Source organism: Trichocoleus desertorum ATA4-8-CV12 (assembly GCA_019358975.1).
In the GTDB taxonomy this organism is placed as follows: Bacteria; Cyanobacteriota; Cyanobacteriia; order FACHB-46; family FACHB-46; genus Trichocoleus; species Trichocoleus desertorum_A.
In genome coordinates this window covers 173,015-216,156 of the sequence record JAHHIL010000005.1, presented here as the reverse complement: position 1 = coordinate 216,156, position 43,142 = coordinate 173,015, and the positions used below count along the sequence as shown (strand labels likewise).

Sequence of the window (43,142 nt, the reverse complement as noted above, 5' to 3'; positions counted from 1 at the left end):
TATCTGGAGGTTATTCATCGGGCTGATGGTTACAGCTATGGATTCTAGGCGGCTAAAGCCGCTTGAGTCGGCTTTCCTCCTTGCTCTAAAGAGACAAGGCTCCCAGCCATCCCAAAAAACTTGGTGGTCATTATCCTATAAATGTTTCTGCCGATAGTAGAGTTTTTAGTGGAGAAACTTAATCAATTGCGTCAGGGTAGGATAAATAGCTGTACTGAGTGGCGACGGCAGTGAGAGAACGCCTGATTATTTTTACGCGCTATCCTGAACCTGGCAAAACAAAAACTCGACTCATTCCAGCTTTAGGGCCAGAAAGAGCTGCGATCTTGCAGCAGCGGATGACAGAACATACATTAGCTCAAGCTCAACTGCTCCAGGCAAATTCAGCGATCGCTCTAGAGGTTCGTTTCACGGGCGGCGATCGCTACCTGATGCGCTCTTGGCTGGGATCAGAATTGGCTTACCGATCGCAAGGTGAAGGAGACTTAGGGCAACGGATGACCCAGGCTTTCCAATTCGCTTTTCGAGCGGGGATGGAGCGAGTCGTAGTTGTAGGAATTGATTGCCCAGATCTAGATGCGATCATTCTCAGCAAAGCATTTCAGGAATTACAGCGGCATGATCTAGTGTTAGGGCCTGCTACCGATGGCGGCTATTACCTGATTGGGCTGCGGCGATTTGTCCCAGAGTTATTTCAAGATATTGCCTGGAGTACCGAGCGGGTCTGGCAACAAACGATCGCGATCGCCCAACAGCACCATTTATCCATTGGTTCTTTGCCCCCCTTAGACGATGTCGATCGCCCAGAAGATTTAGTGATTTGGGAGCGAGTCAGCCAGTCGAGTCTTAAACAGATTGGCAATGAGAAAATTTCGATTATTATTCCAGTGCTCAACGAAGCCGCCGCGATCGCCCAAACTCTAGAGGTAGCCCAGCAAGCCTCGCAGGCAGAAATTATTGTGGTGGATGGCGGTAGCCAAGACGATACAGTGGCGATCGCGCAATCCTTAGGAGTCAAGGTGATCAGTGCTGCCGCCTGCCGCGCTCAACAAATGAATGCTGGGGCCAAAATTGCAACGGGAGAAGTGTTGCTATTTCTACATGGAGACACGCTTTTACCTGCTGACTTTGCCACCCAAATTCGACAAGCTTTAATTTCGCCAGGAGTGATTTCTGGAGCCTTTGCCCTCAAGATTGATAGTGCTGTGCCAGGGATACGGCTGATTGAGTGGGTGGTGAATTGGCGATCGCGCTTTTTACAGATGCCCTATGGTGATCAAGCTATTTTCTTGCGGGCCAAAACTTTTCATTCAATGGGTGGCTTCGCCGAGCTACCAATTATGGAAGATTTTAAGTTGATGCGGCAGTTGAAGAAAAAAGGCGCGATCGCCATTGTTTCTGACCCAGTCATCACCTCTAGTCGGCGATGGGAAAGGCTGGGCTTGCTCCGGACTACATTAATCAATCAAGCGGTGATTCTGGCTTATTTTTTGGGAGTCTCGCGCGATCGCCTAGCTCGGTGGTATCGCTCCCATTGAGCCAAAATTAAAGCCAATTTAGCTGATGCAAATGTACGCGAAAAGCGCTTCTGACGTTAAACTGACCAGAAGTAATCGTGAGCCGCCAAAGCCAGACCAAGAGAAAGAGAGAGGATTCCTGTGAGTTATCTTGAATCAGTTGCACAATTTTATAGCGAAGTAGCGGAAACCCCAGAAGTTGGGCTCTGTTGCGTACAAAGTAGCCCCCTGCAACTGCCAGGTCTAAACATTCCTGCCAAAATGCAAGAGATGAACTACGGTTGTGGTACCACTGTGCATCCAACCGAGCTAGCAGGTAATCCGACGGTTCTATATGTCGGTGTGGGAGGAGGGTTAGAGGCGCTGCAATTTGCCTACTTCTCTCGTCAACCCGGAGCAGTCATTGCAGTCGATCCCGTTGAGACGATGCGGGAAGCTGCTCGCCAAAACTTACAGATGGCCGCTCAAGAGAACACCTGGTTTGACTCCAGCTTCGTCGAAATTCGGGAAGGGGATGCCTTTCATCTACCTGTCCCAGATGCTTCTGTAGATGTAGTGGCGCAAAACTGTTTGTTCAATATCTTTGAACCCGCAGATCTAGCTAAAGCTCTCCAAGAAGTCTATCGAGTCCTCAAACCCAGTGGTCGTCTCATAATGAGTGACCCAATCGCAACTCGTCCAATTCCAGAACATTTACAGCAAGATGAACGCCTCCGGGCCATGTGCTTATCTGGAGCCTTGACCTATGAGGGCTACGTTCAGCACCTCATCCAGGCTGGCTTTGGTCAGGTAGAAATCCGAGCCCGTCGTCCCTACCGTTTGCTCGATCGTCAAAGCTATGGCTTGGAGGAACACCTTTTATTAGAAAGCCTCGATTCAGTGTCCTTTAAGGTGCCAATTCCTAGCGACGGTGCCTGCATTTTTACAGGCAAAACTGCCATCTACACAGGAGTCGCACCATTCTTTGATGACCAAGCAGGGCATGTATTACAACGCGGTCTCCCCGCAGCAGTCTGTGACAAAACCGCAGCCAATTTGGCATCCACCATTCCCGATGTGATTGTGACTCCATCAACCTGGTACTACGACGGCGGTGGTTGCTGTTAGAAACATCATTAAGGAGCTGCCAGATCTGCCACCTGATTTGGCAACCAAACAATCAACTACAAAGTCAGCTACAAAGTCGCGATCGCTGCATAAGTTACCGACTGCTAGGGTTGTTAATGTGGCGATCGCTTAGAAGGAACGCTAAAGGAAGAGAGGATGATTCAATCTCAATCAAGTTCTACCACTGTTACCCCTTTCCCGCAGAAACTAGGTGCTCCCCTCACCAAGCAACCCATCAGCGTCCTACAAATTAATTTAGGCAGACGTTGCAATCTCGCTTGCAGTCATTGCCATGTTGAAGCAGGGCCAAAACGTACGGAAGAACTGACAACAGAAGTTTGTCAGCAATTAATTGAAGTGATCCATCGCTTCCCCCAGATCAAAACCGTTGACCTCACGGGTGGGGCTCCAGAGATGAATTATGGCTTTCGGCCTTTAGTCGAAGCGGCAAGAGCGATGGGCAAAGAGGTGATTGTGCGCTCTAACCTAACCATCTACTTTGAACCAGGCTTTGAAGATTTACCCGAATATTTTGCTCGCAATCAAGTCAGAGTTGTAGCCTCTTTACCCTGTTACCAGGCAGATAACGTAGACAAAATGCGGGGTGATGGCGTCTTTAATGATTCGATTCGAGCCATCCAGCGGCTCAATCAATTAGGGTATGGTGACAATCCCAACTTAATTTTGGATTTAGTTTATAACCCTCAAATTCCTACAACTAAGAATTTCTCACTTACACCTGATCAACAGAAGTTAGAGCAAGATTATAAAACATACCTCAAAGAGCAGTTTGGGATTCAATTCAATCAGCTATTCACCATTACCAACTTACCCATTGGCAGAACCAAGTTTCATCTAGAACATCGGCATCTCCATCAGCCTTATTTGCAGTTTCTAGAAGAGCACTTTAATCCAGCTACATTAGCTAATTTAATGTGCCGCAATGAACTCTCAGTCGATTATTTGGGGAATATCTACGATTGCGACTTCAACCAAATGGAAAACTTGCCCGCTAGAACTGGAACTGGAGCCACCCTAACAGTCGCCCAGCTACTGCAAGCTGGCACTCTGGATTTGATTGAATCCGTGCGGACAGCTAACTTCTGTTACGGTTGCACAGCGGGCAGCGGATCGAGCTGTGGGGGAGCCTTGGTGTAAGTGACTCGTGAGTCGAGTTATAGTTGAAAGCCGTAGAGAACGAACAGCTATAGGCCCAAACGCTAAACAGGAGTCAAGACCTTGAGCCGTTCCATGTTAAAGCCTATCTTTAGCTTGCTTCAGCGCCGACCCTGGCCCCTAATTCCTGTGCTAGGGGTTGTCCCGGTCGTGAGCATTTTGTTGATTGGTCAAACTCGCCCCACCGCTCCAGTTGCTCAAGAAACTCCACCAAAAACCCCAACTTTAGTCTCGCCCTCACCAACTCCCAATCTGGCAATTCAGTCTGCCACAACCACAACTGCTGCCAAAAGTGCAGCAAAAAACTCAACTACCTCCGCCCAAAAATCTACCCAGAACTCTGCAAATCCTGCCAAATCAGCTACAAAATCTACTACTGCCTCTACCGATACAAAACCAAAACCTCAGGCTACGACTAAGTCTACGGCTCCTGCCAAGCAGCAGAACCCCCCTGCTCAGTCTAGTGCCGCGCCCATCAGTGCTAGTGCCGCAGAGCGATTGGCAGCCGCTAATACCTCCACTGCGATCGATAGCGTGTTAGAAATCCAGGTGGCGATCGCAGTAGAAGCCAATTCTTTAGCCATTGGTACCTCAACACCCGGAGTCATTCTAGACACCAATGGGCAAGTGCTGCGGGAGCTACCTGCTGAGTCCGCTTATACCGCTCAGCTTGATGGGGTAGGAATCACCTTAAATTCATGGCAGCTTCCAAGTGCAGTCTATATTGAACCCACAGAAGGAGGGTTGGTCTATGTCAGCGATCGCTGGTATCGAGGGCGCTTGCTGCTAATGGTTCGACCCAGTGGTTTACTGGCGGTCAATAATGTCCTGTTACGAGACTATCTTTATAGCGTGGTCGGGGCAGAGGTTTCGCCAAGCTGGCCAATGGCAGCACTAAAAGCTCAGGCGATCGCGGCTCGCTCCTACGCTTTGACTTACTATTTCAAACCTGCGACCGACTTTTATCATCTAGGACATGATGAGCAATATCAAGTCTATGCAGGTGCAGAGAAGGAAGCAGACAGGACTTATCAAGCTGTAAACGAAACTGCTGGGGAATTTATTAGTTATCGCGGTGGTATTGTCGAGTCTCTCTACGCCGCTTCTGATGACATTGTGATTGACGCGCATGGAGGGCGGGGGATGAGCCAATTAGGAGCCTTAAAGTTGGCGGAGGAAGGATATGATTATCGCCAAATTTTAGGCACCTACTACCCAGGCACAGGACTTGCTCGGATTGAAGTAGACCAAGAATAGAGAGATATAGCTCCCCTTCCCCAAACAGGAAGAAAAGGGAAGGGGCTGGGGGTTAGGTCTAGCGATTGGCACCCGCTAACGGATGCGCTCCCTCTGTGGTCATGCGATAGTCGCCACCAATCTGACGCTGATGCTCCTCAATTACCTGCTCACTCGGTACGCCACCCGCGTTAACCGTCTTTTGGTACTGGAAGTAACGTGCATCTTCAGGAAGTTGCTCAACGGGTACAAATTCCGTGTCTTGCGTAGTCAAATTCACCTGATCGGCTAAGACCTGCCGAATATAGTCTTTGTTTTCCTCAAAGCGCATCGTTTCCGGTAAGCTTTGGGGCAAGAACTCTTCTGGATCTCGCTTTTCATACTGACGCAGCAGATCACAGGCAATCCGCAGGTGCTCAATCTCCATGTTCAAATGGAGTTCCCATATCTGCTTAATGCGTCGGTCTGACTCTTGCTGCATGAAGGAATAGTACAGATAACACTCGTTGTATTGGTGCAGCACTTCCTGTTCTAGCCAAGAAGCATTGGGGTCAAGCAGAGATTCATAGTGAGTGACGTGCTGCTCCTCAATTTGAGCGATTTCTAGGTAAAGCCCTCTTGCCAGTGGGTTCATGGGGCGATTCCCCACGTTCATATAGAAGTTCATGGTCTGTTGCTCGGAGGAAACCAAGGTCAGCACATGCAGGAGGGAGATCGGATCGGCTTTAGTGCGATCGCTGGGTCTACGCACATCATCATAGGGATGGCGATGCTCTGCCACGGTTGGTCGTCCTGGCATAATTTCGGTCAAGCGACCTGTTACTTCTTCTGCTTTCTTGCCCTCAGTCATTTCTAGCAAGTTGGCATAGCGATAAAGATGGTCAAAGTCTTCTAAAAGACCAAATTCAAAAGCTTGTTTGAGGTAAGGATCAGGTTCATGACGAGCTAAAAAGGCGGTCAGGTCAACAGCAACCTGCTCATAGCCAATTGTAACTTCTAAGGTAGATTCATTACCAGGCGTGAGCCAGTTAACCACTTTCTGCTGTTGCTGCTCAACTCGACGCAGCATTGCGAGTTGTCTTCGTAGGTCTTGATCGGCGGTATGACGAGCAAATTGATGAGAGAAAAATACCCCTTCTGTCTCAATTCCGTTCATGGTAATGACACGGGTACGAGTATAGGGATCAACTTGATCTTTGATGTAGGGCTGAACATTTAACTCTGACCAATTTCGTAGCTGTTGATCAAGAGGAATACCTTTTTCAGCCAACGGATTAAAGCTCATTATTTCACCTACTCAAATTATCTAGAAATGCTTCGGATTACCGCTTTGACTAATCAGCTTTCGAGGGGTTCAAGCCATTACTGTTTTCAAAGCTTTTGCTATTAAGCAGCTTAATGGCGATCGCTCACATCTTCTTCCACTGAGGGCAGAGAGGCCACTCTATCCAAAGTTATAAAAATTTTATTTCGCTACGAAGTATATTCACACCCATAAACAGCACCTGTGCTGAATAGCGGCTTAGAGTTGCAACTACCTACAACGAATTAATCAGCAGGTTATTTTAAGTGTTAGTTATCACAGTCGAATTTCATAGGAACTCTCCTATGGATAGACCAGAATTTATTTCCAATGAAGCAACAACGAATTAAAAGTGCGTTCTAAAGTGAACATGCCCGCTGAAGCTAAAAGGCGGGAGATTAGGAAACAACCTGAAGAGTTTAAATAGTTGAGAAAATAGCAAGATTCGGCGATAGAGAGCGGATTCTCAACTTGCTTCTGGTTGGCTTCTAAAAATTTTAATAGATAGAAATACGTCAAAAACTGGGAGAAGCCGCGATGAGTCAATCCAAAGAACTACAACCCCCCCAACATCAGAATCAACAGCCTGGTATCGAGTCTGAAATGACTCCTAGCCCTCAGTTCGATGATTCTAAGTATCGAGGCAGTGGCAAGCTACAAGGGAAAGTTGCTCTGATTACTGGCGGAGATAGCGGCATTGGTCGCGCCGTAGCAGTTTTCTACGCAAAAGAAGGAGCGGATGTTGCCCTCCTTTATTTAAATGAGCATCAAGATGCCGAAGATACCAAGCGCCGAGTCGAAGCAGAGGGCAGACGCTGCATCACCATTGCGGGAGACATTGGTGACGAGCAATTCTGCAAGGAAGCTGTCCAACAGGCGGTGCAGCAATTAGGCTACCTCGACATTCTGGTAAACAACGCCGCTGAGCAACATCCTCAGCAAAGCATTGAGGACATCACGGCGGAGCAACTGGAGCGCACCTTCCGCACTAACATCTTCAGCATGTTCTTTTTGACCAAAGCGGCCTTGCCCCATCTCAAAGAAGGTAGTGCCATCATCAATACCACTTCGGTCACAGCTTACAAAGGTAATCAACAACTGCTAGATTACTCTTCCACCAAAGGCGCGATCGTTGCCTTTACCCGCTCTCTGTCCCAGTCTCTAGTAGAGAAGGGCATCCGGGTGAATGGTGTCGCTCCTGGCCCCATCTGGACCCCTCTAATTCCTGCTACTTTTCCAGAAGACAAAGTTAAGAGCTTTGGGACTCAGGTGCCCATGCAGCGGGCTGGACAGCCGGAAGAAGTTGCACCCAGTTATGTCTTCCTCGCCTCCGACGACTCCTCCTACATGTCTGGGCAAATTCTGCACCCCAATGGCGGCGAAGTGGTAGGTGGCTAAAAGACTCTAAAGCAGAGCTAGGTGTATCCTGTTTTACGATTAAACGTTACAGGGATTTCTGGCTTGGGTCAGAAGTGTGTCTGAACTAGCCACACTATTCTATTCAAAGCGATTCAGTGTCATTAGAGTCAGACCTGGGAGTTTAGGCCAGATGCGCCATCCGCTTCGGAAGACTCCCAGGTTTCTTTTTTTAAATTTGAAAAGGGTTAATTTAGCTCTGCCATTTTGCGGGCTGTGATTGAAGCTACTACTTAGAAAAGAGGGCACCTCTATCTTCGGGAGTTTGCAGAATTGGCGGAAGTAACTCTTTGGAAGAATGAAACTCAACAGATTATTACATAGATTAGAAATGTAATCTATTGCTAGCACTTAGTAGCAGTAGATAGTTCTGGAATTATTACTGTTTGCAATTTTTTGCGCTCAAAGCTGTCTCTATTACACACTAAGTAGAGCTAGATAACACTTGTTGTTTTGATCATTGCACAAATTCACCCATTGAGGAATATTTATGTCTCACTTTAGTACGCTCCGCAGCAAGCTCACGGATGCTGAACTACTCAAAGCCTCTCTCGCAGACTTAGGCCTGGTTGCCAAGGTAGATGCAGATGTCCGGGGCACTTGTGGTCAAAAAGTTCGGGCTGACATTGTAGTAGCTCTTGAGGGCGATTACGACATAGGTTGGGCACGTAATCAACAGGGATCTTTTGACTTAATTGCTGATCTTTGGGGTGTCGCCAAAAATCACAACTTGGCCAATTTAATGAGCAGTATTAATCAGAAATATGCCATCAACAAAACATTGGCAGAAGTAAAGCAGCCCGGATTGCAAAATGCCAATGTGAATTTAATGGTACAGCAATCGGTTGCCTAAAGCGTTCTCCTGTTTATAGCTTTTACTGCAATTTAATGCCACTTTACTCCCTTCAAGCTTTTGGTTGAGGGGAGCATTTTTATGGCTTCTCTGCTTTGCGGGTGAGGGCATATCTGCGGGGATAAAACAAGTCACCAAAGTAATACACCTAAATTCCGATAGGATAACCGGGTTTAAGTCTTGCCATTTTTACCTGCTCTATGTCAAACTGCTACTGAAGAACAAAGTACGGTATGCCGACCAAGTTACTGTATTTTAACAAATTCTTGGTAGCTGGCCTCGCTTGGGAGCCTAGCTTGCATAAAAAAACAGCAGTCTAAACGAGCGTTTTGGGCTCAGAACACTCACTAGCGCTGACGAAAGTAGCTTTTTGATTGGGAAGGATAAACAATGCTAAAGGATGCTCAAGGACTGGATGTCACTACTGCTTCGGCAGAGGCGATCGCGGCCATTGATCAATTCATTGACCAATCCCTCAGCTACGGTAGACAAGCAGAAGCTGCTATTCTCCAAGCCGTGAGTGCCAATCCAACCTGTGCGATCGCCCATGCCTTCGCGGCAGCTTACTATCTTTCCCAAGAGAGTGCTGTTGCGTGGGAGCAAGCCACTCCTTACCTCAGAGCTGCCATTCAACATCAGGCAAAAGCTACACAGCGAGAGCAACAGTGGGTAAGTGCAGTCGTTGCTTGGGCTAGAGGCGATATTGACCAGGCGATCGCGGCTCACGAAGCAATTACCGATCAATATCCTCAAGATCTTCTTTCGGTGCAGCAAGGCCAGTACCATTACTTTTATCAAGGAGATCAGGCAGGGCTGCTCCAGATTGCGGAAAAGGTATTACCTACCGATGCTGAGCATCTCCATCTGCATTATCTCTATGGCATGATTGCCTTTGGTTTGGAGCAGTGCCACCGCCTCTTAGAAGCAGAAGCAATGGGACGAAAAGCTACCGAAATAAATCGCCATGACCCTTGGGCACATCATGCTGTCGCTCATGTGCTGGAAACTCAAGGCCGCGTCGAGGAAGGGATTGCTTGGATGGAGAGCTTGGCGGATACCTGGGAAAATTGCAATTCTATGCTGTATACCCATAACTGGTGGCATATTGCTCTCTATTACCTAGAACGCCAAGATTTCTCTACTGTCCTGCATTTGTATGACACTAAAGTTTGGGGGCGAGCCCGCCTAGACTCTCCTAAAGACCAGGTAGGAGCGATCGCCCTGCTACTACGCCTAGAGCTACGTGGGGTTGAAGTCGGTGCAACTCGTTGGCGGGAGTTAGCAGCTTATCTCTCTCCTCGGATTCATGAACATGCGCTCCCCTTTCAAGACTTGCACTATGTCTATGCCTTAGCTCGCACTCATCAGCAGGATCAGGTACAGGAGATGCTGCAAAGTATGGAGGCTCATGCTCACAGGATTAAGCCCGCCTTACAGCAGCCTTGGATAGAGATAGCGCTACCTGCGGCCAAAGGGATGGTGGCCCATGCCCAGCAAGATTGGCAACAAGCGATCGCTCTGCTTCGGCCAGTATTATCCCAACTAGGAGCGATCGGAGGAAGTCATGCTCAGCGGGAATTGTTTGAGCAGGTTTATGCAGATGCCTTGAAGCAGACTGAACAGGCTCAAGATATTCATGCCTTCTCCCAGAAGCAGCGTTCCTTTCAGCAGAACGGCACTTCTAGGCCAAGAATCACCTCTATCCACGGTCATCAGAGCTTAACTGTAAAAGCGAGCTAGCCTCCGTAGTAGTAAATGTTCCTGAGCGCTCCCTTCCGCTTTCTTAGCATCTCGTAAGGGAGCTTTTTAATTATTATTTTAGTAAGTTGGCTGAGCTGACTGATGCGCTGTTAATGACTTCATAACCAGCTTGCAATGCGGCTTCATACTGAAGGGCGATCGCTTCATAATCAGCAGATTTCACAGCTACATAAGCCTGAATTTGGGCTTGTTGCATAGCTAATTGCAATTCTGGATCGGGTTGGAGCAAGGCAGCCTGTAGCTGTCCGAGTAGATCTGTGCCGAGGTGCTGAGATCCAACGATCGGTGGGATAGGGCAGGGACCGAGAGATTCTATCACTCGCAGACCTTCGCTTAACTCTGGAAAGCTTTGCAACTCCTGCTCCAACACAGTACTGTCGATCGCGGCACAATCTGCTAACCCCTCTACAACCCAACGCATAGAGCGTTGATGAGAACCAGAGGCTAGCACTTGACCAAAGAAATCTGTAGAATATCCGTCTTGCTTTAATTTCTGCCGCACTAAGTTATAGCCACTATTGGAACCTAAATCGTTGTAACACAGGGTTTTACCTGCCAATTCTACAAAGCTAGTGATATCACTGGCAGCAGGCACAACCACATCCGAGAAATAAATGGGGCGATTGTGGTAGCGGGCAGCTTGCATGACAGGAGCCGCGATCGCCTGGAGTTGTTGAGGATAGCAACAGTGGTAACGAATAAACGGTAAACCACAGATAAAAGCAAGATCGAGTTGGTCGTGCAGCAATAGTGGATCTTCTAGTGGGTCAAACTCGGCTTGGCTAATCTCTGTCTCTACTGCCAACCTGCGCCCTAAATAAGCAGCGATCGCTTGGTAAAACCAAAACATATTTGGAGCTAGGTAAGAAACCAACCGCAATTGCCAAGGGAGAGACATCACAACTTCACTAAAGAGCGTGAGAGCAAAACATCTGCGATCGCCCTACTTCCAAGCTTGTGGACAGTAGAGCGATCGCAGCTTAACTTCAGCTAATCAGATTGGAGCTAATCGGACAAGCGCACTAAACAATTTGACGTAAAAAGTCAATTTGTTGACTAAACTCTAGAGGTTGGAGAGAAGAAACAATTTCTTGAGTCCCAGAAGACAGTTGGGTAGTAGCCGCTGCCGAAATAGCGTCTCTATCCAATTCTTGAGCTAGGCGATACCAAAATGCCAAGCGGGCATTTGAGTCTAAAGATTGATATTGGCTCAGAGGGTCTTTGATGCCACCAGGAACTAGTTCCAGTAAAGCCTTGCTAGGATGGGGGTCAAGCGCAGCTTCCTCGTGACTAGCCTGTTGGCTAGAAAACACGTCGCGGACAAATTGCAATTGATCTTCTGAGCGCAGATCTTTAACATGCTTCACAAGTTGGCTGATTTCGTTAGAGGAAGTCACACCGGAACTGGGAAAAGAGATGGAACTTCCTAGCTCAGTGTAAAGGTAAGCCAAGGCAGCAATTTTTTGATCAACGTCTAAGCGCTGAAAAGATTTCAGGGTTTGCGTGGTATTGGTATTTGCGGATGTCATAAGCGATGTCCAAAACAGTAATCTCACACCCGCATCCTAAACACCCTAAGCCCATGTAACGCCTATATAAAGACGGAAGCTAAGTTTTGTTAATCACACTAATAAATCCTTCGTCAGGCTGAGGCGCGATCGCCCATACAACGGGACTATGAATCCTAGTGATATTCTGGCCACAGAATTAGCCAACTTCCTACCTCAACTACATTAGGTAGATGGCTAAAGTGTCCAGTTGATGTTGATCATATTCATATAGCGTCTCAACAAGTAGGAGAAAGCATCTTGATTCATTCTATGTTGCTGTCAGCAGTCCCCGCTGCTACGTCCCAAGACCCCACTGCTTTGTGGAACTGGCAAGGCACCCCTATCATGATTGGTTGCTGCCTACTGGCTCTGTTCATTGCCAGTCGCACCGTCCGCTTTCCCCGAGTTGGGCCTAAGATGCCTCTCGGACCATTCTCTGGTCTCCTAAACAATATGAGTGTGGCTACTTTCTTAGGAGCAATGAGCTTCGGTCACGTTTTGGGAGTTTTAGCAATCTTACTCAGTTCCAGCTGGCTCAAATAAAAATAGCAACTCTACAAATTTGTCACAAATTATCTATTAAACCAAAAGAGGGATATTGTGTCGTCATATCCCTCTTTCTAATGGAGGCTTCTTTCAGCCGCTGTTACCTTAACTTTGCAGTTTTTGCAGTAAATAAGTAACCTTAGCACCGAGTTTCTCAACGCTGTCCTGTTGTTGGCTATCTTTTAAGCTGCCATCTGGGTTAAATGCTTCATGAGCCCTCGCGATCGCAATTTGATCGGGAATGACTAAAACTCGGATATTAGACAGGATACTGCGAACATGAACCAAGCCTCTTAGCCCCCCTAAACCGCCCGGAGACGCACTCATAACTGCGGCTACCTTATCTGTAAAGGCAGCTAGCGGAGGCTCACCAGGGGCAGAACGAGAAGCCCAGTCGATTGCATTTTTGAGCACCCCAGAGATAGAACTGTTATATTCCGGAGAAGCAATCAAGAGTCCCTGATGGGCCACCAGGATCTCCTTAAACTTCAAAGCATTCGCAGGAATTCCTTCAGCCGCCTCTAGATCCTCATCATAAAGCGGCATCGGCAAATCTCGGAGATCTAAGAAAGTAACTTCAGTGCCCGCAGCACTAGCACCTGCAGCCGCAATTTTAACGAGAGTTTTGTTGTAGGAATTAGTGCGGGTACTGCCCGCAAAGGCCAAAATCTTGGGTGAATTAGGCATAAAAATTTATTTCCAAATACATCTTTGCGAAGAAACAAAGCGGCGATCGCAGTTGAGTGAGCTTTAACCAATGTTCTTAAGCACAAACGCGATCGCCTGCTCTTATCTGCAAGAGATCGAAAGCTGCGATCGCGTTGCCCTTAAATTACCCTAGCCAAGCTATTGAGAGCGACTAGGCAGCACCCAAATAATTTGCTAGAGCCTCAGACCCACCAATCAATTTGCCGTCAATAAATACTTGAGGGACGGTAGTTCCCCCAGCCATCGCTCGCAATGAGCGTGTAGTGGCATCCTTGCCGACCACAATCTCTTCATAAGTAAGTCCGCGCTCCTGCAACATATCTTTGGCACGAGCACAGAAAGGACATCCTTCTTTTGTGAATAAGGAAACACACTCAGGCTTTTTAGCTTGGGGGTTGATGTAGTTAAGCATCGTATCCGCATCGGATACTTTGAAAGGATCTCCGGGCTCCTCTGGCTCAATAAACATCTTTTCAATGACACTATCCTTGACCAGCATGGAATAGCGCCAAGACCGCTTACCAAAACCCAAGTCAGCTTTGTCAACCAACATACCCATGCCTTCGGTAAAATCGCCGTTACCGTCTGGAATGAGTGTAATATTACTGGCCTCTTGGTGCTTAGCCCATTCATTCATCACGAACGTATCATTCACAGAGAGGCAGAGAATGCTGTCTACACCATTTTTCTTAAAAGTTGAGGCTAGCTCGTTGTAGCCAGGTAGATGAGTGGAGGAACAAGTCGGGGTGAATGCACCGGGTAAAGAAAAAACAATCACAGTCTTACCTGCAAACAAATCAGCAGTAGTAATATCGACCCACTGATTGTCCCGCCGCACTCGGAAGGTAACGTCAGGAACTCTTTGTCCTTCTCGATTAGGCAACATAAATTTAACTCCTCGGCTTGTTTCGGATGCGAAGTTTTGCATCCCGTGGCTGCTTAAAGCGTACTCATTATGACTATGGCTGTCAATACACTCTGAGAATTCTTGCTTGAGCCGAGCTGAAAATACCAAAGGCCTTTCGGCTAGCATCACTCAGTCAGGTGAATCAACAGGGGGAAGCGCAAAGTTGAAGCCGATGCCTACACTAGGGCTGTATTGCCACAAGATCTATTTATGAATGCCACTACCGCATCGTCAACTTTACGGGTTTTGATTATTGAAGATGACCCCATGATGCAGTTGGGCTTGGAGCAGTCCTTGCAAGCTGACTCGACATGCATAGTTGTAGGACAGGCAGAAGATGGTTATTTGGGGGTAGAGGCAGCCCTGAGACTCAAGCCAGACCTGATTATCATGGACATTGGTCTGCCCCGACTTGATGGCATTGCTGCCACCCAAAAAATCAAGGCGGTACTGCCTGAGGTCAGGGTCGTTATGCTCACCTCTCACACGGCAGAAACAGAAATTATTGCAGCGCTCTCTAGTGGAGCAGATGCCTACTGTATTAAGGGTGCAAGTGTAGACCGATTACAAGCAGCGATCGCAGCAGCTCAAGAAGGAGCCACCTACCTCGATCCTCAAATTGCCCGTCGCGTGATAGATCATCTCAAGCCTCCCACGCCCAACAGCGGCATTAGTCAACTGTCTGAACGCGAACTGGAGGTCTTGAAGCTAATGGTAGAAGGATTGAGCAACCCTGAAATCGCTGCCAAGCTTTACCTAAGTCCCAATACCATCAAAACTCATGTTCGAGGCATCATGAACAAGCTATCCGTAGACGATCGCGTACAAGCCGCAGTGGTAGCTTTGCGCTCCGGATTAGTTTGAGCAAGGAGTGGGAAGTTAGGAGAGAGGAGTCAGGAGTCAGGAGTCAGAAGATAGAAGTTGTAGAGTGCTTCTGATTCCTGACCTGACCGTAAATTTAGGCAAAGATGGAGTTGGGCTGAGGCTAACTCGCTAGTCGAGTTGGGGCGTTACAAGAAGCAACCGTTGTGGTGAGAGGTAGCGTAAACCAAACAATGGAACCTGGTTGGCTATTGATAACTCCAATTTCACCCCCATGAGCTTGGATGATCTGTTGGCACAGGTGCAGTTGCACTCCCAAACTCGTAGAACAGCAGGCATGAGGCGATCGCACTTGCAATTCAAAAAAGCGATCGCATTCCCCAACTTCCCAACCTAAGCCATCATCTTGAAGCGTACAGCGTAGCATTCCAGGCTCAACCTCAGCCGTTAGAGTCAAATGCAACCCAGGCGGATTGCGCTGCAAGGTAGCCGTTATCAAATGTGAGATCACCCGTTGAATTTGGTTAGCATCTGCCAGAACGGGCGGCAAACTTACCGAAATCTGAGATGTAATACTCGCTTGGTTGGCGCTCAAGAGGGGTGCTACATCCTGCAAGATAGTTTGACCGAGAGCTGAGAACTCTACAGGTTCCGTTTGCAGCGTCACCGTTTGCTCTGCCGTAGCGTCAGTTTCGAGCAAGGCACTAATGGCACCCAATTGGCGATCGCTGGCTTGAACCATCCGTTCTACTCTAGAGCGAGCCATCGTCACCGTCTCGCCGCTTTGATTGAGTAAGTTTTTCAGCACCATCAGAGCACCCATGAGAAAAGGACGCAGATCATGCTCCATCACATGAAACAGTACAGCCTGAAGCTGCCGCACTTCCTGGAGTTCAGCATAGGCAGCTTGTAGCAACGCTTCTACTTCATCTAGTTGATTTGGCTCGGTGTCGGTTGGCAGCAGAGGAGTGGGAGAGCTAGTTCCTGGCTGATGTTGGCTACCGACTGCTCTTGGTAACTTCACGAAATGCTGGGTGAAACTGGAGTCTGCGAGGAGGTGTTGCAGTTGGGCAAACGCTACCTCGTCACGACAGCAACTCCGTAAAGCTTGTAGGTAGTCCATATCAGAAGTCATAGTTGGATTCTTATAGAGTTTGATTTTGGAGATACAAAGGCAATGAGCGAATAGATAGGAATAGATAGGAATAGATAGGCAGTGGCTAGTCAGCTTGGGGATGCCTCAACCCGGATGAGAGTTGATTCAACAGGCCATTGCTTTAAGCTAGCGAGATACTGAACCAGTAGGTATTAGACTTCCTGCATGAATCGAAATTCGCCCCCTAACCCCAATTCTGGGCAGGGTGGTTTCATATAGCGAAAGGAAAAGCGTGAACACAGTTCAGCTCCTTGCACTGCCCCCTAAATCCCCCAATTCTGGGGGACTTTGAGCAGGCTCCCCCCAAACTTGGGGGGCTAGGGGGGCCAGGTTCGGAATTCTTTTTTTGTATGAAACCAGCCTGCCCAATTCTGGGGGAACCGAGTGTTAGCTTCCCCCAGAATTGGGGGACGGGAGGGGGCTTTTATTATTCGTGCAGGAGGTCTAGTAGTTAAGAAGTCTGATTCTTTGCGGAATGGGCTTGTGAGTAGGTGTAGCTGATCCCAAATTTGTTAGGTTCAAAGCACCATAGTTTTATCCTATGTGGAGGTAAGGCGATCGCACCTCGCTCACATGACTCACCCATCAAGGTGATTTTGTACTCACCGCTACAGGTGCCAGGGGTAAAGTAAACCAGAAAGTTGAGCCAGATCCAGGCTCACTGGTTACGCCCATCTCTCCCCCATGAGCCACAACAATTTGACGGCAAAGGTATAACCCTAAGCCCAAACCCATAGAGCGGCGAGTTTGAGGCCCACGGGAATACAGCTCAAACAAATGTTCGCGCACCTCTGGCTTAATACCAGATCCGTTGTCTTGAACACGACACAACAATAAGTCGTCTTGCCATTCCACACTCAAACTCAAGCTCAGTCCGGGCGGATTGTGCTTCAGGGCATTGGCTAGCAAGTTTTCCACCACCCGCCGTACTTGCAATGGATCGGCTGAAATGGCAGGTAAATCGTTAGGAATGCGAGTCGTGAAACTAGCTTGATTTTTGGCCAGCAAAGGCTCAAAGTCTGCCAGCACATCTACCACCAGTTTGCCTAAGTCAACAGTCTCGGTTTGCAGAACGATGCCGCCCACCTCACTGGCATGGACTTCTAAGAGCGAGTTAATCAAATACAGTTGGCGATCGCTACTTTGAGCCATACGCTCCAGAATGGCACGAGCCACCGGAATGACAGCGGGGCCAGAACCATTAGTGTGATCGGTGTGATCAGTGCGATCAGTGGGTAGCGATCCACTCTTGAGCAAATTCCCCAACACCATCAACATCCCTGTCACCGGGTTGCGGAGGTCATGAGAAACCGCATGCAAAAACACCCGCAGAGCATCTTCCACTCGCTTACGTTCAGCAATTTCGACTAGCAGTTGCTCATTCGCCGCCCGAATATCCGCTGTTCGCTCTTGTACCCGCACTTCCAACTCTTCGTTGCGTTGTTCTAGAACCGCAAAAGAAGCACGTAACTGCTCCGCCATGTTTTGAAACGCGCGAGCCAAAACTCCCAATTCATCTTCTCGTTCTACGGGTACTGTTTGCTCCCACTCCCCTTGGGACAAAGCTTTAGCCGCTCGGCTCAAATGCAAAATCGGTTGCACAATCCAGCGCGAGGTGAGAATACCCAATGCGATCGCAGCAATCAAGGCTGCCAAGCACAGCAAAATCGTCGATCGCGTATTGGCTTCGATTTGCTCCATAAAATCTGCTTCTGGCACCACCACCACGATCAGCCAATCTAAGCCCCGACCATCCTGTAGAGGTAGCACTTGCAGAAATTGGCGGTTGCCCTCCAACCTAAAGTCGAGCTGTTGGTTGCTGCGAATCTGCCGCAAATCACCAAAGCGTTGTTGCAAATGCTGTGCCGTAGCTCGAATCAATTTATTGCGGCTAGCCGTCGCAGCCAATCGTTCCTGCGTTTTACCATCGGCGCTGAGACTAAAGGGTTTGTCGGTCAGTGAAGTGGCGACCAACAGGCCCGATCGCTCCATGATAAAGGTTTGCCCCGTTTTGCCAATCTTGAGGCTACGCAGATAGTCGCCAATTTGAGACAGCACCAAATCAGCCGCCGTTACCCCAATCAATTTGCCTTGAGCATCGTACAGAGGCAGGTCAGCGGTAATCGTGAGCTTTTGCGTGGAGAAGTAAGTGTAAATCTCAGTCCAAACAGGTTTGCCAGCTTTGACACTGGTTTTGTACCAGTCCCGACGGCGCGGATCGTAATTGGGTTTGCTTTGCAACAATCGCGTGCGGTTACCTTGGCTGTCCGTGGCGTAGGTTTGAAAGTTGCGACCTGTGACGCGATCGGAGACTTCTATCTGTAAGGCAGCGTTATCTAAGCGCTCCACCCCGATGTATTCTGCCTGTTCTGTCCCCAACGAGATGTAGCTCACCGTTTTAAATTGCTGCATCTGCTGCCAAAAGTAGCGTTCTAAACCAGGAATATCCTCAACGTTGAGTAAGCCCAGCCGAATCACATCGGCATTAATCTGGTTGACCAGATGAGGCGTTTCTAGATAGGTCGTAACATGCTGCTGAATCCGAGCCGTGACCTCAGTCCGCAGCTGACTAGCTACATCGTTGACGGCATTTTGACCATTGCGTAACGACAACCAACCTGTAAGACCAACAGCGATCGCAATTTGCAAGACAAAAGGAGCGACCAGAAGCGTTTGCAGTGGCACTTTCCGCAATCGCCTAGTGATGAGGGTGGCAGGATTTTTCATGTAAGAGCCCTAGCCGATCCGTATAATCTCGCAACGCTTTGAATCAATATATACCTTTATTGTTAATTCTTGTCGAGTCTTTTAACCCAGCTAACCCACACAGAACTTAAGACTCAGTTTTCAGGGTAAGCACTTGAGGGGGAGTGGAATCAGGCGGATAGATTAAGTCTAGCTGCACAGAACGGCTACTGTTAGGCGGCAAAGTAATAATCTCTAACGGCTCTAAAACTTGTCCCGCCCGGTGCCATAAATGGACATAGCGAGTTTTGAGCTGTCCTTGGTTGTCCGGGTAGCGCAAACGCACAGTGCCCCGAAAGAAGGGGAAATCGAGGGAGGGTTGGCGGAAGCGCAATCCACCTTGGTTAAGGCGATCTTCCTTTAAGGGAGTTGCTAAAGTTAAAGCCACTTTCTGAGGCTGCGGAGTGGGGTTGAAAAGTGGCAAGGTTAGGTTGTATTCCACACCGTAGTTAGCATGGGATTCGTAAGCGGTGTCTGGGTAGCGCACTAGCATTTTGGCTGCTTGACTTTGCTCAGTCCCCAAGCGGCCTCCTCGTAGCGTGCTGATGGCATAAGATACCGCTTGTCCTGGAGCTGGAATAGTGAAGTTTTTTGCCCCAGGGCGATCGCTGAGTTGAGCTTGCCAGCGCGATCCTTGAGCCACTCCCGCAACTCGGCCATAAATTAGCTGCCCGCCAATCTGTCCGGGTGGAGTCGGGGCTTTGTCACGCGGACCCGATAGACTACCCTTGTCTAATAACGCTTGCCACTCGGTCAAGTTAGGGGCGCGGTCAGTACCATCGGTGTTTTTCTTGGCAAACATGATCAGGCTGGCTGCATGAACTTTGCCACTACTACGGAGCCGTAGATAAGCCGATCGTCCGTTGATTGGTTTTTCTAACCCTCGAACTGGCATTGGGTGATTCAGTACCATGCGGCTTTGACCGGGCGGAATTACCAATTGAGCGGGAAAATCCGCTTGGCGCTTACCTTGGAGAATATCAGTCACGGCGCGATCGCCTGGACCTGCATAAACTGTATTGTTGGGGTTGTCTACATAGGTTGGCAGCTTGATGTAAGGAGCTTCTTGAGTTAGATAAGTCGCAGCTTGCAAGACATCCACTTTAATAGGCTGCGAAGTAGGATTGTGCAGCATCACCCCCAAATAGAACGTTTGGAGATCTTTAGGCTCATGGGTCTGGTGGTGAATAAATAAATCAAAGCGACCCTGAAAGGGAAAGTTAAGATGGGCTGCGGGTGTTGTCTTGCCGCCAGGGGGCAGGGTAGAGAGCAGAACCCCCTCGGTCTTGACCCACTCTGGGCTATTGCTGTTAAACATGGGCACCGTATCCAGTTGACCTGGCAAGGCTCGGACGCTTTGAGGCTCCACAATAATTTGGGGCGTTGGTGGTGGGCTCGGTGCCACGCCCTGAGCTAGGCTCGACGCGGATGAAGCCATCTTGCCAGCCAGGGATAACCCATATCCACCCAAGCCAAATAACGCTAGACCAGACAAAGCGATCGCGATGTTATTCTGCTTCTGCCCCATAAACAGTCACCTCATTGAGTCTCAGATAAGGGGATACATCTTATAGAGACCCAAATCCTGGAGCCAAAGTGCCGCTTATGGCTACTTCCGATGGTTTACCTAAGCGATCGCGCCGGGTTAGCTATTTTGAGCTGAATCAGGAACTGGGCTGACTGAAGTTGAGTTTCTGGATGGCCAGAATTGAGGCAACAACAAGCCAGAACGCGCTTGGTACTCAGCAAACTCTGGGTAACGCGATAGGGATTGATCCTTCTTCCGCATATTAGGGAGAAACAGACCTGCTCCAAACAGAGCCAAAATCAAAAAAGGGAGCCAGTGCTGAGCTAAAAGGGCAAACGAGATGTAGATGAGCACTTCTCCTAAGTAATTGGTATTGCGGCAACGAGCAAAAAAGCCTTCTGTAATTAGACCAGAGTGATATTTCAACGTGAAGTATTTCTGGGCATCGCTCCCATAGTGGAGAAATACACCAAGGATATTTAAGGCAACGGCTGCGGCAATCAGAGGAGCCGAGGGAACAACACCCCGACTAATGAGCAAGAAGGGGGCGACCCAATACAAACCCAGAAAAATTCCCAGAAAAATTCCTTGACCTGCGGGGATTTCCTGTTCCCATTGCTTGTCAGGAAAGAGCTGATCTTTGAGTAACCACAGAAGACCATAGGTGCCGTGGAGTGCCAAATAGATCCACGGGCCAATCGTGAAGTTTTGATAGGCCCACATCAGACCTAGAACTACAAATCCAGTCAGTCCTTTATGCACGTTGATTGCATGTTTTGCTTTCATAAAAGTATCCCTAGTTATTCTTGATTTCCAAGTGAGTTGACAAGGCTGAAAACTATTAAAACTTAAGGCTCGACGCTGCTAGGCTGATGACGCTGCTTCGCTAGCTCGACTTGTCTTTGACGGGCTACTTGGCGGGCTCTTTTTTCTTCCGTCAGGCTCTCAAAACAATGAGGACAAGAAATGCCTTTCTCGTATTTTTCTGAAGCTTTGTCTGCATCTGAGATCGGTCGGCCACAGGCAACGCAAACATCATAAGAACCCGGTTCTAGTCCATGACGCACTGCTACCCGTTGGTCAAACACAAAGCACTCCCCTTCCCAAAGGCTCCTTTCTGCTGGCACTGCTTCTAAATATTTCAAGATGCCGCCTTTCAGGTGGTAGACTTCCTCAAAACCTTGCTCCAGCATAAAGGAGGAAGCTTTTTCGCACCGAATTCCGCCCGTGCAAAACATCGCCACTTTTTTATGCCGATGGGGGTCTAAATGCTGGCGAACATAGTCAGGAAATTCTTGAAAGGAAGCGGTTTGGGGATTACAAGCGCCTTGAAAGGTGCCGATCTGCACTTCATAATCATTGCGCGTGTCAATCACCACTACATCTGGATCAGCAATGAGATCGTTCCACTCTTCCGGGCTGACATAGATACCCACCTTCTCGTTAGGGTCAACCTCAGGCACACCCAAAGGTACAATCTCTTTTTTTAATCGCACTTTCAGCCGATCGAACGGGGGAGTATCCGTGTAAGACTCTTTGTACTCTAGATTCGCTAGGCGCGGATCAGCCCGCAAAAAGGAGAGCAGGCCAGCGATCGCAGAGCGAGATCCAGCAATCGTACCATTGATGCCTTCTTGGGCGAGGAGAATGGTGCCTTTAATGTCTTGGTCTAAACCATAGGCCAAGAGCGCGTCTTTTTTCTCAGCAAAATCTGGCAAGCTGACAAATTTGTAGAGTGCGGCAACAACAATTTCGGTCATGCTTCCCGTGCAAATCAAGCGTCTAAAAACATTTTAGGGCACACCACCGCAATGCACCCTAAGAGTTAGTGGATGGTGGATGGTCTGAAACTATACGACGGCTGGCTTGTGGCGGATGCGATCGTAAATTTCGATGTAATCCTTACCCGGATGGTTCCAAGAGTAGTCGTACTCCATGCCCTGCTTCACTAGTCGTTGGAACTCTTTGGGGTAATCCCGCCACAGTCCCAAAGCCCGATTCATAGTTGATTCTAGCGCTTGATAGTCAGAGTCATAGAAGACATAACCGTTGCGCATTTCGGGCAGATGATTGGAGTCGTAGTCGCGGTCAAACACAGTATTCACCAGTCCCCCCACACTCCGGACAATTGGGACTGTGCCATACTTCAAGCCAATCATTTGAGTCAAGCCGCAGGGTTCGTAGTTGCTCGGCACCAAAATCATATCCGCCCCAGCGTAAATCAGGTGCGATAGTTCTTCGTTAAAGCCCAGTTCCAGATGCACATCCGGATGGTCATTCAAGAAGCTCTTTTCGTGCTGGAAGTTGGCATTGATTCCCGCTTCGGTAGCAGAGCCTAACAGGACAAATTGAGCGTCATTGTGGATAGCGTGGTAAATGGCATGATGCACTAGATGAACGCCTTTTTGCCCATCTAATCGGCCAATATAAGCAATGATCGGTTTGTCTACATCTTGCAGCAGTAGGCGATCGCGCAACGCTTTCTTATTCTGGGCTTTGCCTTCTAGGTTGTCCTTGGTGTAGTGGTGCGGAATATAGCGATCGCCCTCAGGACTCCAGAAGTCTAGATCAATACCGTTGAGAATTCCGGTAAATTTATCCTGATGCACATGCAACGTATGGCCTAGACCAGACCCGACATCGGTATGACACGCTTCCCAAGCATGGTGAGGTGAAACTGTGGTGACGGCATTGGCATAAACAATCCCCCCTTTCATTAAGTTCAAGGCGAAGGGGCTGAAGTTGTCTTGCAGGCGATCGGGTTGGAAATAGTAAGGTTCGTTGTTGAGTCCAGTGGCCCAAAGAATCTCGTTGCCAGCAAAGCCCTGGTGCTTGAAGTTATGGATGGTGTAACAAACCCGCTGGAGTCCCATTTCATACTTGTAGTTTTCAAATAGCATGACGGGAACTAAGCCAGTCTGCCAGTCATGGCAGTGGATGACATCAGGACGCTTGTTACTCTGTTGCAAAAATTCTAGAGCAGCCTTGCTAAAAAAGGCAAAGCGCATGGTGTCGTCGTGGCAACCATAGTAGCAACCACGGTTAAAGAAATCATCGCGAGAATGAGGCTCGATAAAGAAGCACAATCGCCCATGCACCCAGCCACAGTAAACCGAGCAGTGAATTGTGCCACCAAACCAGGGCACCCACAGATCGCGGTAGGCATCATGCAAGCCCCAAATGTGGTCATAGCGCATGCAATCATAGTTCGGCAGAATCAGCTCAACGCAATGTCCTCGCGTTTCTAATTCGCGGCTGAGTCCGTAAACCACATCGCCCAAGCCTCCGGCTTTGATGACTGGAGCGCACTCAGAGGCAATTTGTACGATGTACATCTTTACTCCTCGCTGATCAAACGGGTTTTGCTATATTCACAAAAGTATATTTATTTCTTGCGAAGGGGCAACCCCATCATTCGGCATAAACCTTAGATCAGCACATCAGGTGATGTTGATGAAGAAAGTCGCAGAGCGTCACCTAGCGATCGCTTAATTTATCAGCCCTGAACGTAACCCTAAAACCGCTGCATGAGTGCGATCGCTCGCTCCCATTTTGTTGAGGATATTACGGACATGAGTTTTTACCGTGTCTAGGGTGATATAGAGCTTTTGACTAATCTCTTCGTTTTTGTTTCCCCCCACAATTAACTCCAGGATTTCTAACTCCCGCTTCGTTAAAGGATCGGCTCCCAAAATGGGTACCACTTCTGGATCAATCGATTCAATGCTCACGGATGCCGTGTTGGAGTTGATAGCCTCTTGCTCAATCGTTTGTTGATAATGGGACAGCACAATTCGGGCGATCGCAGGGTCAAGCCAAGAATTGCCTCGGTAAGTCGCCTCAATCGCCTCTAACAAATCCTGGTGATTGGTTCTGTCTTTTAAGCAGTAGGAATCTGCACCTGCAGCAAAGGCTTGCATGACCAGTTTTTTATCGGCTTGAGTGCTAAAAATCAAAACTTTAAGATCGACGGATTCAGCTTCAGAATCTGGATTTTTAATCTGCTGAATTACCTCAATTCCACTGATATCAGGCAAATCCAGATCAATAATTACTAAATCGGGCTGAGTTTGCTGCAATAGTTCTAGACCTTCTTGGCCCTTGGTTGCCTCACCTACAACGGTAATCAGATCACTTTGTCCTAAAGCCGCTTGCATCCCATACCGACTGAGGTCTTGAGATTCAATTAGGGCTACACGAATTTCACTCATTTGTAACCTTTGGCATTGCCTGACAAGGATAGAGTTGATTCAACAAAGCTTTTATGAAGACGTTTTGAACAGTCCAAAAGTGCCCGTCTAGAAAAATACAACTTAGATCAGTACCACCGAAGGTACTAGAGGGCAAAAATTGCGATCGCAATTCTGAAATTACCACCCAGTCTCAATTCTAGGACTTTCCACTATAGTCGAAATCTTGACAAAGCTCACTAACTCTAAACCCGTTTTGTAGTGTTTGTCTTCTTGCGCAGCTCTAAGCGCAATCCTAGTTCTAGAACTTCTAAGGATTTTTACTAGGCTAAATTCATTAAATTGCTACTTCACTCATGAAAGCTGTAAGGATTTTTACGGTTTTTAGAACAGCTCGTGGATAACCAAGGCGAAATTAACTGAATACAACCCTTAGTTAGCCGTAATACTACTGAAGCTCTACTTCATCTAATCTTCAAGACTACGATTCATTGATGAGCTCGCTGGTGACTTATGACTTTGAGTAGTTGCTGTACTCAAGTCAGGGCAATCTTCTGAATTTATATAAATCTATGTTCCCGACTCGCATGCTTAAGGATAAGAGCATGGATGGCGATCGCACCGTCACATTGTTGTACGACCGCATGGAGTCCTAAAGCCTTGGATGAAACTGAAAAGCCAACCAGACTTTTTAATGCTGAACTTAATGCTGAAAGATAGGGGCACAAAAACGGATGTATTTGAAGAGTTACACCCAGCGCTAAAGATCCAGATTAAATAACGTCCCCCCTCTTCTAAAAAGCTCCAGCCTGCCGCTTGCAGCGTTCGATCGCGACCAGTTGGAGCCGATTTGAAGAGGAATTTGATGCCTACCTGCGCGGCGAAGAGTTCCTTTACCCACTCTCCTCAAAGAAGAAACTTGCCTAGAGTAAAGATTTGGCGCAAATAGGATACAAGTAAGCTAGCTAATATCTAGCTACATCACATCTTGAGACAGAGCCACAGCACCACTACCAGAGCCTACCTTCACCCCAGCTGCATCAGGCATGATGGCATCAGACAGGTAAGCATGATTCAGATTTGTGTCCGTGAGATCGACATGAGTCAGATTCGCGTTCTTTAAGTTGGCTCTGGTTAGATTGGTTTTGGTTAAGTTGGCTCCCGTGAAATTGACATCAGTCAGATTGGCTTGACTCAAATTGGTGCTAGTTAGGTTAGCGCCTCGGAAATTGGACCCAGTAAAATTAGCCCCACTGAAGTTGAGATTTCTCAGATTCGCAGCCATCAGATTTAGGTTTCTGAAGTCCCTTTGACCAGCTGAGTAGCGGCTTTGGAGTTCTTTGGTATTCATAAGAGTCTTTAGGAGGTAGTAGGAGATTACAAAGAGAAGGAGTATCGGATTCCAGCTTTGATTGCAGCTCTGAAGCCCAGCTTTAGAACGGTGAAGGCTGAAGTTTTAGAGCGACTCGGTGCTGAATCGATCAAGTGAGTCTTAAGTTTAATGACGAGAATATTTTTTCGGCTGTCTAGGCTTGGCAATGGCTTTGCCTATGTGTTTTTCGCTCGGCGTTTCTACGCTAGGCGTTTCTAGATGACGATGCTGCTTTGTATCGGGGAAAATTTTTGCCTGCGAAACTTCCCGCTTGAATCGATGGATTGCTGCCTCAATTCCTTCATGTTCATTCAGAATTATCTGGGCCATTCGGTTGAAGCATCTCCAGAATCAAAAGGTGCAGAGAGTTAGATTCGGAGAAACGCTTGTAACAAAACGAATTACACAGCCGAAAATAATCCTTGTTCTCAGGCTAGCACAGGATTGAGTTAAGCAATAATTAGCTAATTGTCTTTCGTCAAGACTATTGTCACAAATTACGTAGTTGAGTTACGAGTGATGTAGAGGAAAATGCGTTATTTAGCAATTGCTTCAGATTACGATGGCACCCTAGCAACAAATGGTCAAGTCAGTGAAACCACTCTGGCTGCGTTGCAACGACTCCAGAAGTCTGGCCGCAAACTAATTTTGGTTACAGGGAGACATTTAGATGACCTCTTTCAGGTGCTGCCGCAGATAGACTGGTTCGATTGTATTGTGGCAGAAAACGGAGCTTTGCTGTATTGGCCTAGCACTCGCGAGGAGCAATTGTTGGGCGATCGCCCGCCAGAAGCGTTCATCCAAGCTCTCCAAAAGCGCCAAGTTGAACCTTTAACAGTAGGTCGCGTGATTGTCGCAACGTGGCAACCGCATGAAGCCGCAGTATTGGCAACGATCAAAGATTTAGATTTAGAGTTACAGATAATTTTGAATAAAGACGCAGTGATGGTTCTGCCTGCTGATCTAGATAAAGCAGTAGGACTGAAGGCCGCACTCCAACGCATGGAGCTATCTCTACAAGACGTGATTGGGTTTGGTGATGCAGAGAATGATCACGCTTTTCTAGACATCTGTGGACTTTCGGTAGCGGTGGCTAATGCACTACCAGAGGTAAAAGCACGAGCCCATTGGGTGACCCAAGGCAGTCGAGGCGATGGAGTCGTTGAGGTGATTGATCAGCTACTGACCTCTGGCTTAGACGAGATGCCCCAGCGATCGCCATAAAGCTGCGATCGCCCACCCTTAGGCTCTGCCTACTTAGACTCACTTAAGCGAGAAATTTCCTATCTCAAAACACAAGTTTAAGACACCACTCCTACCTGAGCGGGAGATACTGCTTCTGGGCTGTGTGTTGCAGTTCTATGGGCAATGAGTACCGAACAAGGGGCATGGTGCAGCACATAATTACTGACGCTGCCCAAAAACAATTCGCTCAAGCCCGATCGGCCCCGACGCCCCACTAAAACTAAATCTGCTCCCCAAGTTTGAGCTAGGTCACAAATAGCTCGACCCGGACTGCCAGGGCTTTGAGTAAACTCTACTCGCACTCCTGCATCAGCCGCTTCTTGTGCCCGCGATCGCAGCATAGCCAGCCCTTGGCTTTCATAGTTTTGCCACTGTTGTTGATACAGTTCTAGAGCCTGCATGCGGATCATACCGGGGTAGGAGTCAAGCCCTGTGAGCACAGGGATTCTAGGGCTTCCTTCTTCTTCATAGGAGAGGACGTGCAGCAACATCAAGTTAGCTTCTGTCAGTTTGGCTAAAGCTAAAGCTTGTTCAAAGGCTTGTTTACTAATACTGGAATGGTCGATCGCAACTAGAATTCTACGAAACATAAATTTTCTCTCCCGACTTGTAGCGATGTGGGGACAATCGTTGAGACGATATCAAACCTGAGAGCAGCGCAGCATTTAACCCCACTGTAAACCAAATTATTTTCCTGCAAGCCCAACTTTTCTAATTCTTAGTAGTTGATCCTAGTCGTTAGAATAGCGGGGGTGCGGCTGTAACGAGGTAGCGATCCTCAAACCTGGACTGAAATCACTCTGGCTCATAGTTCAAGGGCTGTATTCAACTACATGCAACTACTGAATCAGGGTTTAACAAACAGGCTAAATCTGCTGGAATCACCCTAGGGATCAATTCAAGGTCTGCCTGTTAGTACATGTGATAGGGGGGCATCTTCAGAGGAAAATAGTTTTATCAACCACCCTAATGGGTCGGGACGAATAGAACTAACTCTGAGAACCGTAATCATGGCCCGCAAACACAAAAAACTCCTATCAACTATTCGTGCTTTGGGTGACAAGCAGGAACCTAATTTGGCCCAGCATGAATCAGAAGAGCAGAGGGTAGTACAGCCGCAGTTGCAACCACAGTTTGACCATTTTGCTGAGGAATCTGGGCGAGGGCAGCATGAACCCAAAACTGCTAGTAACGAGCTAATGGCACCGCTCCTGATAACCTCATTCCTAGAGGATCAGCTAAGTGAGTTAGCGACTGGAACAGCAGAGACCCTCCATATCGCTGAAGCCCATACGCCAGAAGCCCATACGCCAGAAGCCATTACACCAGAGGCCACTACACCAGAAATTACTCCTCAGTCGGGTGGGGCCGTATCTGATGAAACCGCAACGGAAGTAGAGCCTGACGAATCCAAACTCGATACAGCAACTTCTGTAGAGTCGGTAGAGTTATTGGATGAGCAGCCTAAGCTGAAAAATGAGCCCGAAGAACTAGAACCCAGAGAACCTGCGATCGCGGAGCCAGAACCAGAACTAAAACTAGAACCAGAACAGCCCACAGAGGTAGCCGTCATTCCAAAGACATCCTCGGCTCAAGAAGACACACAAGAGCCTGAACACTCAGTCAGGATGCAGGCTGAGGAGACAAAACCAGAGCAGCCAGATCGCTCAGTCGCAGATCACTCAGTCAGTGATACCAGTCAGGCGATCGCCAGCGACTCCGAGGTTCAAGCAATACTCAAGCGGCCTGAAGCCTTTGCCCTAATCGTCATCACCTTCTTCTGGACCATTTGGCGAATCTATAGTGGCATTTGGCAACAGCCAGCCCCCAGCCGCAAGTTATCACATCGTCAATCGGCTCATCGTTCAGAAGGGGATGCAAACAACAATAACCACCCAGGTTAGTTAAGTGTCCCCAACTCATCTACAAGCCTGTAGTTAGCTTTACAAGGTAGCTTCATAGGAACTCCAGTCCTACGTCAGAAGCCTGCCAAGCTTAGGCATCCCTATACTGACAAATCCCGATACTTGCAAAATGAAAGCCATGTTGTAAACCGATAAAATCCTGGCCGCTCCAATACCTTGCTAAAGAGCGATCGCGATCACACCCAGATCACTCCCGGATCACGACTTGATTAGTATGGAAGTGGCCCAGGTTTTTACTTTTCTGGCTTTAAAGTGAACGTGGATGATATAGTTACCTGAATTTTAGAAGATGTTAGATTTTCTATTTAATCTCCATTGGCTGACTATTCTCATCATCGTGAGCGCCCTGGTCGGTAGTGGCATACTAGGGGCACTGATCTACGGGGCAATTTCGGCCTATCGGAATCGGAAACCCGCGATCGCGCAACGAGTAGAAACGCCCCCCAGATTCCAAGATCCCCTGGATTCGTCGTACTCACGGGCTCAACTTCGGGTTTCGGATGGCTCTAAGGAGTACCCTTATAACACCTTGCGTGTAGTACAGATTCATCTAGAGAACCAAAGCCATCAAGACTTTGAAGAGCTTAAGCTAGGAATTTCTTTAGATGAACCCAATGCCGAGGATGGAATGGTGCATGTTGAAGTGCGATCGCCCGATCGGGATCACCAAGTTAAGCAACTCACCCCCCTGACCTTCGCAGAGCCTCAACCCACGCTTGATGTGGTTCTCATTCCCTTTAACCGAGAGGATTCCTATAGCTTGCGCTTGTTATTGGCTGCGGGTGAAGAGGTAGAACTTTCTGGCAAAATTAGGCTCAGCTCACCTCATCCCATTCGCTTCGTTGACTTACCCACCGTCAAGGAAGCAGTGCAAGAAGCTGCCAAATCCACCTCCATTGGCCTCGGCCCCTTCCAGTTTTCCTTCGATAAATAATTCCTTACCTGTTGCAGCCGACGTTAGTGTGGGTAGGGCTTATCTACCCCTTGAGGCTGTGGCTTCCTAGCACCATGCATTAGACTAGGGTCACTAAACTAAGGAACCGACAATTTAACTGCCTTGGAGTTTGGAGTCAGTTGTTACAGATGCTCTAAAACTCCTTGTAGCTAGCCATATAGTTAGCCACGTAGTTAGCCATATAGAGCTATGCGGTTGTTGGATTATTGCCCTGGGTTGCAATAGGATCATGCAGAACAAGCCTCTAGTTAACATTCTTCTGGTCGATGACCACTCGGAAAACCTGCTGGCACTAGAAGGAATTCTGGCAAGCTTGGGGCAGAATCTGGTGCGAGCCTCTTCTGGCAAGGAAGCCTTAAAACGTCTGCTACATCAAGATTTTGCTGTCATTTTGCTCGATGTCCAAATGCCAGGAATGGATGGGTTGGAGACAGCGACTCTGATTCGTAGTCGCGATCGCTCGCGTCATGTGCCCATTATTTTCATGACGGCCTTTCATAATAGCGACCAGTGGGTTTACAAAGGCTATTCTGTCGGTGCAGTTGATTACTTGTTCAAACCGATTGAGCCAGAAATCCTCCTCTGTAAGGTGGCTGCCTTCGTAGACCTGTTTCAAAAAACGGCTGAGATTCAACGCCAAGCTGATCAACTAGAAGTTCTCAATGCCGAATTACGTAGCAACCAAGCACGACTGCAAGACTTCTTAGACTATGCCAATGATTTGATTCACATCATGTCTCCCACAGGCGAGTTGCTTTACGTCAACCCAGCCTGGAAGCATACTTTGGGCTACAACGAAGACGAACTCAACCACTTAGCCATTGAGATTGTGCATCCTCAAAGTCGGGGACGATGGCTAGAGACGATTTATTGGGTACAAGCCAAACCTGCCAGTCGTACGCTAGAAATCACCTTTCTCAGCAAAGACGGGCGAGAAGTCACGGTTGAAGGAACATTGAGCAGTCGCTTTGAGGCCAATCAACTCACGGCAATTCACTGCATTTTTCATGACATTACCCAGCGCAAGCAAGCCGAGCGATCGCTACGCCAATATACAGCTCAGTTGCAACAAGCCCTCGACTTCAATGCCATGCTCAAGCGCATTACCAATAAGCTGCGCGACAGTTTAGATGAAGCCCAAATCTTGACCAGTGTGGTGCAAGAACTGGCTCTAGTGTTGGGGGTCAGCCGTTGTCAAGCCGCTTTGTACGACTTAGCACAACAAACTGCCACGATCGCTTATGAGTACACCGGATCGATGTTTTCCGAACAGGGTCATGTCTTAGAGATGGCTCACTCCTTTGAATACCAGCAACTCCAACAAGGACAGTCGCTCCAGCTCTGTAACATAGCTCCCCACCCTATTCAAGGCAAAGTAGCTATGTTGGCTTGCGCGATCATGGATGACCAAGGTGTGTTGGGTGATCTACGTTTAATTAACGACAAAGATTATGTCTTTAGAGATTTAGAAGTGCATCTCGTGCAGCAGGTAGCTAACCAGTGCGCGATCGCGATTCGTCAGGCTCGTCTGTTCCAAGCTGCTCAAGCTCAAGTGACAGTTCTAGAGAAACTCAATCGTCTCAAAGATGATTTCTTAAGTACAATCTCTCACGAGTTGCGCACCCCCATCTCCAACATCAAAATGGCAATTCAGCTGCTGAAGATGACTTTGGCACAAGTAGAGATACCAAAAGTAGAAGCAGAAGATTTGGAGCGTTACTTCTCCGTTTTGCAAAGTGAATGCGAACAAGAAATTAGTTTAATTAACGACCTGCTCGATCTATCTCGCCTCGATACGGAAGCGGAACCTCTCCTATTAACTAAAATTGAACTCACGAGTTGGGTGCCCCATGTAGCAGAATCTTTTATAGAGCGGGCTCGCAGCCACGATCAGGATTTGCAAGTAGAGATTCCGGGAGATCTCCCTGCTCTCACAACTGACCTGATTGATTTAGAGCGAGTCTTGTCTGAGTTGCTCGGCAATGCTTGTAAGTACACTCCTGCGGGGGAGCAAATTAAGATCTCAGCCGATGCCACTCTCGATCGAATCCAGTTACATGTGACTAATTCCGGAGTCGAGATCCCAGCGGAAGAGTGCGATCGCATTTTTGATAAGTTCTACCGCATCCCTAACAATGATCCGTGGAAGTATAGTGGGACTGGCTTAGGATTAGCCTTAGTGAAAAAACGGATCGAGCGCTTGGGAGCCACCATCCATGTCGCGAGTGCAGCCACGCAAACCACCTTCAGCATTGAATTTCCTTTGCCAACCCATTAGGCATCCAGGCTAAGGAATTAGGCTTGCCGAAACTCAATCAAAGCTTGGCGATAGGCATCGGGTAAGCCTGTGTCAAACGATCGCCCTTCGACCAGATATCCCATCATCCCTAACTCTTGCCGTAACTGCTCTAAACCAGAAGTGAGCTGAAACTCATTGCGATCGCGGAGATTGCGTCGAATTTGCTCTGCCAAACAGTCAAAAATTTGGGGTGAGAGCACATACATCCCAAAGATCGACAAGAGTTGATCAGGAGGCATACCCGATATATGTAAGTGTTGAATGGCATACTCCACTTCTGGCTTTTCTACGAGTCGAGTCACATCTAACAGCACATTTGGTTCCTGCCAGGTGCCTGTCACACAGCCTCTATGACTAATCTCAGCGGCTGGAGTTACCTCCAAGCTAACAACGCTTTTGCCACAGCGCTCGAACACCTCTAACATCTGAGCTGCACAAGAAATTTCTTGGTCAGATTTGTAAACATGATCGCCTAGGAGCAACAGAAAAGGTTCATCTCCTACCCAGTCTTTGGCACAGAAGACGGCATGACCAAAGCCTTCCTGGGTATCCTGGGTCAAAATGGTAACTCGCTCCCCGACCTCCCGGAGATACTCCAGATAGTCTCCCTGCTTAGCCGCTAGCTTTTGAAGATAATCTCCTTCCGGTAATGTTTTGAAGAAGTTTTCAAATAGGTCGCGATCGCTGGGTTGCACCACAATCCCCACCGACTCAATTCCAGCACTGAGAGCTTCTTCCGCGATCGCCAGAATCACAGGCTTGGCGCGTCCCTCAGAATCAATGATCGGAAACATTTCCTTTTTGACTGCTTTAGTCGCCGGAAAGAGGCGTGTACCAAAGCCAGCAGCAGGAATCACAGCCTTACGAACAGAAGATTTGACAGAGCCTGGAGACAACATCATAGCCTCAGATATTTTACCTATAAAAAAGATAGTGATATGAGATCGGCCACTTCTACAATCTCCATCACCAAGCTCAGTCTTACCTAACTGGGCATTCCTTTGGGCCTTCCTTTGAGAACTTCCCCTTTACAAGGGTTTGCAAATAGTTAGAGTAGAACAGTAAAAGAGCCTTTAACACGCAGTTAAAGACTCTCGTTGAGGAATATAAACATGTCTAAAACTTATCCTCTTTAAAGCTGCTTGTCTTGTATCTAAAGTGACGTTCAGAGAATATTCCTATTCCCACCTTTAGATAGGCTTCATTTTATACCTATAGATAGTTCATATTCGACTAGATTGAGAAGTGGAGAGGCAGAAGTCCCACCTCTGCGAAAAGGATGTGGTTCAATGGCGAAGAGCAACCTTAGTACAGTTAGTTAAGGCTCAGTTCCGCCTCGATCGCTTGAGCCATTGCTTCCAGCCGAATCGGCTTAGTTAAGTAGGATCGCACTCCCATACTTAAAGCTCTCTGTTTCTCCCGATGAAAGGCGTAGGCGGTCACCACCACCACAGGTAGAGCATGCCATTGCGATCGCTGAAGTTCTTGTAGCAAGGTGAAGCCATCGACTTGAGGCAGTTTGAGATCTAGGAGCAGTAAGTCAGGCTGAAATTCTGTAACCGTCTCCAAAAAATTGATGCCATCACAGAGACTCAAGACTTGATAGCCTCGCGACTCCAAAAAGTCTTGCGTGAACAGACGATGGATTTCGTTATCTTCTACCAGAAGAATTCGCTTGCCCATAAATTCGATCCAAAAGCGGGGTTAGTATGTATTCTCTACTATCTTTAAAGGAAAGCGTTTCCAACTAATTTGAGCCGCGCTCGCTTGAGGCAAGCAATATTAACGAATTCGACAAAGCTTAAATACAACATATTTGTGGAAGTTCTTTTTCCCAATGTTTAGCTTCACTAAAAAATCGCTCAAAAACTTAAACCGCTGGTTGGTTTTGCTCGTTGCTAGTCTAGCAGGGTTGCTTTTAATCTCCTTACTTGTCTTGCCAGCCGTTTCGAAACTGGCAGAGCCCAAAAGCGTTGTATTTGAGCAAGCTTGGCAAACCGTAAATGAGCACTTTTTTGATCCAAAGTTTAATGGCATAGACTGGAAAGCGACTCGCAGCAAGTACAGACCCTTAATAGCCCAAGCCCACTCTATGGAGGCAGCCGCTGACATTATTAATCAGATGCTGTCTGAGTTGCAAACTTCCCACACTCGCTTCTATACCAACTCAGAGCCAGCCTACTACCAACTCTTAGGCATCTTTAAATCTGATGCTTTGTGGCGGCAACTGAGAAAGTTTTTTCCAGACGGCAAGGTGGAATACCCTGGAATTGGTATCTTCACCCAAGAGATAAACGGCCAAACTTTTATCAGCGCCATCTTAAATGGTAGCCCAGCCGAGAAAGCAGGACTGCGAGTGGGCGATCGCTTACTGAGTACTGAAGACAAGCCATATCAACCGATTCAATCTTTTGTGGGGAAGGTAGGTCAGGCAGTTAAAATCTCGATTCAGCGCACCCCAGACTCAGCCAGCATCCAAACGATCGCCGTCACTCCCAAGCAACTCGATCCTACGCAGCTCTTTCTAGAGGCGATGCAAGCAAGTACCGAGGTAATTGAGGAAGGTGGTAAGCGGATCGGCTATGTGCATATTTGGTCTTATGCGGGCGATCGCTACCAAGAGCAACTAGAGCGATCGCTGATTTATGGCAATTTAAGAACCGCAGATGCCTTGATCTTAGATCTGCGAGGTGGTTGGGGTGGAGCTATCCCCGAATATCTCAACTTCTTTACTGGTAAGTCTCCAACGCTGACTCAGATCGAGCGGAATGGCACTAAAACAGACCTAGATTATCGCTGGCATAAACCAGTGGTCATGTTGGTAAACCAAGGATCTAGGAGTGGCAAAGAGATTTTGGCCTATGGCTTCCAGCAGTACAATATTGGACCTGTAATTGGTAGCAAAACCCCAGGAGCGGTGGTGGGAGGTCGCGCTTTTTTAATGCAAGATGGCAGCCTGCTCTACTTAGCAGTGGTAGATGTTTTGATCAATGGAGAGCGGCTAGAAGGAAAAGGTGTGCAGCCAGACATAGAGGTGCCGTTTCAGTTAGCTTATGCTCAAGGCGCAGACCCTCAGAAACAGAAGGCGATCGAAGTTTTGCTGCGAAAGCTCATCGTCACTGATGGTCAGGGTTAAGAATCAGCATCCTCCTGTATATCCTTTATCTATAGCAATCCTTTTTGGTTCTTCAATGGGGTGCAGGGGTAAAACCCTTGCGTAGGGGCGAAGCCCCCACCCCCTGTTTCCAATCCATTTAGGATTGCTATTTGAAATATCCAAGGCGTATTGTTTAACACAGTGCCTTGATACATTCGAACAAGCCTTAAGAAGAGGATCAATAGGAATTTGGCAATTAAACTTAACCAAAGACTTTGCGACTTTTGCATCTCTTTGGAACAGTTCTAGACATCTAGACAAGTTTAGACAACAGGAAGCTCAACAGTGAAGAATAAGAAACCAGGACAGTATTTCGCCTTAGCTATAGGCATCATCTTTCTGCTAATCGGTATTATGGGATTTATCCCAGCCTTAGTGAAAGACCCTACAGTATCCGCTGATGCAGCAAATCTCGGTTTTACAACCGGATATGGGTATCTACTGGGTTTGTTCCCCATCAATACCCTACACAACATTGTTCACCTGAGTGTAGGATTTCTAGGAATTCTGGCTTCTATCTCCTTAGGCAGCTCCCGACTCTATAGTGGAGCATTAGCCCTCTTCTACGGACTGCTAACTATCCTAGGGCTATTTCCCGCCACTCAATCCACTTTGGGCTTTATTCCCATCTTTGGTAATGACGTTTGGCTGCATGCATCTACCGCTGCGATCGCAACCTACTTTGGCTTCATCGCCACACCCGATTTAGCAGAACTCACCGAGAAAAAACTATCTGAGAGAAGTATGAGCAGCGATTAACGATTCCCCTTGGGGTGATTGGGCAGTTGCACCGTAAAGGTCGTCCAGCCATCCCCACTCTCCACCTCCAGCCTTCCTTGGAGCTGCTCTACTAAACGCTTAACCAGAGATAAGCCTAATCCTGTTCCTCCCTGCTTCCAAGGGTCAGCGTGAGGAATGCGGTAAAACTTTTCAAAAATTTGAGGGAGTTGCTCAGCAGGAATTTCTGCTTGATTGCGCACCGTGAAGGTAGTTGTGGCATTAGTTGCTCGAACTTGCAGAATAATCTCTCCCCCTGCCACTGTGTACTTATAGGCGTTGTGCAGCAGTTCTACTAGCAACCGCTCTAAGCTACCTTGGTCAATCACAAGAACTGGCAATGACGCGGAGAGATCTAACTGAAGGCTTTGTTGGTGCGCTTTAGCCTTCAGTTGAAGGGGGGTTATCAGGTTAGGAAGCCAGATAGGGAGATCGATCGCTTCCGGTACAAAGTTGCTATAGAGGTTGCTCTCTAGACGCTGTAAGTCTAGTAGATCATTAATTAGAGTCACTTCGCGATCGCATTCTCCCTGCAAGATTTTCAGATATTTTCCCCGTTGTTCAGGGGTAGTGGCAATTTGGAGCAGTTGAGACGCCATCTTGATATTTGTTAAAGGAGTGCGGAGTTCGTGAGAAACCGTACTCAAGAAATCATCCTTGAGCAGATTGAGTTTCGCCAGTTCCTCAACCTGAGCTTGAGCCGTTTGGTAGAGCCGCGCCTGACGAATAGCAATAGCACATTGGTTAGCGACCTGCTGTACTAAGTAAATCTCAGCTTCCTGCAATGCTCGTTCGCTCTCGCTAAAACACCAAAGATCGCCAATGACTCCCTCATGGTCGGCAATGGGACAAGCTAGAATCGTGACTTGGCTACGAGTGGGATCAGTCGTGACTTCACAAAACTGAAAGGTTTGAGCCTGTCGCAGTTGGGTGTATCCCTCCGGAAACTTTGCCATCGGTACCACTTGACCTGAGGCTGAGGGTACTGAGGCTCCAGGAACCGTGTATTGATAACGAATGGTAGAAGTATCCGTTTGTAAGTCATACACAGCGGTATCACAGGAGAGCAATTTCAGCCCCAAGGCCAACTCCCGCACCACGGTTTGCAAAATCTGCCCTTCATCTAAGCTCTCCCGCACTTTGTCCCGAATTTGTCTCAAGGTGGATTCAAAGAGCGATCGCTGTATGAGTTCGGCATTGAGACTCTGAACTTGCCTCTCAGCCTGTTTACGAGCCGTACTATCGCGCAGTTGCCAGCGTAGCGTGCTGGGCTTTCCCTGCGAGTCTCGAACGACTGCAACTGTTACCGACACATCTAAGGGTGGTGCTTGGCGAGGTTTCAGGCGAATCTCCAACTCTTGCGACCAATGCTCCTGATGTAGCCGTAGCAACTGCAAACGGAAAGTTTTTCGCTCTGGATCGTCTACAAAGATAACCAGAGGCTTACCGATGAGAAATGCTTTAGGCAAATTGAGCAGCGCGATCGCAGCTTGATTAACTTCTTGAATTTGGCCATAGGCATCCGTGACAATATACCCATCTGGAGCAAATTCAAATAGCTCTTGATACCGTCGGCGTTCTTCGTTAATTAAACGGTGTGTCAGTTGCAACTCTTCATTTTGCTGCCGCAGTTCCTCTTCAGCAACTTGCAATTCTTCTAGAGCAGTAATGAGTTGTTCATAGGTCAATAAAGAATCTAAGTGTTCTGGGGCGTTCGTTTTAGTCAGATTGCTACTGGATTGTCTTAACAGCTCAATTTCCTTGATAAACTGATTTAAATTCATGTATCCCCAGATACTTTTTTCTAATGGAGCTATCAAGTCTGAGCACATGAAACTCCTAATATTCTAATTCGAAGCTTCTAATTTAACCTTAGCTCTTAAGGCTCACTCGTAGCTCAGCGAACGGTTATGTTTAATTAAGCCCGGTGAGTGCAAGGTACTACTTTAGGTAACGGCGCAACTGTTCAGCCAAAATCTCTACATGGGGCTGCTTCAGGATAGAGAAGTGATCCCCAGGAATCACATGAATTCTCACTTCGGCTGTTGTCAAACTATGCCAACCCAGAGCCTGATCTGGCAGAGCTTGGCTGGGTGGTTTTGAGCTTTTGAACAGCGTCACTGGCCCCGAATAAATCTTAGGTGTGTAGCGCTGCACTGCCTGACTGTTGGCATAAAAGATGCGGAGCATGGGGCTCAGAGCTAACTCTTTCAGCAGTCGGAGTTGCGAGTTAGGCGGGAGCAAGGTAGGAGTCGCTTCACCAGTCTTTGTCAGAGCGAGGAGGCGTTTGGGGCGCGATCGCCCTACCCCAACAGTCGCCATCAGAGCCGCGAACAGAAGACGGCAGTAGTCCCAACCAAAGGATGGCAATGATTTCAGTACGGTGGTGATGAGAAATTGCAAACTCTCCCAGAGAGAAGGTTGGTTGCTGGGGATGGGAGCGAGGGTATCGAGTAATGCTAACAGCGCCACTTCATAGCCTGCTTGCTGTAGTTGTCGAGCCATTTCAAAAGCCACCAACCCTCCGAACGACCACCCTCCTAAATAGTAGGGGCCTTGGGGCTGAACCACTTGAATCGCCTTGATATAGTAGTTCGCCATCTCCTCAATACTATTGAGCGGCGGATGTTGCCCATCTAATCCCAGAGGTTGCAGACCATAAAAGGGACGGTCAGTCCTGATCTGACGAGCTAGTTCATAATAAGGCAACACCACCCCCATGACAGGATGGATACAGAAAAGGGGAGGTTTAGCGCCCGCAGGTTGCAGCGGCACGAGAGGCGACCAAACTAGAGATTCTGGGTGGGTCAATGGTTTAGTTAGCTGTTTTGCCAATTGCTCGACTGTTGGAGACAGAAACAGCGTCGATAAAGGTAGAGATTGCCCAAACTGCTGTTGAACTTGATCCATCAGACGCAGCGCTAAAAACGAATCTCCCCCCAGCGCAAAGAAATTGTCATCAATACCAACCTGCTCTAAGTTCAACACCACTGACCAAATCTGAACGAGTTTCTCTTCTGTTAGGGTCCGAGGCGGAGCGATCGCCGTCTTCTGCCTAGAATTGGTGAGTTCAGGCATTGGCAAAGCAGCACGATCTACTTTTCCGTTCGGCGTGAGCGGCAGAGTTGGCAGCAGAACAAATGTTGAGGGAATTAAGTAATGAGGGAGACGCGATCGCAGGAACTCTCGCAACTCACTTGTTTCAACAGACTGTTGTTGACGAGGAACAACATAAGCGACTAAACACAGATCCCCGGATGTCTTATCCTTTTGAGCGATCGCAACTGCCGCTTGAACCGCAGAATGTTGCTGAAGCACAGCTTCAATTTCACCCAACTCAACCCGGAAGCCTCGTAACTTTACCTGGGTATCCGCTCGCCCCAAAAACTCAATATTACCGTCAGGGAGATACCGAGCGCGATCGCCAGATTTGTAGAGGTGGGTGAGGAGAGAGGAGAGAGGGGAGAGGGGAGGAGGAGAAATAAAACGCTCAGCCGTGAGGTTAGGGCGATTGAGGTAGCCACGGGCAAGGCCAATGCCAGCAATATACAACTCACCGACAACACCAATGGGAACAGGTTGGAGATTAGCATCTAGGATGTAGATTTGAGTATTGGCGATCGGACGACCGATGGTAGGTTTAGCGTTATCTACACTCAACTCAGCAACAGTAGCCCAAATAGTCGCTTCGGTGGGACCATAAGCATTAAAGAACCGCCGTCCTTGCGCCCAACGTTTAACAATGCTACTAGAACAAGCTTCTCCCGCCGAGATCAGCACTTGTAGAGCGGGTAGAGACTCTGTGGATAAAACAGATAAGACGCTGGGAGGCAGGGTGGCATGGGTAATCGCATGATCACGGAGAAAATGGCATAAGTCTGGCCCAGGCAGCAAAGATGTCTGAGGTGCTAGGTAGAGGGTAGCTCCGTTAGCCAAAGCCATCAGGATCTCGAAGATGGCAGCATCGAAGCTTAGGGAGGCAAATTGCAGAACGCGGCTATCGAGTTTAGGACGAAAAATTTGTCTTTGCGCCTCCACCAAGTTGCTCAGCCCTCGATGTTCCACTAAGACACCCTTGGGCTGACCTGTAGAACCCGAAGTATAGATGACATAAGCCAAATTGTTGACCGTAATCTGGTCAGTTGGGTTAACTGGGCTTTGTGATGCGATCGCTCCCTGCTCCTGATCCAGACAAACTACTTGTAACAACTCACTATCAAACAAATGCAGATGGCAGGATTGCGTAATTAAAATCTTAACTTCAGCATCCGCGAACATAAACCGCAAGCGATCGCGGGGATAGGTAGGGTCGAGGGGCAAATAAGCACCACCCGCTTTCCAAATCGCTAATAGGCTGATTACCATTTCTAGAGAGCGATCGACACAGAGACCCACCAAAACTTCTGAGCTTACACCCAACTGCTGCAAGTAGTGAGCCAGTTGATTGGCTCGTTGATTGAGCGATCGATAGGTGAGGGGCTGATTTTGATAGATCAGAGCAACCGCCTCTGGAGTTTGTCTCACTTGAGCTTCAAAGAGTTGGTGAGCACAGAGAGGAGCAACATCGTGAGTCGCTGTTTGGTTCCACTCTTCCAAGAGCTGATGATGTTCGCGAGGAGACAAAATGGATAGGCGGGCAATCGGTTGTTGCGGGTAGGCGGCAATTTCTGTCAGCAATGTCTGGAAATGTCCGAGTAGGCGGGTGATGGTAGCTGGTTCAAATAAATCAGTGCTGTAGATGGCGGTACAGGTAAGCCGATCTAGAGATTTATAAACATGAAATTCCAGATCAACGCGAGCAGTTTCTGTTTCTAAGGGCCAGCTACTCAGCACGAGTCCAGGTAGTTCTAGCTTGGCTACTGGAGTATTTTGGAGCGTAAATACCACCTGAAAGAGCGGGTTCCGACTCAAGTCACGTGCAGGTTGCAACTCCTCAACTAATTTCTCAAAAGGCACCTCCTGATGAGCATAGGCAGCCAATGTCATGTGAGAAACTCGTGCTAATAGCTCCTCAAAGGTAGGATTACCAGATAGATCGGTTCGTAACACTAAACTGTTAACAAAGAATCCAATTAAATCCTCTAGTTCAGTGCGGTTGCGGTTGGCGATCGCAGAACCCACCACGATATCTGTTTGCCCCGTATAACGGTACAGCAGCGTCTGAAATGCAGCGAGCAGCGTCATAAAGAGGGATACCCCCGCACGATCGCTCAAGCTCTCTAAAGCTGAGGTTAGTTCAGGTGATAGCTCTAGCTGTTGGGCAGCACCCCGATAACTAGGTGTGACTGGACGGGGATGATCGGTAGGTAACTGCAATTCAGGGAGATCTTGAAGCTGTTGTCGCCAGTAGGATAGCTGAGAGGCCAAGACCTCACCTTGCAAATACTCTCGCTGCCAATGGGCAAAGTCAGCATACTGAATGGGTAACTCTGGTAAAGGAGATGGTTGGCACTTGAGAAAAGCAGGATAGAGCGTAGTCAACTCTCGGATCAGTACAGCGATCGACCAACCATCCGCCACAATATGATGGAGATTGAGCAGCAAGATATAGTCCGCCGCCTCTAGCTGCAATAGCTGTACCCGGAACAACAGCCCCTGTGTGAGATCAAAGCAGCGTCGGGCAGTCTCTTGGGCAATTTTCTGGGCTGCTGCGGTACGCGCGATCGCGGGAGTCGCTTGTAAATTTACTACAGGTAGAGGCAAATGGAAATCAGGGCTAATAATTTGAGCCAGTTCTCCCTCCACCACGGCAAACGTTGTCCGGAGAACCTCATGGCGCTGCCCAATCTCCTGAAAAGCTTGCTCTAGGGCTCCTAAATGTAAGTCTCCTTGCAAGCGCATCACCGCCGAGACATTATAAAAAGGATTCTCTGGCACCAACTGGTGCAAAAACCACAATCGCTGCTGAGCAAATGACGCCGGAAAGATAAACACTTCTTCCTGGCTGTGACTGGCTACCACCTGTTATCTCCCTTGATTCTGATTCAAAGACGATCGCGATCGCCGATGTGCTTCTCTGGAAAGAGGAACAATGGCAGGGATAGACGGCTGGAGTTGACTCACCTGTAAACTATCAATTTGCTGAGCCAGTTGAGCGATGGTGGGAGACTCAAATAAATTACGCAGTGGTAGTTCTACGGCGAAAGCATCCCGAATCCGCGAGGTTAATTGAGTGGCCAAGAGAGAATGCCCTCCCAGCTCAAAGAAGTTGTCGTGAATACCGACTCGCTTGACTCCTAGCAATTCGGACCAAATAGAGACTAATTTTGCTTCCATCGGCGATCGCGGTGCCACATATCCTTGCGTTGACTCTACTGGAACGGGAGCAGGGAGAGCTCGACGATCAATCTTGCCGCTGGGGGTGAGAGGGAGAGTTTCTAATACGACAAAAGCAGCAGGCACCATATAGTCTGGCAACTTCTGCTCTAGGTAATTTCGGAGCTGGGGCACTAACTGTCGCGCCAACTGTCTTTGCAGCGGTTGATTGGCATAAGTAGACCAAGGACGAGCCGGGGCGATCGCCTCAAGTTCAAATCTCTCCTTCTGTGGCTTGACCTCCTGATGTTGCAGGATCACATCATAACGATCAACCCCAACTGCCGACCAGCTCACGTTTACGTGATAAGGTAACTCCTGCTCCAAATTCCACCAAGCTTCCGGGTCAATGCCAGGCTCTGCCAACTGCTCTAGGGCGGCTCGCATCTGTCCTACAGTTTGAGGTTCTGCGGCCTCTGTCAACCAAGCCGCTGTTTTAACTGCTGCCATCACACGCGCATTCGGTACACCTCTGATTGCCAACCTCTGTGGTTGTGCTTTCACTAAATGCTGGTGCATTGCAGCCACGGTTAGTTCGTTCGTCCAATCCCACGTAGAGCCATCCAGACTCATCGG

36 protein-coding genes (1 of these 36 cut by a window edge) are annotated in these 43,142 nt (G+C 48.2%); 16 read left to right on the top strand and 20 right to left on the bottom strand.

Features of this window, described 5'->3' with window-relative positions; genetic code table 11:
* Positions 1 to 230: 230 nt before the first annotated feature.
* The 5 genes from KME12_07710 to KME12_07690 all read left to right on the top strand — a co-directional run bounded on the left by KME12_07710 (position 231) and on the right by KME12_07690 (position 5,057).
* Positions 231 to 1,538, top strand: coding sequence for a TIGR04283 family arsenosugar biosynthesis glycosyltransferase (locus tag KME12_07710; protein ID MBW4487661.1), 1,308 nt, complete (start codon positions 231 to 233; stop codon positions 1,536 to 1,538).
* A 120-nt stretch (positions 1,539 to 1,658) separates the two neighbouring features.
* On the top strand, positions 1,659 to 2,624 hold the full coding sequence (gene arsM / locus KME12_07705; GenBank protein ID MBW4487660.1) for an arsenosugar biosynthesis arsenite methyltransferase ArsM: 966 nt from the start codon (positions 1,659 to 1,661) through the stop codon (positions 2,622 to 2,624).
* Complete coding sequence (locus KME12_07700) at positions 2,611 to 2,757, top strand: hypothetical protein (protein MBW4487659.1); 147 nt, start codon at positions 2,611 to 2,613, stop codon at positions 2,755 to 2,757. Before arsM ends, KME12_07700 begins: the two co-directional genes overlap by 14 nt.
* A 23-nt stretch (positions 2,758 to 2,780) precedes the next feature.
* Positions 2,781 to 3,782, top strand: coding sequence for an arsenosugar biosynthesis radical SAM protein ArsS (gene arsS / locus KME12_07695; protein MBW4487658.1), 1,002 nt, complete (start codon positions 2,781 to 2,783; stop codon positions 3,780 to 3,782).
* 93 nt (positions 3,783 to 3,875) lie between these two features.
* The gene (locus KME12_07690; GenBank protein MBW4487657.1) at positions 3,876 to 5,057 is read left to right on the top strand and encodes a SpoIID/LytB domain-containing protein; all 1,182 of its coding nucleotides are present in this window, start codon (positions 3,876 to 3,878) and stop codon (positions 5,055 to 5,057) included.
* Between the two features lie 58 nt (positions 5,058 to 5,115).
* Here the strand turns inward: KME12_07690 and KME12_07685 are convergent, their stop codons facing one another.
* Entirely contained in the window at positions 5,116 to 6,321 is a 1,206-nt protein-coding gene (locus tag KME12_07685) for a hypothetical protein (GenBank protein ID MBW4487656.1), read from the bottom strand.
* A 555-nt stretch (positions 6,322 to 6,876) separates the two neighbouring features.
* Between KME12_07685 and KME12_07680 the strand changes: the two genes are divergently transcribed.
* The 3 genes from KME12_07680 to KME12_07670 all read left to right on the top strand — a co-directional run bounded on the left by KME12_07680 (position 6,877) and on the right by KME12_07670 (position 10,348).
* On the top strand, positions 6,877 to 7,737 hold the full coding sequence (locus KME12_07680) for an SDR family oxidoreductase (protein ID MBW4487655.1): 861 nt from the start codon (positions 6,877 to 6,879) through the stop codon (positions 7,735 to 7,737).
* 508 nt (positions 7,738 to 8,245) lie between these two features.
* Complete coding sequence (locus KME12_07675) at positions 8,246 to 8,608, top strand: DUF1257 domain-containing protein (protein MBW4487654.1); 363 nt, start codon at positions 8,246 to 8,248, stop codon at positions 8,606 to 8,608.
* 390 nt (positions 8,609 to 8,998) lie between these two features.
* Positions 8,999 to 10,348 carry a tetratricopeptide repeat protein gene (locus KME12_07670; protein MBW4487653.1) on the top strand — a complete coding sequence of 450 codons (1,350 nt, stop codon included), beginning with the start codon at positions 8,999 to 9,001 and terminating at the stop codon, positions 10,346 to 10,348.
* A 73-nt stretch (positions 10,349 to 10,421) separates the two neighbouring features.
* Here KME12_07670 and KME12_07665 read toward each other — a convergent pair whose 3' ends face one another.
* Entirely contained in the window at positions 10,422 to 11,267 is an 846-nt protein-coding gene (locus tag KME12_07665; GenBank protein MBW4487652.1) for a PhnD/SsuA/transferrin family substrate-binding protein, read from the bottom strand.
* 124 nt (positions 11,268 to 11,391) lie between these two features.
* Positions 11,392 to 11,898, bottom strand: a complete 507-nt coding sequence (locus tag KME12_07660; GenBank protein MBW4487651.1) for a hypothetical protein — start codon at positions 11,896 to 11,898, stop codon at positions 11,392 to 11,394.
* A gap of 291 nt (positions 11,899 to 12,189) precedes the next feature.
* Here KME12_07660 and psaK point away from each other — a divergent pair, with 291 nt between their 5' ends.
* Positions 12,190 to 12,462 carry a photosystem I reaction center subunit PsaK gene (gene psaK / locus KME12_07655; protein MBW4487650.1) on the top strand — a complete coding sequence of 91 codons (273 nt, stop codon included), beginning with the start codon at positions 12,190 to 12,192 and terminating at the stop codon, positions 12,460 to 12,462.
* A 108-nt stretch (positions 12,463 to 12,570) separates the two neighbouring features.
* Here the strand turns inward: psaK and KME12_07650 are convergent, their stop codons facing one another.
* Both KME12_07650 and KME12_07645 read right to left on the bottom strand, forming a co-directional pair.
* Complete coding sequence (locus tag KME12_07650) at positions 12,571 to 13,152, bottom strand: NAD(P)H-dependent oxidoreductase (GenBank protein ID MBW4487649.1); 582 nt, start codon at positions 13,150 to 13,152, stop codon at positions 12,571 to 12,573.
* Positions 13,153 to 13,324: 172 nt separating this feature from the next.
* Positions 13,325 to 14,059, bottom strand: a complete 735-nt coding sequence (locus tag KME12_07645) for a glutathione peroxidase (protein MBW4487648.1) — start codon at positions 14,057 to 14,059, stop codon at positions 13,325 to 13,327.
* 231 nt (positions 14,060 to 14,290) lie between these two features.
* Here KME12_07645 and KME12_07640 point away from each other — a divergent pair, with 231 nt between their 5' ends.
* Positions 14,291 to 14,944: a response regulator transcription factor gene (locus tag KME12_07640; GenBank protein ID MBW4487647.1), complete on the top strand. Its 654-nt coding sequence runs from the start codon at positions 14,291 to 14,293 to the stop codon at positions 14,942 to 14,944.
* A 121-nt stretch (positions 14,945 to 15,065) separates the two neighbouring features.
* Here KME12_07640 and KME12_07635 read toward each other — a convergent pair whose 3' ends face one another.
* From KME12_07635 to rpsU, 9 genes are all read right to left on the bottom strand, one after another.
* The gene (locus KME12_07635; GenBank protein MBW4487646.1) at positions 15,066 to 16,037 is read right to left on the bottom strand and encodes a HAMP domain-containing histidine kinase; all 972 of its coding nucleotides are present in this window, start codon (positions 16,035 to 16,037) and stop codon (positions 15,066 to 15,068) included.
* A gap of 606 nt (positions 16,038 to 16,643) precedes the next feature.
* Entirely contained in the window at positions 16,644 to 18,785 is a 2,142-nt protein-coding gene (locus tag KME12_07630; GenBank protein ID MBW4487645.1) for a HAMP domain-containing protein, read from the bottom strand.
* 106 nt (positions 18,786 to 18,891) lie between these two features.
* Positions 18,892 to 20,241, bottom strand: a complete 1,350-nt coding sequence (locus KME12_07625) for a DUF3370 domain-containing protein (GenBank protein ID MBW4487644.1) — start codon at positions 20,239 to 20,241, stop codon at positions 18,892 to 18,894.
* A gap of 207 nt (positions 20,242 to 20,448) precedes the next feature.
* Positions 20,449 to 21,117 carry a DUF1295 domain-containing protein gene (locus KME12_07620; protein ID MBW4487643.1) on the bottom strand — a complete coding sequence of 223 codons (669 nt, stop codon included), beginning with the start codon at positions 21,115 to 21,117 and terminating at the stop codon, positions 20,449 to 20,451.
* 62 nt (positions 21,118 to 21,179) lie between these two features.
* On the bottom strand, positions 21,180 to 22,091 hold the full coding sequence (locus KME12_07615; GenBank protein ID MBW4487642.1) for a rhodanese-related sulfurtransferase: 912 nt from the start codon (positions 22,089 to 22,091) through the stop codon (positions 21,180 to 21,182).
* Between the two features lie 90 nt (positions 22,092 to 22,181).
* On the bottom strand, positions 22,182 to 23,666 hold the full coding sequence (gene glgA / locus KME12_07610) for a glycogen synthase GlgA (GenBank protein ID MBW4487641.1): 1,485 nt from the start codon (positions 23,664 to 23,666) through the stop codon (positions 22,182 to 22,184).
* Between the two features lie 153 nt (positions 23,667 to 23,819).
* The gene (locus KME12_07605) at positions 23,820 to 24,542 is read right to left on the bottom strand and encodes a response regulator transcription factor (GenBank protein MBW4487640.1); all 723 of its coding nucleotides are present in this window, start codon (positions 24,540 to 24,542) and stop codon (positions 23,820 to 23,822) included.
* A 955-nt stretch (positions 24,543 to 25,497) separates the two neighbouring features.
* Positions 25,498 to 25,872: a pentapeptide repeat-containing protein gene (locus tag KME12_07600; GenBank protein ID MBW4487639.1), complete on the bottom strand. Its 375-nt coding sequence runs from the start codon at positions 25,870 to 25,872 to the stop codon at positions 25,498 to 25,500.
* Between the two features lie 147 nt (positions 25,873 to 26,019).
* Positions 26,020 to 26,223, bottom strand: a complete 204-nt coding sequence (gene rpsU / locus KME12_07595; GenBank protein ID MBW4487638.1) for a 30S ribosomal protein S21 — start codon at positions 26,221 to 26,223, stop codon at positions 26,020 to 26,022.
* 201 nt (positions 26,224 to 26,424) lie between these two features.
* Between rpsU and KME12_07590 the strand changes: the two genes are divergently transcribed.
* Entirely contained in the window at positions 26,425 to 27,117 is a 693-nt protein-coding gene (locus KME12_07590) for a Cof-type HAD-IIB family hydrolase (protein ID MBW4487637.1), read from the top strand.
* A gap of 77 nt (positions 27,118 to 27,194) precedes the next feature.
* Here KME12_07590 and KME12_07585 read toward each other — a convergent pair whose 3' ends face one another.
* The gene (locus KME12_07585; GenBank protein ID MBW4487636.1) at positions 27,195 to 27,728 is read right to left on the bottom strand and encodes a universal stress protein; all 534 of its coding nucleotides are present in this window, start codon (positions 27,726 to 27,728) and stop codon (positions 27,195 to 27,197) included.
* A 420-nt stretch (positions 27,729 to 28,148) separates the two neighbouring features.
* On the opposite strand from KME12_07585, the gene KME12_07580 reads away from it, so the two are divergent.
* The 3 genes from KME12_07580 to KME12_07570 all read left to right on the top strand — a co-directional run bounded on the left by KME12_07580 (position 28,149) and on the right by KME12_07570 (position 32,296).
* Positions 28,149 to 29,042, top strand: coding sequence for a hypothetical protein (locus tag KME12_07580; GenBank protein MBW4487635.1), 894 nt, complete (start codon positions 28,149 to 28,151; stop codon positions 29,040 to 29,042).
* Between the two features lie 310 nt (positions 29,043 to 29,352).
* Positions 29,353 to 29,997: a hypothetical protein gene (locus KME12_07575; GenBank protein ID MBW4487634.1), complete on the top strand. Its 645-nt coding sequence runs from the start codon at positions 29,353 to 29,355 to the stop codon at positions 29,995 to 29,997.
* 250 nt (positions 29,998 to 30,247) lie between these two features.
* Positions 30,248 to 32,296, top strand: coding sequence for a response regulator (locus KME12_07570; GenBank protein ID MBW4487633.1), 2,049 nt, complete (start codon positions 30,248 to 30,250; stop codon positions 32,294 to 32,296).
* A 17-nt stretch (positions 32,297 to 32,313) separates the two neighbouring features.
* Here KME12_07570 and KME12_07565 read toward each other — a convergent pair whose 3' ends face one another.
* A complete protein-coding gene (locus KME12_07565) occupies positions 32,314 to 33,219 on the bottom strand; it encodes a UTP--glucose-1-phosphate uridylyltransferase (GenBank protein MBW4487632.1) in 906 nt (301 codons plus the stop codon).
* 412 nt (positions 33,220 to 33,631) lie between these two features.
* Positions 33,632 to 34,000 (bottom strand): response regulator, encoded by a 369-nt coding sequence (locus KME12_07560; protein MBW4487631.1) that lies wholly within the window; start codon positions 33,998 to 34,000, stop codon positions 33,632 to 33,634.
* Between the two features lie 154 nt (positions 34,001 to 34,154).
* On the opposite strand from KME12_07560, the gene KME12_07555 reads away from it, so the two are divergent.
* Both KME12_07555 and KME12_07550 read left to right on the top strand, forming a co-directional pair.
* Entirely contained in the window at positions 34,155 to 35,453 is a 1,299-nt protein-coding gene (locus KME12_07555; GenBank protein MBW4487630.1) for a peptidase S41, read from the top strand.
* 306 nt (positions 35,454 to 35,759) lie between these two features.
* Entirely contained in the window at positions 35,760 to 36,233 is a 474-nt protein-coding gene (locus KME12_07550; GenBank protein MBW4487629.1) for a DUF4383 domain-containing protein, read from the top strand.
* On the opposite strand, the gene KME12_07545 is transcribed toward KME12_07550, so the two are convergent.
* The 3 genes from KME12_07545 to KME12_07535 form a co-directional block, all read right to left on the bottom strand.
* Positions 36,230 to 38,035, bottom strand: coding sequence for a PAS domain-containing protein (locus KME12_07545; protein ID MBW4487628.1), 1,806 nt, complete (start codon positions 38,033 to 38,035; stop codon positions 36,230 to 36,232). The two genes, KME12_07550 and KME12_07545, sit on opposite strands and share 4 nt — an antisense overlap.
* A gap of 157 nt (positions 38,036 to 38,192) precedes the next feature.
* Positions 38,193 to 42,212 carry an amino acid adenylation domain-containing protein gene (locus KME12_07540; protein MBW4487627.1) on the bottom strand — a complete coding sequence of 1,340 codons (4,020 nt, stop codon included), beginning with the start codon at positions 42,210 to 42,212 and terminating at the stop codon, positions 38,193 to 38,195.
* Positions 42,213 to 42,215: 3 nt separating this feature from the next.
* A protein-coding gene (locus KME12_07535) for an amino acid adenylation domain-containing protein (protein MBW4487626.1) crosses the window boundary here: on the bottom strand, positions 42,216 to 43,142 show its 3' end. 3,837 nt of this gene lie beyond the right edge of the window; the window shows 927 of its 4,764 coding nt (coding positions 3,838–4,764); its start codon lies off the right edge, out of view — the gene reads right to left on this strand; it ends in the stop codon at positions 42,216 to 42,218.

Bases quoted from the DNA above. Each gene is read 5' to 3' on its own strand.
- arsS (MBW4487658.1), top strand. From the start codon at position 2,781: ATGATTCAATCTCAATCAAGTTCTACCACTGTTACCCCTTTCCCGCAG.
- KME12_07690 (MBW4487657.1), top strand. From the start codon at position 3,876: ATGTTAAAGCCTATCTTTAGCTTGCTTCAGCGCCGACCCTGGCCCCTA.
- KME12_07685 (MBW4487656.1), bottom strand. From the start codon at position 6,321: ATGAGCTTTAATCCGTTGGCTGAAAAAGGTATTCCTCTTGATCAACAG.
- KME12_07680 (MBW4487655.1), top strand. From the start codon at position 6,877: ATGAGTCAATCCAAAGAACTACAACCCCCCCAACATCAGAATCAACAG.
- KME12_07675 (MBW4487654.1), top strand. From the start codon at position 8,246: ATGTCTCACTTTAGTACGCTCCGCAGCAAGCTCACGGATGCTGAACTA.
- KME12_07670 (MBW4487653.1), top strand. From the start codon at position 8,999: ATGCTAAAGGATGCTCAAGGACTGGATGTCACTACTGCTTCGGCAGAG.
- KME12_07665 (MBW4487652.1), bottom strand. From the start codon at position 11,267: ATGTCTCTCCCTTGGCAATTGCGGTTGGTTTCTTACCTAGCTCCAAAT.
- KME12_07660 (MBW4487651.1), bottom strand. From the start codon at position 11,898: ATGACATCCGCAAATACCAATACCACGCAAACCCTGAAATCTTTTCAG.
- psaK (MBW4487650.1), top strand. From the start codon at position 12,190: ATGTTGCTGTCAGCAGTCCCCGCTGCTACGTCCCAAGACCCCACTGCT.
- KME12_07650 (MBW4487649.1), bottom strand. From the start codon at position 13,152: ATGCCTAATTCACCCAAGATTTTGGCCTTTGCGGGCAGTACCCGCACT.
- KME12_07645 (MBW4487648.1), bottom strand. From the start codon at position 14,059: ATGTTGCCTAATCGAGAAGGACAAAGAGTTCCTGACGTTACCTTCCGA.
- KME12_07640 (MBW4487647.1), top strand. From the start codon at position 14,291: ATGAATGCCACTACCGCATCGTCAACTTTACGGGTTTTGATTATTGAA.
- KME12_07635 (MBW4487646.1), bottom strand. From the start codon at position 16,037: ATGACTTCTGATATGGACTACCTACAAGCTTTACGGAGTTGCTGTCGT.
- KME12_07630 (MBW4487645.1), bottom strand. From the start codon at position 18,785: ATGAAAAATCCTGCCACCCTCATCACTAGGCGATTGCGGAAAGTGCCA.
- KME12_07625 (MBW4487644.1), bottom strand. From the start codon at position 20,241: ATGGCTTCATCCGCGTCGAGCCTAGCTCAGGGCGTGGCACCGAGCCCA.
- KME12_07620 (MBW4487643.1), bottom strand. From the start codon at position 21,117: ATGAAAGCAAAACATGCAATCAACGTGCATAAAGGACTGACTGGATTT.
- KME12_07615 (MBW4487642.1), bottom strand. From the start codon at position 22,091: ATGACCGAAATTGTTGTTGCCGCACTCTACAAATTTGTCAGCTTGCCA.
- glgA (MBW4487641.1), bottom strand. From the start codon at position 23,666: ATGTACATCGTACAAATTGCCTCTGAGTGCGCTCCAGTCATCAAAGCC.
- KME12_07605 (MBW4487640.1), bottom strand. From the start codon at position 24,542: ATGAGTGAAATTCGTGTAGCCCTAATTGAATCTCAAGACCTCAGTCGG.
- KME12_07600 (MBW4487639.1), bottom strand. From the start codon at position 25,872: ATGAATACCAAAGAACTCCAAAGCCGCTACTCAGCTGGTCAAAGGGAC.
- rpsU (MBW4487638.1), bottom strand. From the start codon at position 26,223: ATGGCCCAGATAATTCTGAATGAACATGAAGGAATTGAGGCAGCAATC.
- KME12_07590 (MBW4487637.1), top strand. From the start codon at position 26,425: ATGCGTTATTTAGCAATTGCTTCAGATTACGATGGCACCCTAGCAACA.
- KME12_07585 (MBW4487636.1), bottom strand. From the start codon at position 27,728: ATGTTTCGTAGAATTCTAGTTGCGATCGACCATTCCAGTATTAGTAAA.
- KME12_07580 (MBW4487635.1), top strand. From the start codon at position 28,149: ATGGCCCGCAAACACAAAAAACTCCTATCAACTATTCGTGCTTTGGGT.
- KME12_07575 (MBW4487634.1), top strand. From the start codon at position 29,353: ATGTTAGATTTTCTATTTAATCTCCATTGGCTGACTATTCTCATCATC.
- KME12_07570 (MBW4487633.1), top strand. From the start codon at position 30,248: ATGCAGAACAAGCCTCTAGTTAACATTCTTCTGGTCGATGACCACTCG.
- KME12_07565 (MBW4487632.1), bottom strand. From the start codon at position 33,219: ATGATGTTGTCTCCAGGCTCTGTCAAATCTTCTGTTCGTAAGGCTGTG.
- KME12_07560 (MBW4487631.1), bottom strand. From the start codon at position 34,000: ATGGGCAAGCGAATTCTTCTGGTAGAAGATAACGAAATCCATCGTCTG.
- KME12_07555 (MBW4487630.1), top strand. From the start codon at position 34,155: ATGTTTAGCTTCACTAAAAAATCGCTCAAAAACTTAAACCGCTGGTTG.
- KME12_07545 (MBW4487628.1), bottom strand. From the start codon at position 38,035: ATGAATTTAAATCAGTTTATCAAGGAAATTGAGCTGTTAAGACAATCC.